This is a genomic window from Acidovorax sp. Root217 (assembly GCF_001428645.1).
Classification (GTDB): Bacteria; Pseudomonadota; Gammaproteobacteria; order Burkholderiales; family Burkholderiaceae_C; genus Acidovorax.
Genome location: NZ_LMIH01000008.1, coordinates 54,300 through 109,535, shown reverse-complemented (window position 1 = coordinate 109,535; position 55,236 = coordinate 54,300). Strand labels below are relative to the sequence as shown.

56 protein-coding genes (1 of these 56 cut by a window edge) are annotated in these 55,236 nt (G+C 67.9%); 39 read left to right on the top strand and 17 right to left on the bottom strand.

The window, feature by feature from the left end; translation table 11 throughout:
• Positions 1-277, top strand: the 3' portion of a protein-coding gene (locus tag ASE31_RS33005) for a methyl-accepting chemotaxis protein (protein WP_057264247.1). 1,319 nt of this gene lie to the left of the window's left edge; the window shows 277 of its 1,596 coding nt (coding positions 1,320-1,596); its start codon lies off the left edge, out of view; its stop codon occupies positions 275-277.
• Between the two features lie 5 nt (positions 278-282).
• Here the strand turns inward: ASE31_RS33005 and ASE31_RS31490 are convergent, their stop codons facing one another.
• Positions 283-480, bottom strand: a complete 198-nt coding sequence (locus tag ASE31_RS31490; RefSeq protein ID WP_235514342.1) for a hypothetical protein — start codon at positions 478-480, stop codon at positions 283-285.
• On the opposite strand from ASE31_RS31490, the gene ASE31_RS08015 reads away from it, so the two are divergent.
• Positions 473-1,093 (top strand): SGNH/GDSL hydrolase family protein, encoded by a 621-nt coding sequence (locus ASE31_RS08015; RefSeq protein ID WP_157412402.1) that lies wholly within the window; start codon positions 473-475, stop codon positions 1,091-1,093. The genes ASE31_RS31490 and ASE31_RS08015 overlap by 8 nt on opposite strands.
• Before the next feature lie 28 nt (positions 1,094-1,121).
• Here the strand turns inward: ASE31_RS08015 and ASE31_RS08010 are convergent, their stop codons facing one another.
• Positions 1,122-1,460 carry a hypothetical protein gene (locus tag ASE31_RS08010; protein ID WP_057201050.1) on the bottom strand — a complete coding sequence of 113 codons (339 nt, stop codon included), beginning with the start codon at positions 1,458-1,460 and terminating at the stop codon, positions 1,122-1,124.
• Positions 1,461-1,587: 127 nt separating this feature from the next.
• On the opposite strand from ASE31_RS08010, the gene ASE31_RS08005 reads away from it, so the two are divergent.
• Together ASE31_RS08005 and ASE31_RS08000 are read left to right on the top strand one after the other, a co-directional pair.
• Positions 1,588-2,277 carry a heavy metal response regulator transcription factor gene (locus tag ASE31_RS08005; protein WP_057201048.1) on the top strand — a complete coding sequence of 230 codons (690 nt, stop codon included), beginning with the start codon at positions 1,588-1,590 and terminating at the stop codon, positions 2,275-2,277.
• Positions 2,274-3,662, top strand: coding sequence for a heavy metal sensor histidine kinase (locus tag ASE31_RS08000; RefSeq protein ID WP_057201046.1), 1,389 nt, complete (start codon positions 2,274-2,276; stop codon positions 3,660-3,662). The genes ASE31_RS08005 and ASE31_RS08000 overlap by 4 nt, the downstream gene beginning before the upstream one ends.
• An 8-nt stretch (positions 3,663-3,670) precedes the next feature.
• On the opposite strand, the gene ASE31_RS07995 is transcribed toward ASE31_RS08000, so the two are convergent.
• Positions 3,671-4,495: a hypothetical protein gene (locus tag ASE31_RS07995; RefSeq protein ID WP_057201044.1), complete on the bottom strand. Its 825-nt coding sequence runs from the start codon at positions 4,493-4,495 to the stop codon at positions 3,671-3,673.
• A gap of 166 nt (positions 4,496-4,661) precedes the next feature.
• On the opposite strand from ASE31_RS07995, the gene ASE31_RS07990 reads away from it, so the two are divergent.
• Complete coding sequence (locus ASE31_RS07990; RefSeq protein WP_057201042.1) at positions 4,662-5,435, top strand: hypothetical protein; 774 nt, start codon at positions 4,662-4,664, stop codon at positions 5,433-5,435.
• Between the two features lie 20 nt (positions 5,436-5,455).
• Here the strand turns inward: ASE31_RS07990 and ASE31_RS07985 are convergent, their stop codons facing one another.
• From ASE31_RS07985 to ASE31_RS07975, 3 genes are read right to left on the bottom strand one after another with little or no spacing between them, the layout of a single operon-like run.
• A complete protein-coding gene (locus tag ASE31_RS07985; RefSeq protein WP_057201040.1) occupies positions 5,456-5,881 on the bottom strand; it encodes an RNA-binding S4 domain-containing protein in 426 nt (141 codons plus the stop codon).
• Entirely contained in the window at positions 5,878-7,350 is a 1,473-nt protein-coding gene (locus ASE31_RS07980; protein WP_057201038.1) for a sensor histidine kinase, read from the bottom strand. Before ASE31_RS07980 ends, ASE31_RS07985 begins: the two co-directional genes overlap by 4 nt.
• Before the next feature lies 1 nt (position 7,351).
• Positions 7,352-8,050: a response regulator transcription factor gene (locus ASE31_RS07975; protein ID WP_179679136.1), complete on the bottom strand. Its 699-nt coding sequence runs from the start codon at positions 8,048-8,050 to the stop codon at positions 7,352-7,354.
• 169 nt (positions 8,051-8,219) lie between these two features.
• On the opposite strand from ASE31_RS07975, the gene ASE31_RS07970 reads away from it, so the two are divergent.
• From ASE31_RS07970 to ASE31_RS07960, 3 genes are all read left to right on the top strand, one after another.
• Positions 8,220-9,179 carry a tripartite tricarboxylate transporter substrate binding protein gene (locus ASE31_RS07970; RefSeq protein WP_057201037.1) on the top strand — a complete coding sequence of 320 codons (960 nt, stop codon included), beginning with the start codon at positions 8,220-8,222 and terminating at the stop codon, positions 9,177-9,179.
• 128 nt (positions 9,180-9,307) lie between these two features.
• Positions 9,308-9,823, top strand: a complete 516-nt coding sequence (locus tag ASE31_RS07965; protein ID WP_057201035.1) for a tripartite tricarboxylate transporter TctB family protein — start codon at positions 9,308-9,310, stop codon at positions 9,821-9,823.
• 12 nt (positions 9,824-9,835) lie between these two features.
• Positions 9,836-11,353, top strand: a complete 1,518-nt coding sequence (locus ASE31_RS07960) for a tripartite tricarboxylate transporter permease (protein WP_057201033.1) — start codon at positions 9,836-9,838, stop codon at positions 11,351-11,353.
• 88 nt (positions 11,354-11,441) lie between these two features.
• On the opposite strand, the gene ASE31_RS07955 is transcribed toward ASE31_RS07960, so the two are convergent.
• Positions 11,442-12,329, bottom strand: coding sequence for a LysR family transcriptional regulator (locus ASE31_RS07955; RefSeq protein WP_057201031.1), 888 nt, complete (start codon positions 12,327-12,329; stop codon positions 11,442-11,444).
• A 100-nt stretch (positions 12,330-12,429) separates the two neighbouring features.
• Between ASE31_RS07955 and ASE31_RS07950 the strand changes: the two genes are divergently transcribed.
• Positions 12,430-13,209 (top strand): class I SAM-dependent methyltransferase, encoded by a 780-nt coding sequence (locus ASE31_RS07950; RefSeq protein ID WP_057201029.1) that lies wholly within the window; start codon positions 12,430-12,432, stop codon positions 13,207-13,209.
• A 104-nt stretch (positions 13,210-13,313) separates the two neighbouring features.
• On the opposite strand, the gene ASE31_RS07945 is transcribed toward ASE31_RS07950, so the two are convergent.
• Positions 13,314-13,619 carry a hypothetical protein gene (locus tag ASE31_RS07945; protein ID WP_057201027.1) on the bottom strand — a complete coding sequence of 102 codons (306 nt, stop codon included), beginning with the start codon at positions 13,617-13,619 and terminating at the stop codon, positions 13,314-13,316.
• A 582-nt stretch (positions 13,620-14,201) separates the two neighbouring features.
• Here ASE31_RS07945 and ASE31_RS07940 point away from each other — a divergent pair.
• From ASE31_RS07940 to ASE31_RS07880, 13 genes are all read left to right on the top strand, one after another.
• Positions 14,202-14,825 carry a DUF2325 domain-containing protein gene (locus ASE31_RS07940; protein WP_057201026.1) on the top strand — a complete coding sequence of 208 codons (624 nt, stop codon included), beginning with the start codon at positions 14,202-14,204 and terminating at the stop codon, positions 14,823-14,825.
• A gap of 60 nt (positions 14,826-14,885) precedes the next feature.
• Entirely contained in the window at positions 14,886-16,397 is a 1,512-nt protein-coding gene (locus ASE31_RS07935; RefSeq protein WP_057201080.1) for a sigma-54-dependent Fis family transcriptional regulator, read from the top strand.
• A 153-nt stretch (positions 16,398-16,550) separates the two neighbouring features.
• Positions 16,551-17,747: a substrate-binding domain-containing protein gene (locus ASE31_RS07930; RefSeq protein WP_057201079.1), complete on the top strand. Its 1,197-nt coding sequence runs from the start codon at positions 16,551-16,553 to the stop codon at positions 17,745-17,747.
• A 161-nt stretch (positions 17,748-17,908) separates the two neighbouring features.
• Entirely contained in the window at positions 17,909-19,390 is a 1,482-nt protein-coding gene (locus ASE31_RS07925) for a PHB depolymerase family esterase (protein WP_057201024.1), read from the top strand.
• Between the two features lie 93 nt (positions 19,391-19,483).
• Positions 19,484-20,257: an ABC transporter ATP-binding protein gene (locus ASE31_RS07920; RefSeq protein ID WP_057201022.1), complete on the top strand. Its 774-nt coding sequence runs from the start codon at positions 19,484-19,486 to the stop codon at positions 20,255-20,257.
• Positions 20,254-20,985, top strand: coding sequence for an ABC transporter ATP-binding protein (locus ASE31_RS07915; protein ID WP_057201020.1), 732 nt, complete (start codon positions 20,254-20,256; stop codon positions 20,983-20,985). The genes ASE31_RS07920 and ASE31_RS07915 overlap by 4 nt, the downstream gene beginning before the upstream one ends.
• 47 nt (positions 20,986-21,032) lie before the next feature.
• On the top strand, positions 21,033-22,013 hold the full coding sequence (locus ASE31_RS07910) for a branched-chain amino acid ABC transporter permease (protein ID WP_057201018.1): 981 nt from the start codon (positions 21,033-21,035) through the stop codon (positions 22,011-22,013).
• 16 nt (positions 22,014-22,029) lie between these two features.
• Positions 22,030-23,109 carry a branched-chain amino acid ABC transporter permease gene (locus ASE31_RS07905; RefSeq protein ID WP_057201017.1) on the top strand — a complete coding sequence of 360 codons (1,080 nt, stop codon included), beginning with the start codon at positions 22,030-22,032 and terminating at the stop codon, positions 23,107-23,109.
• A gap of 71 nt (positions 23,110-23,180) precedes the next feature.
• On the top strand, positions 23,181-25,346 hold the full coding sequence (locus tag ASE31_RS07900; RefSeq protein WP_200961088.1) for a D-(-)-3-hydroxybutyrate oligomer hydrolase: 2,166 nt from the start codon (positions 23,181-23,183) through the stop codon (positions 25,344-25,346).
• Positions 25,347-25,415: 69 nt separating this feature from the next.
• The gene (locus tag ASE31_RS07895) at positions 25,416-26,579 is read left to right on the top strand and encodes an ABC transporter substrate-binding protein (RefSeq protein ID WP_057201014.1); all 1,164 of its coding nucleotides are present in this window, start codon (positions 25,416-25,418) and stop codon (positions 26,577-26,579) included.
• A gap of 175 nt (positions 26,580-26,754) precedes the next feature.
• Positions 26,755-27,729, top strand: a complete 975-nt coding sequence (locus tag ASE31_RS07890; RefSeq protein ID WP_057201012.1) for an alpha/beta fold hydrolase — start codon at positions 26,755-26,757, stop codon at positions 27,727-27,729.
• Positions 27,730-27,780: 51 nt separating this feature from the next.
• On the top strand, positions 27,781-28,491 hold the full coding sequence (locus ASE31_RS07885; protein ID WP_057201011.1) for an SDR family NAD(P)-dependent oxidoreductase: 711 nt from the start codon (positions 27,781-27,783) through the stop codon (positions 28,489-28,491).
• A gap of 109 nt (positions 28,492-28,600) precedes the next feature.
• A complete protein-coding gene (locus ASE31_RS07880; RefSeq protein WP_057201009.1) occupies positions 28,601-28,870 on the top strand; it encodes a hypothetical protein in 270 nt (89 codons plus the stop codon).
• Between the two features lie 88 nt (positions 28,871-28,958).
• Here the strand turns inward: ASE31_RS07880 and ASE31_RS07875 are convergent, their stop codons facing one another.
• Positions 28,959-29,204 carry a hypothetical protein gene (locus tag ASE31_RS07875; protein WP_057201007.1) on the bottom strand — a complete coding sequence of 82 codons (246 nt, stop codon included), beginning with the start codon at positions 29,202-29,204 and terminating at the stop codon, positions 28,959-28,961.
• Between the two features lie 165 nt (positions 29,205-29,369).
• Here ASE31_RS07875 and ASE31_RS07870 point away from each other — a divergent pair, with 165 nt between their 5' ends.
• The gene (locus tag ASE31_RS07870) at positions 29,370-30,029 is read left to right on the top strand and encodes a glutathione S-transferase family protein (protein ID WP_057201006.1); all 660 of its coding nucleotides are present in this window, start codon (positions 29,370-29,372) and stop codon (positions 30,027-30,029) included.
• A gap of 16 nt (positions 30,030-30,045) precedes the next feature.
• On the opposite strand, the gene ASE31_RS07865 is transcribed toward ASE31_RS07870, so the two are convergent.
• The 3 genes from ASE31_RS07865 to hemH form a co-directional block, all read right to left on the bottom strand.
• On the bottom strand, positions 30,046-31,200 hold the full coding sequence (locus tag ASE31_RS07865; protein WP_057201004.1) for an ABC transporter substrate-binding protein: 1,155 nt from the start codon (positions 31,198-31,200) through the stop codon (positions 30,046-30,048).
• A gap of 206 nt (positions 31,201-31,406) precedes the next feature.
• Positions 31,407-33,905, bottom strand: coding sequence for an ATP-binding protein (locus tag ASE31_RS07860; RefSeq protein ID WP_057201078.1), 2,499 nt, complete (start codon positions 33,903-33,905; stop codon positions 31,407-31,409).
• A 69-nt stretch (positions 33,906-33,974) separates the two neighbouring features.
• On the bottom strand, positions 33,975-35,084 hold the full coding sequence (gene hemH, locus ASE31_RS07855) for a ferrochelatase (RefSeq protein WP_157412400.1): 1,110 nt from the start codon (positions 35,082-35,084) through the stop codon (positions 33,975-33,977).
• 126 nt (positions 35,085-35,210) lie between these two features.
• Between hemH and ASE31_RS07850 the strand changes: the two genes are divergently transcribed.
• The 13 genes from ASE31_RS07850 to ASE31_RS07790 all read left to right on the top strand — a co-directional run bounded on the left by ASE31_RS07850 (position 35,211) and on the right by ASE31_RS07790 (position 46,871).
• Positions 35,211-35,882 carry an amino acid ABC transporter permease gene (locus ASE31_RS07850; RefSeq protein WP_057201000.1) on the top strand — a complete coding sequence of 224 codons (672 nt, stop codon included), beginning with the start codon at positions 35,211-35,213 and terminating at the stop codon, positions 35,880-35,882.
• A 9-nt stretch (positions 35,883-35,891) separates the two neighbouring features.
• Positions 35,892-36,545: an amino acid ABC transporter permease gene (locus ASE31_RS07845; RefSeq protein WP_057200999.1), complete on the top strand. Its 654-nt coding sequence runs from the start codon at positions 35,892-35,894 to the stop codon at positions 36,543-36,545.
• A 52-nt stretch (positions 36,546-36,597) separates the two neighbouring features.
• Positions 36,598-37,404: a transporter substrate-binding domain-containing protein gene (locus tag ASE31_RS07840; protein ID WP_057200997.1), complete on the top strand. Its 807-nt coding sequence runs from the start codon at positions 36,598-36,600 to the stop codon at positions 37,402-37,404.
• Positions 37,405-37,429: 25 nt separating this feature from the next.
• On the top strand, positions 37,430-38,209 hold the full coding sequence (locus tag ASE31_RS07835; protein WP_057200995.1) for an amino acid ABC transporter ATP-binding protein: 780 nt from the start codon (positions 37,430-37,432) through the stop codon (positions 38,207-38,209).
• A 48-nt stretch (positions 38,210-38,257) separates the two neighbouring features.
• Complete coding sequence (locus ASE31_RS07830) at positions 38,258-39,022, top strand: sugar phosphate isomerase/epimerase (RefSeq protein ID WP_235514341.1); 765 nt, start codon at positions 38,258-38,260, stop codon at positions 39,020-39,022.
• Positions 39,019-39,978, top strand: coding sequence for a sugar kinase (locus tag ASE31_RS07825; RefSeq protein WP_057200993.1), 960 nt, complete (start codon positions 39,019-39,021; stop codon positions 39,976-39,978). Before ASE31_RS07830 ends, ASE31_RS07825 begins: the two co-directional genes overlap by 4 nt.
• Positions 39,975-40,961 carry a D-glycerate dehydrogenase gene (locus tag ASE31_RS07820; protein ID WP_057200992.1) on the top strand — a complete coding sequence of 329 codons (987 nt, stop codon included), beginning with the start codon at positions 39,975-39,977 and terminating at the stop codon, positions 40,959-40,961. The genes ASE31_RS07825 and ASE31_RS07820 overlap by 4 nt, the downstream gene beginning before the upstream one ends.
• Positions 40,958-42,061 carry a LacI family DNA-binding transcriptional regulator gene (locus tag ASE31_RS07815; protein ID WP_057200991.1) on the top strand — a complete coding sequence of 368 codons (1,104 nt, stop codon included), beginning with the start codon at positions 40,958-40,960 and terminating at the stop codon, positions 42,059-42,061. Before ASE31_RS07820 ends, ASE31_RS07815 begins: the two co-directional genes overlap by 4 nt.
• 110 nt (positions 42,062-42,171) lie before the next feature.
• Positions 42,172-42,918, top strand: a complete 747-nt coding sequence (locus ASE31_RS07810) for an HAD family hydrolase (RefSeq protein WP_057200990.1) — start codon at positions 42,172-42,174, stop codon at positions 42,916-42,918.
• Positions 42,919-42,994: 76 nt separating this feature from the next.
• Positions 42,995-43,834, top strand: coding sequence for a DUF2189 domain-containing protein (locus ASE31_RS07805; RefSeq protein WP_057201074.1), 840 nt, complete (start codon positions 42,995-42,997; stop codon positions 43,832-43,834).
• Complete coding sequence (locus tag ASE31_RS07800) at positions 43,831-44,043, top strand: DUF2788 domain-containing protein (protein WP_057200989.1); 213 nt, start codon at positions 43,831-43,833, stop codon at positions 44,041-44,043. The genes ASE31_RS07805 and ASE31_RS07800 overlap by 4 nt, the downstream gene beginning before the upstream one ends.
• 60 nt (positions 44,044-44,103) lie before the next feature.
• Entirely contained in the window at positions 44,104-45,615 is a 1,512-nt protein-coding gene (locus ASE31_RS07795; RefSeq protein WP_057200988.1) for a M14 family metallopeptidase, read from the top strand.
• An 83-nt stretch (positions 45,616-45,698) separates the two neighbouring features.
• The gene (locus ASE31_RS07790) at positions 45,699-46,871 is read left to right on the top strand and encodes an AAA family ATPase (protein ID WP_057200987.1); all 1,173 of its coding nucleotides are present in this window, start codon (positions 45,699-45,701) and stop codon (positions 46,869-46,871) included.
• A gap of 22 nt (positions 46,872-46,893) precedes the next feature.
• Here ASE31_RS07790 and ASE31_RS07785 read toward each other — a convergent pair whose 3' ends face one another.
• The 3 genes from ASE31_RS07785 to ASE31_RS07775 form a co-directional block, all read right to left on the bottom strand.
• Entirely contained in the window at positions 46,894-47,607 is a 714-nt protein-coding gene (locus ASE31_RS07785; protein ID WP_057200986.1) for a DUF899 family protein, read from the bottom strand.
• A 125-nt stretch (positions 47,608-47,732) separates the two neighbouring features.
• On the bottom strand, positions 47,733-48,566 hold the full coding sequence (locus ASE31_RS30900) for an ankyrin repeat domain-containing protein (protein WP_162261384.1): 834 nt from the start codon (positions 48,564-48,566) through the stop codon (positions 47,733-47,735).
• Between the two features lie 327 nt (positions 48,567-48,893).
• Positions 48,894-49,427 (bottom strand): hypothetical protein, encoded by a 534-nt coding sequence (locus tag ASE31_RS07775; protein WP_157412399.1) that lies wholly within the window; start codon positions 49,425-49,427, stop codon positions 48,894-48,896.
• 260 nt (positions 49,428-49,687) lie between these two features.
• Here ASE31_RS07775 and ASE31_RS07770 point away from each other — a divergent pair, with 260 nt between their 5' ends.
• The 3 genes from ASE31_RS07770 (at position 49,688) to ASE31_RS07760 (ending at position 52,589) form a co-directional block, all read left to right on the top strand.
• Positions 49,688-50,005, top strand: coding sequence for a hypothetical protein (locus ASE31_RS07770; protein WP_057200983.1), 318 nt, complete (start codon positions 49,688-49,690; stop codon positions 50,003-50,005).
• Positions 50,006-50,295: 290 nt separating this feature from the next.
• Positions 50,296-51,612: a serine protease gene (locus ASE31_RS07765; protein ID WP_235514340.1), complete on the top strand. Its 1,317-nt coding sequence runs from the start codon at positions 50,296-50,298 to the stop codon at positions 51,610-51,612.
• Positions 51,609-52,589 (top strand): FHA domain-containing protein, encoded by a 981-nt coding sequence (locus ASE31_RS07760; protein WP_057200981.1) that lies wholly within the window; start codon positions 51,609-51,611, stop codon positions 52,587-52,589. The genes ASE31_RS07765 and ASE31_RS07760 overlap by 4 nt, the downstream gene beginning before the upstream one ends.
• A 102-nt stretch (positions 52,590-52,691) precedes the next feature.
• Here ASE31_RS07760 and ASE31_RS07755 read toward each other — a convergent pair whose 3' ends face one another.
• On the bottom strand, positions 52,692-53,732 hold the full coding sequence (locus tag ASE31_RS07755) for a tripartite tricarboxylate transporter substrate-binding protein (protein WP_157412398.1): 1,041 nt from the start codon (positions 53,730-53,732) through the stop codon (positions 52,692-52,694).
• Positions 53,729-55,174 carry a sensor histidine kinase gene (locus ASE31_RS07750; protein WP_057200980.1) on the bottom strand — a complete coding sequence of 482 codons (1,446 nt, stop codon included), beginning with the start codon at positions 55,172-55,174 and terminating at the stop codon, positions 53,729-53,731. The genes ASE31_RS07755 and ASE31_RS07750 overlap by 4 nt, the downstream gene beginning before the upstream one ends.
• Positions 55,175-55,236 lie beyond the last annotated feature (62 nt).

Sequence of the window (55,236 nt, the reverse complement as noted above, 5' to 3'; positions counted from 1 at the left end):
GGCCGGCGCCACCATGGGCGAGGTGGTGGCCAGCATTGGCAGCGTGACCCGCCTGATGGGAGAGATCAGCGCCGCCAGCTCGGAGCAAAGCTCGGGCGTATCGCAGGTGGGCGAGGCCGTGACGCTGATGGACCAGGCCACGCAGCAGAATGCGGCCCTGGTGGAAGAGATGGCCGCCGCTGCATCCAGCCTGCGCACGCAGGCCGACGACCTGGTGAAGTCGGTCTCGGTCTTCAAGATCGACGGCAGCGGGCAACCGCAACTGCTGTTGCACTGAGCCCGTCAGGCGAGCGCCTGCGGTGGGCTGCACTGACCGGCTCGCCCGGCTTTTGCGGCCGGGCCGGCACCGGAGTCCGGCACCCAAAAAAACAGGTTCTCACAACTTTTCTGCGCGCCTTGCAGTTCAATCAGGTCCTGTACGCCTCCCTTGTCCCATCGCGGCGTTTTTGCAGGAACCTGAATGATCAAAGCCATGCTCATCGGAGACTCGGTCCTCTACGGCGCTCAGGGCGCGGGGCGCCTGGCCGTCCCGCCGCGCCAAACCCTGAACACCGCCCAGGCGGTCTATGACTTCTGCTACGACCATTCCATGCCGGGCGCCAGTTTCGCGCTGCTGCTCTCGGATGACCCTGCCGAGCGTGCGTTGGCCGGGCTACCGGGCGGCATCGCCCTGGCCGACCTGCTGGCGGCAACCGATGCGGGGGCCGTGCTGATCAACCTGGGCGGCAACGACAGTGCGGACCCCGAAGTCCTGCCCGCCAACGTGAAGCGCGTGGCATCCATCTGCACGCTGGCCGGCAAGGCCTTCGGCTTCGTGGGCGTGATCGACGTGAACGTGGCCTCTTCATATGCCTACGAGCCCCTGGGCACGAGCTTCTGGGATTCGGGCTACCTGGCCAGGGTGTCCGGCATCGCCGCCGTGGCCGAGCTGCTGCGCCAGACTTGTGCCTACCAGGACTACCCCTATGTGGACGTCCGTAACGGCGTGACCATCAGCGACTGGGACGGCGTCACCGGCGACATCGTGCACCCCAGCCAAGCCTACAGTATCCAGATCTTCACGCACGTGGCGCACATCATTGCGGGGACGTGACGTCTCATCAACCGCGCGCTGCGGTGGCTCAACCGCCCGCGCCATGCATCTCCTGCAGGCGCCGCTTCTCGGCGTCGGTCATGCCGAGGTATTCATCCTGCACCTGCTCCCGGGTCTTGGCAGGGGCCGTCTTTGGCGTTGGCAGTGCCATGCCGCGCGAAAGCAGGGCCAGGGTGCCGTCCTTGCGGGCGGCCTTGATCTCGCCGAGCACTTCGCTGCGCTGGCGGTTGCTGGCCGGCTGGTGGTCGGGGTGCCGGGTGTAGCCGATCTCTCCGCCGGCCGGGTGGTACACCGCCGAGGCTTGAACGGGGGCCGCGATGGTCAGGGCGGCCAGCGACAGGAGGAGGGCTTTGCGTGCGGTGGTCATGGTCTGTATCCTTTCGGTTGGTTGGGTGAATGGACCTCACTGTAGAAAGCCACCACCGTCCAAACCCCCACGCGCAGATGACGAATTTGTAATCCGCGTGCAGACCCGGTTCTTCGACAATCCGGGCATGAAAATCCTGCTTATCGAGGACGAGGTCAAGCTCGCGCAGTACCTGTGCAAGGGGCTCACCGAGGCGGGCCACGTGGTCGACGTGGCGCACGACGGCGTCGATGGCCTGCACCTGGCGCTGCAGGGCGACTACGCCGCGCTGGTGCTCGACGTGATGCTGCCCGGCATCGACGGCCTGAGCCTGCTGGCCGCACTGCGCAAGACGCGCCAGACCCCTGTGCTCATGCTCACTGCCCGTGTCGGCGTGGACGACCGCGTGCGTGGCCTGCAGACCGGGGCGGACGATTACCTGGTCAAGCCCTTTGCGTTCTCGGAGCTCGTGGCCCGCATCGAGGCCATCGTGCGCCGTGGCCAGGCCGGCGTGCCGGCGGGGCAGCCTGCGGCGCTGCTGCGGCTGGCTGACCTGGAGCTTGATCTGCTGCGCCGCAAGGCCACGCGCGCTGGCCAGGCACTGGCCTTGACGGCGCAGGAGTTCCTGCTGCTCACGCTGTTTCTGCGCCGCCCGGGCGAAGTGATTTCGCGCACCGAGATCGCCTCGCAGGTCTGGGACATGAATTTCGACAGCGAGACCAACGTGGTCGAGGTGGCGGTGCGCAGGCTGCGCAGCAAGATGGACGTACCCTTCCCTGCGCCCCTGTTGCACACCATCCGCGGCATGGGCTATGTGCTGGAGGAGCGCGCGCCATGAGGGTGGGCGCGCCAGCGCAGGCGCCGCTTCGCTCGCTGCGCAGCCGGCTCTCGTGGTGGCTGGCGGTGCAGAGCTTTGCCGGGCTGGGCGCTGTCTGCCTGGTGGTCTACCTGGTCACGGCTGCAGGTTTCGGGGCGCGGCAGGACGATGCACTGCGGCAGAAAGAGGGCATCCTGCGGCACCTGCTGGGCAGCGAAGAGGGGCATGCCGCCTCCATGCCCCAGGGCCGGCATGCGCTCGATGACTTCCTCGCCGGGCATGAGAACTTCCGCCTGCAGGTCACCGGGCCCGATGGGCAGCAGGTGTACCCACCGGCGCCCGATGCCAGGCCCCTTGCGGCCTGGCGCGAGCTGCGCTTCGAAGTGGCCCGTGCGGCCGCCGCGCCATCGCAGCCCGCAGCCACGCTCCAGGTGCAGCTGCGCATGGATGTGCAGCCCGACGATCTACTGCTCGGCCGCCTGGCGGTCACACTGGTGCTGGCGGCCCTGGCCGGCACCGTGGTCGTCTCGCTGGGTGGCTTCACGCTGGTGCACCTGGGCCTGGCGCCCGTGCGGCAGATGGCTACGCAGACGCGCCAGCTGTCTGCCTCCACGCTGCACCAGCGGCTCGACGGCACAGGGCAACCGGCCGAACTGCAGCCGCTGGTCGAGCAGTTCAACGCGCTCCTGGGCCGGCTGGAAAAGGCCTATGCGCAGATGGAGGGCTTCAACGCCGACGTGGCGCATGAGCTGTGCACGCCGCTGGCCACCCTGCTGGCCAGCAACGAGCTGCCCCTGCGCAGGCAGGGCAGGGACCATGGCCCGCAAGGCGGGGGTGAAGTGGCCGAAGTGGCCGAGGTGCTGTCGTCCAACCTCGAAGAGCTGCACCGCCTCACCGGCATCGTGAGCGACATGCTGTTCCTCTCGCAAGCCGATCGGGGCGCCCGAGCGCGCCGCGCGCCGGTGGACAGCCTGGCCGCCGTGGCCGCGCAGGTGGCCGACTACCACGAGGCTGCGCTGCAGGATGCGGGGCTCACCCTGCAGGTCGTGGGCGATGCCGCAGGCGACTTCGACGTGCCGCTGCTGCACCGCGCCCTGTCCAACCTGATCGGCAATGCCACGCGCTACGCCGCACCGGGCAGTGCGGTGCGGGTGCGCATTGCCCAGCAGCCTGCAGGGGCCGTGCAATTGGTGGTGGAAAACACCGGCCCCGATGTGCATCCCCAGGTGCTGGAGCGGCTGTTCGACCGTTTCTTTCGGGGTGACACTGCGCGCAGCCATGGCCAGAAGAACCACGGCCTGGGCCTGGCGATCACGGATGCGATTGCCCGCATGCATGGCGGGTGCGCGGTGGCCAGCTCGGCCGGGGGCGTCACGCGCATCGGGCTGGTATTGGCTGCCGGGTAGTTGCCGGCTCAGAACGCGGCAATATCCGCCATCTTGCGCGCGCACACCGATGCCCAGGTGGCTTCGAACACCCGGGTCGTCTTGCGGCTTTCGATGGCGTGGAATTCCGGATCGCCCGATGCGTAGAAGCGCCGGAACCCCTCGTACGCGCCGAACGCATTGCGTGCATCGATCTCGCCGCACAGCATGTGCAGTGGGCCATCGCTGACGAACAGGTTGCGGAACTGGGCGGCGTCGGGGTCTTGCATCCGGGAGGTGAGGGCCTTCGTGGCACCAGCGAGGAACCGGGCGTAGTTGCCTGCCTGGATTTCCTCGCGCTGCGTGGTGCGCGCGTGCATGCTGTCGAGCAGGGCGCCACTGGCCACCTTGCCGTTGCTGGTGATGGACGTGATCCGGTGATCTGCACGACCCAGGTTGCAGTACACCGGCTTCTTGCCGGACAGCGCGGGCCAGGTCACGGACATTTCGCTGGCCGACGAGGCTTCGGCGCTTTCGGTGGCCTCGGCCTCGCGTCCCTGGGCCACGGTGATCAGCCGCGTGCACAGGCGCACTGCTTCGGCCAGGGGCAGAGGCGGGAGCTGCGCTGTGGTGGGTGCGGGCGCCGGGTTGGGTGCCGCGGCAGGCGTGGATGCGGGCGAAGGTGTGGGCGTGGCCGTAGTCAATGCATCCGCAGGCCTCCTGGTGGCTTCCTTGAAGCACGCCAACCGCTTCTTTGCATCGGGCAGGCGGTTGCAGGCCTCCAGTAGCAGGTCCGACGGCTGTGCGGTCACCAGGGTCGTGGCAACTGCCAGGGCAAGTGGTACGGCGCTGCGCCAAGGGACGTTGTGGGGCATGGGCGGCAAGGTGGCGGGGCTGTCTGGACGATCAATTCTAGGGGCCACGACACTGAGCGTCCGCAGTGCGCAGGATTTGTATGATGCGCAGTACCGCGCTGCGGTTGGCGTGGGGCAAAGCGAGGCAGAAATGCGGCGATTCGGGCGGGTGGGCTTGTGCGGGTGCGTGGCGCTGCTGGGGATGTTCCCGGCGGCCTGGGCTGCGCCGCCCACGATTCAATGGGAGGTGCTGGAAAGGCAACTGGAAGATGCCAGCGTCCGCCGTGCCCTGCTGCGGGCCCGCCTGACGGCCGACCCCACCGCCGCCGACGCGGACCTGCTGGGCTACGAGATCCTGGCACTCAACCAATCCGTGCGGCAGGCGGAGCGGGCGCTCAGCTATGCGCCCACCCTTCCCGTGTCGGCCGAGCCCTTCGATCCCGTCTACCGTGGGCCCGTACCAGAATCCATGCGGCGGATCGCCCGCATCAAGCCCGCCATCTGGGCAGGCCTGGCGGACGATGAGCGCCTGGCCATTTCGTCGAAGTGGAGGGTGGAGCTGCTGCACGCGGGCCGGTACGGCTGGATTGCGGACGCCCAGACAGTGGATGAGTCCACGCCCGGCACCACGGGCGGGGCGGTGCTCGGCGGTGTCTTGGGCCAGGCCGCGTATGTCGACCGGGCGTTTCGCCCGGGCAACAACTACTCGGCCGGCATGCAGGTGCTCGCGGGCGTGCTGGGTGCGGTGGCGGGCTCGGCGATGGACCGGCCGCCCACCCCATCGTTTCGCACGCGCTACCACGTGCGCACGGAAGACGGCAGCATGGTCGCGGTGGACCAGAACCGGAGCGACCCCTTCCGCATGCCGCTGTCCACCTGCGTGGAACTGCCTTCCCTGTCCGACGGCGACCCCTCGCTGTGTTCGCAGACCATCGAAATGGTCCGCAGCAAGTATCTGTAGGCGGGGCCTTCGTTCGGGGCTCACTCGTCGATCGACGCGCTCCAGCGGCTGCCCCAGTCGGGTGCGCTCACGCGCTCGATATTGCGCCGGTCGCGCTTGGTGGGGCGGCCTTCCTGCTGCGCGGCGGCGGGTTCGGGGGCCAGGCGGCGCTGCTCGGCCGCGGCCTCGCGCGCGGCGATGCTCTCGGCGGTTTCCTCGTACAGCAGCTGGGCCACGGGCGCGGGGCCGCGCGCGCCGCTCAGGGCGCGCACGGTCACGGTGCGGGCCACGGGGCCCTGGCGCAGGGCCACGGTATCGCCGGGGCGCACATCGCGTGCCGGCTTGGCGGCCTGGCCGTTGACGGTGACGCGGCCCTTGCCGATCTCTTCGGTGGCCAGGCCGCGGGTCTTGTAAAAGCGGGCGCACCAGAGCCACTTGTCCAGGCGCATCGTCTCAGTGGGGGTCATGCGGGAGATTGTGCCGCGTCCGGCATGCCCATGTTGTGGGCCAGGGGTAGCCTTACCACCGCGTCCAGCCCCAGCACGCGGCCGGCCTGGGTGCGGTTGGTCAAGGAGATGGTGCCCGAGAGCGCAAGCACGATCTCCTGGCAGATGGCCAGGCCCAGGCCGCTGCCGGTGCGCACGTCGCCGGCCGAGAATGGCTGAAACAGGCGCAGCGCCAGCTCATCGTCGATGCCCGGGCCCTGGTCGCTCACCGTCAGCGCTGCATGGCGCCCATCGGTGCGCAGCTCCACCGACAGCTCGCTGCCCGGCGGTGCGTGGCGCACGGCGTTGTGCAGCAGGTTGCGGGTCAGCTCGCGCAGCATCCACTCGTGCGCCTGGATGGGCGCGGCATCGGTGTGGATGCCGAAGTCCAGGTCGCGCTGGGCGATCAGGGGCGAGATGTCGAGCGCCACGCCGCGCAGGATCTCGTCGAAGCGCGTGACGGGTGGCGCGCTCTGCTGGCGCAACTGCTCCACCTTGGCCAGCGCGAGCATCTGGTTGGCCAACTGGGTGGCGCGGTCCACGGTGTCGCGGATCTCGTGCAGCGCCTGCTCGGCCGGCATGTCGCCGCGCAGGGCCGACTGCACCTGCGTCTTGAGCACGGCCAGCGGCGTGCGCAGCTGGTGCGAGGCATCGCGCACAAAGCGCTTCTGGTGGCGCAACAGGTGGCGCAGGCGCTGCAGGAATTCGTTGGTGCCCTCGATCAGGGGCTGCAGCTCGCGCGGCGCGGCGGGCGCGGTGATGGGGCTCAGGTCGCCTTCGTGGCGGGCCTGCAGCTCCCGGCTGAGCTGGCGCACGGGTTGGGTGGCGCGCTGCACCACCAGCACCACCGTGATGCCGATCACGGCGATCAGCAGGGCCTGGCGCAACAGGGTGTTGCGCAGGTTCTGCAGGGCCAGGGTCTCGCGCACCTCCAGCGTCTCGGCCACCTGGATCACGGCCATGGCGCGCCCGCTGGAGCTGGCCACCGGCTGCAGCAGCACAGCCACGCGCACCGGCATGCCACGGAAGGTGTCGTCGTAGAAGTCCACCAGCGCCGCATAGGGCGGGCGCGCGGGGATGGTCCCCTTCCACAGCGGCAGTTCGTCAAAGCCCGAGATCAGGCCGCCCTGCAGGTTGGAGACACGGTAGTACATGCGGCTCTTGTTGTCCGCCTCAAAGGCCTCCAGCGCGGAGTAGGGCACGATGGCACGCAGGTGCGCGGCCTCGTCGTAGCCGGTCACGTCCAGCTGCTCGCTGATGCTTTTGGCCGACGCCAGCAGCGTGCGGTCGTAGGCGGTGGTCAGCGAGGCCAGGGTCTGCTGGTAGCCGCTGATGGTGTTGTAGGTGATGAACACCACCACCGGCAGCAGAATGCCCAGCAGCAGCCGGCGGCGCAGCGAGTGGGGCCGCGGCGTCGGTGGCGTGCGGGGCTCGCCGGGGGGCTTCGTCATGTCATGCATCCGTGCGCAGCAGGTAGCCCAGGCCGCGCAGGGTCATCAGCGTCAGGCCCGTGCCGGTGAGCTTCTTGCGCAGCCGGTAGACCACCACCTCGATGGCCTCGTACTGCACGTCGAGCTGGCCCGGGAAGACCAGCTCGTAGAGCCGCTCCTTGGTCACCGCGTGGCCGGGCTGGGCCAGCAGCGCGTGCATCAGCGCCAGTTCGCGCGGGGTGAACTCCATCACCTCGCCGCCCAGGTAGATGGCGCCGCTGTTGGTGTCGTAGCGGATGGCGCCGATCTGCTGCACGCTGGGCGGCAGGGCATTGCTGGCCACCGGGTCGGCGCTGCGGCGCACCAGGGCGCGCAGGCGGGCTTCGAGCTCGTCGAGATCGAAAGGTTTGGGCAGGTAGTCGTCGGCGCCCGAGTTCAGGCCCATGATGCGGTCGCCCACCGTGCCGCGCGCCGTGAGGATGATCACCGGCGTGCGCAGCCCGCGCGTGCGCGCCTGCTGCAGCACCTGCAGGCCGTCCAGGCCGGGCAGGGTCAGGTCCAGCACCACCGCATCGGGCGGCTGCGCGGCCCACTGCGCCAGAGCGGCGCGGCCATCGCCCACGGGCGTCACCTCCATGCCGCGGCGGCTCAGGGCGCGGTGCAGCGTGGCCTGCATGGTGGGGTCGTCTTCGACAAGAAGCAGTTTCATGCGCGGGACCATATCACTGTGGCAACGGCTGTGCACGGGTCCCGGCTTTCAGTTTTTCCTCTCAAGCGCCGGTAGCATGCAACCTCTGGTTACCTAGTGTTTTCCCTAGGATTGTGGACAGCCGTTTGACAGGCAGGGCGCGCATCATCGACAGGTTCGCCCATCACACAAGGAGACACCAATGCGTCGCGATACCTTCCTCAAGTCCCTGGCCGCCATGGCGGCAGCCGGCGCCTTGCCGCTGACCGCCCAGGCCGCTGCAGCCATCAAGATGATGATCCCCGCCAACCCCGGCGGTGGCTGGGACACCACAGGCCGTGCCCTGGGCAAGGCCATGCAGGACGCAGGTGTGGCCAGCTCGGTCAACTATGACAACAAGGGCGGCGCCGCCGGTGCCATTGGCCTGGCGCAGTTCGCCAACGCCAGCAAGGGCGACCCGAATGCCCTGATGACCATGGGCGCGGTGATGCTGGGCGGCATCATCACCGGCAAGCCGCCGGTGGGCCTGGACAAGGTGACGCCGCTGGCGCGCCTGAGCAGCGAGTACAACGTGTTCGTGCTGCCCGCCAGCTCGCCCTTCAAGACCATGAAGGATGTGGTCGACCAGCTCAAGAAGGACCCCGGCAGCGTGAAGTGGGGCGGTGGTTCGCGTGGGTCCACCGAGCACATCGCGGCTGCCATGATCGCCCGCGAAGTGGGTGTGGATCCATCCAAGATCAACTACGTGGCTTTCCGTGGGGGCGGTGAGGCCACCGCCGCCATCCTGGGCGGCAACGTCACTGTGGGCGGAAGCGGCTACAGCGAGTTTGCCGAGTACATCACCGCCGGCAAGATGCGCGCCGTGGGCGTGACGTCGGCGACGCGCCTGAAGGGCGTGAACGTGCCCACGCTCAAGGAGCAGGGCATCAATGTGGAAATCGGCAACTGGCGCGGCGTTTACGGCGCGGCTGGCATCACCGCCGAGCAGCGCAAGGAGCTGGTGGACGCGCTGTCCAAGACCTACAAGCACAAGTCCTGGCAGGATGCGATGGAGAAGAACGGCTGGACGCCCGCATGGCTGGCCGGCGACGACTTCTCCAACTTCGTGGACGCCGAGTTCGCCAGCCTGCGCGCCACGATGGCCAAGTCCGGGATGATCTGACCGGGGATTGAGGTTTTGCCCGGGCCTGGCGGCCGGGGCTCCTTCCATCCTCTTCGCACCCTCTGGGCGGCGCGCATGTGGTGCTGGCAACAGTGCTGGGCGCGCCGCCCTTTTTGCGGGATAAAAACATGACACAACATTCCTCTCGCTCGGCAGTCCTTCAGACCGTTATCGGCGCCGGCACGCTGCTGCTGGGCTGTCTGCTGGCCTATGGTGCCACCTCCATCAGCTCCGAGGCGGGCTATGGCGGCGTGGGCCCCAACTTCTTTCCCTGGGTCGTGGCCGTGGTGCTGGTGATTTGCGGCGTTCTGTGCGTGGTGCATGCGCGCACCGGGGGCTTTCGCGACCTGGAGGAAGGCTCGGGCGACGAAAGCGCCCACTGGAAGGGCTTCATCTGGGTGTCTGCGGGGCTGCTGCTCAATGCCATGCTGATCACCACGCTGGGCTTCATCCTGAGCTGTGCGCTGTGCTTCGTGCTGGCGGTGCGCGGCTTCAAGAGCGCTGAAGACAAGCTCGACCTGAGCCCCAAGGCCTGGATCAAGGACCTGCTCATCGGTGTGGCCGTGGCCGCGCCGGTGTTCTGGATGTTTACCCAACTGCTGGCGATCAATCTGCCCGGCCTCACGAACACGGGGTGGCTGTAAAGCCTGCACACCATGGATACCTGGAACCTTCTGCTGCAGGGCTTCGCCACTGCGGCCACCCCCATCAACCTGATGTGGGCCTTCGTCGGCTGCATCATCGGCACGGCCGTGGGCGTGCTGCCTGGCATTGGGCCGGCCGTGGCTGTGGCCATGCTGCTGCCCATCACCGTCAAGGTGGAAGCCACCGCGTCGATGATCTTCTTTGCCGGCATCTACTACGGTGCCATGTACGGTGGCTCGACCACCTCCATCCTGCTCAACACGCCCGGTGAGGCCGGGTCCATGGTCACGGCCATGGAGGGCAACAAGATGGCCAAGAACGGCCGCGCCGGTGCGGCGCTGGCCACGGCGGCCATCGGCTCGTTTGTGGCGGGCACCATTGCCACGGTGCTGGTGACCTTCTTTGCGCCGGTGGTGGCCGAGTACGCCGTGCGCCTGGGCCCACCCGAGTACTTCATGCTCATGGTGCTGGCCTTCACCACGGTGAGTGCGGTGCTGGGCAAGAGCACGCTGCGCGGCATGGTGGCGCTGTTCGTCGGCCTGGCCCTGGGCCTGATCGGCATCGACCAGTTGACCGCACAGGCGCGCTACACCGCAGGTGTGCCCGAGCTGATGGACGGCATCGAGGTGGTGCTGATCGCCGTGGGCCTGTTCGCCGTGGGCGAGGCCTTGTACAACGTGATGTACGAGGGCAAGACCGCCGAGACGCAGAACACGCTGACCAGCACCCACATGACCAAGGAAGAGTGGCGCCGCTCGTGGCCGGCCTGGCTGCGTGCCACGGCCATCGGCTTCCCGTTCGGCACCGTGCCGGCGGGCGGCAGCGAGATACCGACCTTCCTGAGCTATGCGGCCGAGAAGAAGCTGAGCAAGCACAAGGAAGAGTTTGGCACCATCGGCGCCATCGAAGGTGTGGCCGGCCCCGAGGCTGCGAACAATGCGGCCATCACGGCCACGCTGATCCCGCTGCTGACGCTGGGCATCCCCACGTCCAACACCACGGCCATCCTGCTGGGCGCGTTCCAGAACTACGGCATCCAGCCCGGCCCGCAGCTGTTCAGCAGCAACGGTGCACTGGTCTGGGCACTGATCGCGTCGATGTACATCGGCAACGTCATGCTGCTGATCCTGAACCTGCCGCTGGTGGGCCTGTGGGTCAAGCTGCTCAAGATCCCCAAGTCGTACCTGTACGCAGGCATCCTGGTGTTTGCCACGCTGGGCGTGTACGGTATGCGCCAGAGTGCGTTCGACCTGGTGCTGCTGTACGCCATCGGCCTGCTGGGTGTGGTCATGCGCCGTTTCGACTTCCCGGCCGCCCCTGTGGTGGTGGGCATGATTCTGGGCCCTCTGGCCGAAGCGCAGATGCGCAATGCGGTCGCCATCGGCGAAGGCAAATGGACCATCTTCCTGGAGCGCCCAGGCTCGCTGACCCTGATGGTCATCGTGCTGGCCGTGCTGATCCTGCCGCGCGTGGCGCGCCGCTGGGCAGCGCGCAAGGCGGCGGCCGAGGGGGGCACAGCTGCGGGCTGAGGGCTAACCTGTTTTGGGTAGTTGGGGCGGCACGGCATTTTCTGCGGTGCCGCCCTTTTTTCATCGGCGTGCGAGGGCGTGGAACGGCTCAGGGCGTGCATCCCTCTTGCAGCCCCTGCGCCAGCGCCTCGAAAACCACCCGGATGCGCCGTGCCGTGCGCAGCTCGCGGTGGGTGACCAGCCAGATCGGGAAGATCACGGGCGGCACGTCATTGAGCACGCGCACGATGCCCGGCGTGGCCTGGGCGATCTCGTCCATCATGGCACCGATGCCCATGCCCTGGCGCACCAGTGCCCAGTGGGCCACCGTGTGGTCGGCGTAGCAGCTGAAGTTGGCCTCGGTCAGGGGCAAGCCGTGCTGGCGCAGGTAGCCCAGGTACTGGCCTGAGCGGTCCGAGCCCACGAAGGGCAGAGCGGCTGCCTCTTCAGCGCTGCGCGGGTGGCCGTGGGTCCTGACCCAGTCTTCGGACGCATAGAAGCAGGCCGATGCATCGCGGATCAGGCGGGCGATCAGCTCCGGCTGCTCGGGCTTGGCATGGCGGATGGCGATGTCGGCCTCGCGGCGCAGCAGATCGCTGAACGCATTGGACGCAATCACCTCGATGCTGATGCCTGGCTCCTGTTCGCGCAGGCGCCGCACCAGCGGAGGCAGCAGGTACGAGGCCACGGCATCGCTGGCCGACACCGACACAACGCCGCCCACCGCCTGCGAGCGCCCGCTGGCCGCCACGCCCAGGGCCTGGGCCGCCGCGCCCATGGCACGGGCGTGCTCCAGCAGGTCCAGCCCCGTGGGGGTCAGCGCCATGGCCTTGCCCACGCGCTCGAACAGGGTCACGCCCATGCGTTGCTCGATGGCGGCAACCTGGCGGCTCAGGGTAGGCTGGGTCAGGCCGAGCTTGCGGGCGGCGGCCGACAGCGAGCCGGTTTCGGCTGTCTCCAGAAACGCCCTTAGCTGGTTCCAGTCCAATTTATCCATGCATAAATGTATATGTTCACTGCAATTTGCGGCAATTCCCCAGGGTGAAGTGCATGGATAGCATCCAGTGCTGTCCATTGCAAGACCGTTGCCGCACTTTATGCCCATCACCACCACCGCTGAGCCTGCCGGCGCACCGCCACCCCCGCAAGCGAACGCGTCGACTGCCCGCAAGGCCCGTTTCTGGGACCGCATCGCCCCCAAGTACGCGGCCGATCCGATTGCCGACATGCCAGGCTATGAGACCACGCTGCAGCGCGTGCAGGCCCTGCTGTCGGCCGAGCAGGATGTGTTGGAGATCGGCTGTGGAACAGGCTCCACCGCGCTGCGTCTGGCGCCCTTCACCCGGCGCCTGCTGGCGACCGACGTCTCGACCGGCATGATCGCCATCGCCCAGGGCAAGCTGGCGGCCCAGCCGGTGCCGCAGCTGAGCTTCGCGGTGGCCGACGCAGATGCGCCAGGGCTCGGGCAGGGCAACTACGACGTGGTGCTGGCCTTCAGCGTGCTGCAGCTGGTGAGCGATCTCGACCACACGCTACAACTGGCGATGCAGGCGCTGCGGCCCGGCGGCCTGCTGATCTCCAAGACGCCCTGCATCGCCGAGATGAACCCGCTCATCCCCTGGCTTGCGCTGCCGCTGATGCGCGCCATCGGCAAGGCGCCCCACGTGCTGAGTTTCGAGGGGCCAGGGCTGCACTCGGCCATTGCCCGGCAGGGCATGGACATCGTTGCCGCCGAACGGCACGGCACCCGGGGCAAGGACATCCGGCTTTTCATCGTGGCCCGCAAGCCGCCCGAGTTTCCCTACGCTCCGAGCAGGCTGTTGCCCAAGCTCGGCGACCGCAGCCCCGACAACTTCATCAACCGCAGCAACCCGTGAACCCCATGCAAGTGCCAAGGGGGTGAGCAGCGCCCCGCTGGCGGCAGCAGGGTCTCGCCCGCCCGTCTGCCCCTGGGTCCTGTTGATGGTGTTCTGTTCAGCGCCTAATTGGGAGACAGAAGGTCCACGGGATCTTGCTCGTCATTGAGTGCCATACGCAGTGCGGAGGACACCGAGATGCCCAACCTGTGGCACCACGAGTCGAGGTCGTTTCTGGATGCGGCATCGTTGCGCTCGTCCCAGGTGAGAGAGGCCACCAACAGGTCGGGAAGGTCCAGAACCGGATGGAATGAACGCTCGGGTGCCATCGACCAATTGAGGAGCACGGCGTGTGCGTCGGTCGATGCCGTCACGCCCGTGGGGGCTGCCCGCGCGCTGGCGCGTGTGAATTCAAACAAGGCGGTGATCACGGTTCGGGCGTAACAGCTGCTGCGTCGAAGGAGGTGTGCATCCCGGATGCCAACCCAATCGCCAGGGGCTTGGGGTAGCCAGGGAGCGGATCGGTCCATGGCATTGCATGAACCGAGGCATCGACAGGATTGAAGCGCAAGACGATGGGCTGCGATATCCCCCAAAAGCGGGAGAGGAGGGGGCAATTCGCTGGGCGCCATTGTCCATCGCAGCATGGCCGTGCGTGGGCGATAAGGTCGGGGGCCTGGCATGCGCGCACATGCTTTTTGCTTCTTCGACGCAGCGTTGCCGTGAGTCTGGTCAAGGATCACAGCCACGTCCCAGCCAGCTCTGCATGGAGCATTGCCCCTGGGGCATTGCGCAGAAGCCGCTGCTGCAGCGCACGCCCCTGGCTTGCAGGGGCGGCGGGCAGACCTTGGTGTACCTGGATGGTCCTGGGTACACCTTGGCCTGGCCCGCCCAGCAAACTTCGCAAGCCAGATACCGGGGTCTGCTACCCCGGTATCCCCCACCAGGTGGCTTGCTCAGACGGCTGAATCATACCATAAAATGCGAATCATTCTTATTAAGAAGGATGGTGCATGCATTCCCTGTCCGAGGAGTTCCTGGTGCTGTGTCGCCAGCTGGGTGAGGCGCAGACGCGCTGCAGTGCCGCCCTGGCCGAACAGGCCGGTGAATTGGAGCAGTTGCGGGCCGAGGTGGTGCGGCTGCGGGCGGCGGTGGTGGTGCGCGAGACGCGGCTGGCCCTGGCGCAGGACGACCTGGCGCAGCTGCAGGCCGCGCAACCGGGGCTCAGGCGCCGCCGTGACATGGCGCGGCACATTGCAGCGCTGGCCGAGCGCATTGCCAGCCTCTCGCGCGAGTGCCTGCGCTGGCGCCTGCAGGCGGTGGCGGCGGCCCCCCAAGAGCAAGGCATTGCGCCGGCCCCGGCTGCGGCCGTGGACGGCACCGACAATCCGGCACTGGCCTCCAGCCTGGCTGCGGCCGACCTCGTGATCTGCCAGACGGGCTGCATCAGCCACGACGAATACTGGCGCGTGCAGGACCACTGCCGGCGCACCGGCAAGCCCTGCATCCTGATGGACCAGCCGCTGGGCGCCGGTGCGGTCGACAAGGCACAGCCCGTGGTGGTGCTGCGCATGGCGCGCGGCCTGCGGGCGGTGAGTGGCGTGCAGGCCGTGGAGACCGCTACCACGCCCGAATGACCGTGCGCGCAGGGGTGAGGCTGCCGATGGCGGGTGGTGGCGCCGCGCTACCATCCGCATATGCCCCTGCTCATCGACGACGCCCCCGCACTGCCGCTGGATGCCCAGGGCATCCTTGAACTCGCGGCGCGGTCCATGTTCCACCTGTTCTCCAGCGTCAGCCAGGGCATGTTCCTGGTGGACCTGAGCGGGCGCATCGTCTGGGTCAACGAGGGCTACCAGCGCTTCCTGCCCGACCTGGGTTTTTCGTCCGTGGACCAGTTTGTGGGCCGCATGGTGGAGGAGGTGATCCCCAACACCGGCATGCGCCGCGTGCTGGAGACGGGCAACCCGGTGCTGATCGACCTGCTCACCAACAAGGCCGGCACCTTCGTGGTCAGCCGCATCCCGCTGCGCGACGATGCGGGCGCCGTCATCGGTGCCATCGGCATCGTGCTGTTCGACCACCCCGAGACCACGTTGCAGCCGCTGATCAGCAAGTTCGCGCTGCTGCAGCGCGACCTGGACGATGCACGGCGCGAGCTGGCTAGCCAGCGCCGGCGCACCCTGGCGGTGGCGGGCGATGGTGAGCGGCGCGCCAAGTACACCTTTGCCAGCTTCATCGGCTCTAGCCCCGCCGCCGCCGAGGTCAAGCGCCAGGCGCGGCGCGCGGCGCAGTCGAGCAGCCCGGTGCTGCTGCTGGGCGAGACGGGCACCGGCAAGGAACTGCTGGCCCACGCCATCCATGCGGCGTCGAGCCGCGCCAGCGGTCCCTTTGTGAGCGTGAACATCGCCGCCGTGCCCGACACGCTGCTGGAGGCCGAGTTCTTCGGCGTGGCGCCCGGGGCCTACACCGGCGCGTCGGCCAAGGGGCGCGACGGCAAGTTCAAGCTGGCCGATGGCGGCACGCTGTTCCTCGATGAAATCGGCGACATGCCGCAAAGCCTGCAGGCCAAGCTGCTGCGCGCGCTGCAGGAAGGCGAGATCGAGCCCCTGGGCTCCAACAAGTTGGTGCCCTTCAACGTGCGCATCCTGGCGGCCACCTCGCGTGACCTGGCGGCCCAGGTGCGCGAAGGGCGCTTTCGCGAAGACCTGTTCTACCGCCTGCATGTGCTGCCCGTGCGCGTGCCGCCGCTGCGTGCGCGGCGCAGCGACATCCCGGCGCTGGTCGAGTCGCTGGGCGACGACCTGGCGCTGCGCAATGGCACGCCGCCGCCCGAGCTGCTGCCCGATGCCATGGCCCTGCTGGCCGGCCAGCCCTGGCGCGGCAACATCCGCGAGCTGCGCAACGTGATCGAGCAGGCCGTGATGCGCAGCGAAGGCCAGTCCATCGACGCCGCGCAGCTCGAGCGCATCCTGCGCGAGGCCGGCGTGGAGCCCGCCGCCCCGGTGCAGGACACCACCACCGTGGTGGTGGCCGAGGCCGAGGACGCATCGCGCTATCTTCGCCCCCTGGCCGAGCAGGTGGCCGAGCTGGAGCAGCGCGCCATCGCCGCCGCCATGAAAGCCCACGGCGGCAACAAGCTGGCCACGGCGCGGCAGCTCGGCATCTCGCGCGCCACGCTCTATGGACGTCTGGAAAACCCTGAATAAATTTCAGGCAAATGCCTGAAATTCAGACAAATTAACTGTATAAAATTTAGACATTGCCGTGCAGGTGTCAGCAAAAGTTTCTTGCAAATCAACAGCTTGTGCGCTGGCATGAACTGTGCAATGTTCAGGCATCACTACAAAGGAGACATCGCCATGCACCGTCGCACCCTGGTCGCACTCGCCACCGCCGCCGTTACCGCAGCCGCCACGCTTTCCGCACCCGCGTTCGCCCAGTCCGGCGAGATCCGCATCGCCCACATCTACAGCAAGACCGGCCCGCTCGAAGCCTATGGCAAGCAGACCCAGACCGGCCTGCTGATGGGCCTGAACTACGCCACCGGCGGCAGCATGACCGTCAATGGCAAGAAGCTCGTCGTGATCGAGAAGGACGACCAGGGCAAGCCCGACCTGGGCAAGAGCCTGCTGGCCTCGGCCTACTCGGACGACAAGGCCGACATCGCCGTGGGCCCCACGTCCTCGGGCGTCGCTCTGGCCCTGCTGCCCGTGGCCGAAGAGTACAAGAAGATCCTGCTGGTGGAGCCCGCCGTGGCGGACGCCATCACCGGCGACAAGTGGAACAAGTACATCTTTCGCACCGGCCGCAACAGCAGCCAGGACGCCATCTCCAACGCCGTGGCCATCGACAAGGCCGGCGTGACCGTGGCCACGCTGGCACAGGACTATGCCTTTGGCCGCGATGGCGTGAAGGCCTTCAAGGACGCGCTCAAGAACGCCAAGCTGGCCCACGAGGAGTACCTGCCCACGACCACCACCGACTTCACCGCCGGTGCCCAGCGCCTGATCGACAAGCTCAAGGACGTGCCCGGCCGCAAGGTCATCTTCATCATCTGGGCCGGCGCGGGCAACCCCTTCAAGATCGCAGACATGGACCTCAAGCGCTATGGCATCGAGATCGCCACGGGCGGCAACATTCTGCCGGCCATGGCTGCGTACAAGAACTTCCCGGGCATGGAAGGCGCCACCTACTACTACTTCGGCATCCCCAAGAACCCGGTGAACGAGGCCCTGGTGGCCGCGCACTACAAGGAGTTCAAGACCCCGCCGGACTTCTTCACCGCCGGCGGCTTCAGCTCGGCCATGGCCCTGGTCACGGCCCTCAAGGCGACGAACGGCGACACCAACACCAACAAGCTCATCAAGACCATGGAGGGCATGAGCTTCGAGACCCCCAAGGGCAAGATGACCTTCCGCAAGGAAGACCACCAGGCCATGCAGAGCATGTACCACTTCAAGATCAAGGTGGACCCGGCTTTTGCCTGGGGCGTGCCCGAGCTGGTGCGCGAGATCAAGCCTGAAGAGATGCAAGTGCCGATTCGCAACAAGCGATAAACGGTTTGCGTGGCCCCGCTGGCTGACGTCCGTTCAGCCCAGCGGGGATCCATCCCGCGGGGGCGGCCGCCCCTTTTTTTCCAGTGAATTGATGCATGAACCCCCGGATTTACACGGGGGCTGGGTCAGACTTTCTCAAAATTATTTGGAGACAAGACAACATGGCTTTCAACTTCATCCGGGCGGCCGCAGCAGGTGCTGCCATCGCGCTGTGCGCTGCCGGCAGCGCATCCGCTGCCGTCAACCTGCCGCAGCTCAAGATCGACAAGACGCAGACCACGGTGTCGGGCCTGTCGGCTGGCGGCTTCATGGCCGTGCAGTTGCACGTGGCCTACTCGGCCACCTTTGCCAAGGGTGCCGGTGTGGTCGCGGGCGGGCCGTTCTATTGTGCCGAGGGCTCCATCGTCAACGCCACCGGGCGCTGCATGGTCACCCCGGCCAGCATCCCCACCAGCACGCTGGTGAACACCACCAACACCTGGGCCAGCCAGGGCCTGATCGACCCCGTGGCCAACCTGCAGGCGTCCAAGGTCTACCTGTTCTCGGGCACGCTCGACAGCGTGGTCAAGACCGGATCCATGGACGCGCTGCGCACCTACTACAACAGCTTCGTGCCGGCCGCCAACGTGGTCTACAAGAAGGACATCGCGGCCGAGCACGCGATGGTCACCGACGACTATGGCAACGGCTGCTCGACCAAGGGCGCGCCCTACATCAGCGACTGCAACTTCGACCTGGCCGGCGCCATGCTGCAGCACCTGTACGGCACGCTCAACGCGCGCAACAACGCCACGCTGCCGGCAGGCAACTACGTCGAGTTCAACCAGAACCAGTTCATCACCAATCACGGCATGGCCACCACGGGCTGGGCCTACATCCCGCAGGCCTGCCAGGCCGGCGGCACGGCGACCTGCCGGCTGCATGTGGTGCTGCACGGCTGCAAGCAGAACGTGAGCGACGTGCAGCAGCAGTACGTGCGCAACACCGGCTACAACCGCTGGGCCGACACCAACAACATCGTGATGCTCTACCCGCAGACCAGCCTGGCGGCGACCAACAGCTGCTTTGACTGGTGGGGCTATGACAACGCCAACTACGCCAAGAAGTCCGGCCCACAGATGGTGGCCATCAAGGCCATGGTGGACCAGGTCTCAAGCGGCGGCGGCACGACCAACCCGCCCACGAACCCCGCGCTGCCCGCCCCCACGGGCGTGAACACCTCGGGCGCCACGGCCAGCTCCATGGTGGTGGGTTGGGGCGCCGTTTCGGGCGCTGCCAGCTACAACGTGTACCGCAATGCCAACAAGGTCAACGCCCTGCCGGTGAACGCCACCAGCTACACCGACACCGGCCTGGCCGCATCCACGAGCTACAGCTGGACGGTGCGCGCCGCCGATGGCAATGGCGCCGAAGGCGCCACATCGGCCGCAGCCAGCGGCACCACCCTGGCAGCGCCTGGCGGCGGCGCCACCTGCACCACGGCCAGCAACTACGCCCACACCATGGCGGGCCGCGCGTACGTGGCCGGCGGCTACACCTTTGCGCTGGGATCCAACCAGGCGATGGGGCTGTGGAACGTGTTCGTGACCAAGACCTTGAAACAGACCAGCCCCAACTACTACGTCATCGGCACCTGCCCTTGACAATGCGCTGAACGCCGCGCGCCCTGGCACCACAAAGGGCAGGGCGCCCGGCACCCCTGAAAGACGACGACCTGTGAAAGCGACCTTCCTCCCATGAGCACCTTGTCCACCAAGGACTTGACCATCCGCTTCGGCGGCCATGTGGCGGTCAACGCCGTGACCTGCTCCTTCGAGCCTGGCACGCTGACCGCCATCGTGGGCCCCAACGGTGCGGGCAAGACCACGTACTTCAACCTCATCTCGGGGCAGCTGCGCGCCAGCGCGGGCAGCGTGACCCTGGGCGGGCAAGACCTCACGGGCCAGTCGGTCTCGGCGCGCACGCATGCGGGCCTGGGGCGGGCCTTTCAGCTCACCAACCTGTTCCCCAACCTCAGCGTGCTGGAGAACGTGCGCCTGGCCGTGCAGGCTACGCAAGAGGGCAAGCACCGCCGGGGGCTGAACCTGTGGAGCATCTGGAGCGACCACCGCGACCTGACGGACCGCGCCCGCGCCATCCTGCAGGCCGTGGCCATGCTGGACCGGCAGGACACCCCCGTGGCCAGCCTGCCGCACGGCGACCAGCGCAAGCTCGAAGTGGCGCTGCTGATGGCGCTGGAGCCGCAGGTCTACATGTTCGATGAACCCACGGCTGGCATGAGCCATGACGAGGCCCCCGTGATCCTGAACCTGATCCGCGAACTCAAGAAGGACAAGACCAAGATCATCCTGCTGGTGGAGCACAAGATGGACGTGGTGCGCGAGCTGGCCGACCGCATCATCGTGCTGACCAACGGCACCCTGGTGGCCGACGGCGCACCGGCCGAGGTGATCGCCTCGCCCGTGGTGCAGGAAGCCTACCTGGGCGTCACCAAGGAGGCCACTGCATGACCACCACCAACAACCTGCTCGAACTCAAGGGCGTGCACACCCACATCGGGGCATACCACATCCTGCACGGCGTGGATCTGGCCGTACCCAAGGGGCAGCTCACCATGCTGCTGGGCCGCAACGGCGCCGGCAAGACCACCACGCTGCGCACCATCATGGGCCTGTGGCATGCGTCGCAGGGCAGCATCCACTTCGGTGGCCGCGACATCACGGCGCTGAACACCCCGCAGATCGCGGGCATGAACATCGCCTATGTGCCCGAGAACATGGGCATCTTCGCCGACCTCACGGTCAAGGAGAACATGCTGCTGGCCGCGCGCAATGCCAAGAACGCCGCGCAGATGGACAGCTCCCGACTGGAATGGATCTTCAAGCTCTTCCCTGCGGTGGAGAAGTTCTGGAACCAGCCTGCGGGCAAGCTCTCGGGCGGGCAAAAGCAGATGGTGGCCGTGAGCCGCGCCATCGTCGAGCCGCGCGACCTGCTCATCGTGGACGAGCCCAGCAAGGGCCTGGCGCCCGCGATCATCAACAACATGATCGAGGCGTTCGACCAGCTCAAGAAGAGCGGCGTGACGATTTTGCTCGTCGAGCAGAACATCAATTTCGCCAAGCGGCTGGGTGACACCGTGGCCGTGATGGACAACGGCCAGGTGGTGCATGCGGGCAGCATGGCCGCACTGGCCGCAGACGAGGCATTGCAGCGATCGCTGCTGGGGTTGGCACTATGAGCACCGCGACGACAACGACACCCACTTCCACCGCGGCTGGCAAGGCCATGCTGCGCGACTTCGACTGGAAGCCACTGGCCCTGGTGCCCGCGCTGGCGCTGCTGGTGCTGCCCTTCATCGGCTCGCCCAGCACCTGGCTAACGCTCACCGTGGCGGGGCTGGCCATGGGCATGATCATCTTCATCATTGCCTCGGGCCTGACGCTGGTGTTCGGCCTGATGGACGTGCTCAACTTCGGCCACGGCGTGTTCATCGCGCTCGGTGCCTTCGTGGCCACCAGCGTGCTGGGTGCCATGGGCGACTGGACCGGCTCCGACCAGCTGTGGCGCAACATGGTGGCGGTGCTGCCCGCCATGCTGGTGGCCATGGCCGTGGCGGGGGCCGTGGGCCTGGCATTCGAGCGTTTCATCGTGCGGCCCGTGTATGGCCAGCATTTGAAGCAGATCCTCATCACCATGGGCGGCATGATCATCGGCGAAGAGCTGATCAAGGTCATCTGGGGCCCGCAGCAGATCCCGCTGCCGCTGCCCCAGGGCATGCGCGGCGCGCTGCTCATCGGCGATGCGGCCATCGAAAAATACCGCCTGGTGGCGGTGGCCGTGGGCCTCTTGGTCTTTGCCGTGCTGGCCTGGACGCTGTCGCGCACCAAGGTCGGCCTGCTCATCCGTGCCGGCGTACAGGACCGCGAGATGGTCGAGTCGCTGGGTTACCGCATCCGGCGCCTGTTCATCGGCGTGTTCGTCGTGGGCTCGGCCCTGGCCGGCCTGGGCGGGGTGATGTGGGGCCTGTACCAGCAGAACGTGGTGCCGCAGATGGGCGCCCAGGTCAACGTGCTGATCTTCATCGTGATCATCATCGGCGGCCTCGGGTCCACGGGCGGTGCGCTCATCGGCGCGCTGCTGGTGGGGCTCATGGCCAACTACACCGGCTTTTTGGTGCCCAAGGTGGCGCTGTTCTCCAACATCGCGTTGATGGTGGCCATCCTGCTGTGGCGTCCACAGGGCGTCTATCCGGTCGCGAACCGCTGAAGAGGAGCCCCAAGACATGCTGAACCGACTTCTCTCCGGCGACTACCCGCGCAGCAAGGTGCTGGCGGTGATCCTCGTCGCCATCTTCCTCGGGCTGGCGTTCGCGCCCTTCCTGTTCCCTGGCGTCAAGGCGCTCTCTGTCGCGGCCAAGGTGCTGATCTTCGTGGTGCTGGTCGCCAGCTTCGACCTGCTGCTGGGCTACACCGGCATCGTGAGCTTTGCGCACACCATGTTCTTCGGCATCGGGGCCTATGGCATCGCGGTGGCCACCACGCGCATGGGGCCCACCTGGTCGGCGCTGGCCGTGGGCCTGGGTGGGGCCTTGGTGCTCTCGCTGCTGCTGTCGCTCGCGGTGGGGCTGTTCTCGCTGCGCGTGCGCGCCATCTTCTTCGCCATGATCACGCTGGCCGTGGCGGCAGCGTTCCAGACGCTGGCCTCGCAGCTGTCGGACATCACCGGCGGTGAGGACGGCCTGACCTTCAAGGTGCCCGAAATCCTGTCGCCGAGCTTCGAGCCCTTCGACGAGCCCTTCCTGGGCGTCACGCTCGATGGGCGCCTGCTGTGCTACTACCTGCTGTTTGTGATTGCTGTGGTACTGGTGCTGGCGTTGCTGCGCATCGTCAACTCGCCGTTCGGCCGCGTGCTGCAGGCGATCCGCGAGAACGAGTTCCGCGCCGAAGCCATCGGCTACCGCGTGGTGGTGTACCGCACCACGTCCAGCGTGCTGTCGGCCCTGTTCGCCTGCTGCGCGGGCGCCATGCTCGCGCTCTGGCTGCGCTACAACGGGCCGGACACATCGCTCAGCTTCGAAATCATGATGGACTGCCTGCTCATCGTCGTCATCGGCGGCATGGGCACCATCTACGGCTCGGCCATCGGCGCCGTGCTCTTCCTCATTGCGCAAAGCTATCTGCAGGACCTGCTGCGCCTCGCAAGCGAGGCCGCCTCGGGCCTGCCCTGGCTGTCGGCGCTGCTCTCGCCCGACCGCTGGCTGCTGTGGCTGGGCGTGCTCTTTGTCTTGTCGGTGTATTACTTCCCCACCGGTGTGGTGGGGCGCCTGCGCGCGGCAGCAGCGCGCAGCGTGAAGGCCGGTTGATCGACCGGACAGGGGTGAAGTGCTGCGTTCCATAAAACCATAGGTCACCAAAACGACCAGGAGACAAGCGCATGAAAAGCATGACGACGATGAAGCATGGGGGCGCAGCCAGGCCCCTGGCCTTGGCTGCGGTGGCTGCCGCAGTGCTTGCCGCCTGTGGCGGTGGGGGCGGTGACAGTGGCTCAGGTGGCGGCTCGAACGTGCGACCCGCCTACCTGGGCACCATCACCGAGGCCCGCTACGACGGCAGCAGCAACGACCTGCTCACCGCCGGCCTGGGCGCCAGCGGCCTCGCGTCCGCCACGCCACCCGCCTACGCCGATGCGCTCAAGCCCACGGGCGCCGAACTGCGCCGCGCCGCCATCTACAACAACTACCGCGCCATGCTGGACATGACGGCCGCCGGCGGCTACGGCACGCTGTATGGTCCCAACGTCGATGCCCAGGGCCGCGTGACCACCGGCGAGGGCAAGGTGCCCGGCACCGAATACATCGCCTATGCCGACGACGGCAGCGGGCGCCAGAACGTAACCCTGATGGTGCAGGTGCCCGACAGCTTCAACCCTGCACGGCCCTGCATGATCACGGCCACCGCATCGGGCTCGCGTGGCGTGTACGGCGGCATCTCCACGGGGGAGTGGGGCCTCAAGCGCGGCTGCGCCGTGGCCTATTCCGACAAGGGCACGGGCGCGGCCCCGCACGACCTGCAGAACGACACGGTGCCGCTGATCGACGGCACGCGCACCACGGCCGCTGCGGCCGGCAGGAGCGCCGCCTTCAACGCCAACCTGACGCCCGCGCAACTGGCCACCTTCAACACCGCCACGCCCAACCGCTTTGCCTTCAAGCACGCCCACTCGGGCCAGAACGCCGAGAAGGACTGGGGCACGACCACCTTGCAGGCGGTGGAATTCGGCTATTACGTGCTCAATGAGCGCTACGGCGCGCTCACCGTGTCGGGCCAGCGCATCAAGTCGCTCACACCGGGCAACACCATCGTCATCGCGTCGAGCATTTCCAATGGCGGCGGGGCAGCGATTGCGGCGGCCGAGCTCGACACCCAGGGCCTGATCAGCGGCGTGGCCGTGTCTGAGCCTGCGGTGGAGCTGCCTGCCAACCCGGGTGTCACGGTGCAGCGCGGCGGCACCGTCATCGCCGTCACGGGCCGCCCGCTGATCGACTACACCACCCAGGCCAACCTGTACCAGGCCTGTGCCTCGCTGGCGCCCTCGGTCAGCACCAGCCCGTATGCGGCGGCCTTCGCCGCAGGCTTTGCCGGTGCGGCCCTGCCCATCGCACCGGGTCGCTGCGCGGCCCTGCGCGCACGCGGCCTGCTCACGGCCGACGCCACGGCGGCCCAGGCCGAGGAATCGCTGCAGAAGCTGCGCGCCTACGGCTGGGAGCCCGAGTCGAATGACCTGCATGCCTCACTCGCAGCCTTCGAGGTGGCGCCCGCCGTGGCCGTGACCTTTGCCAACTCGCTCTCGCGCGCCAGCGTGCAGGACCACCTGTGCGGCTTCAGCTACGCGGGGGCCACGGCGGCCGGTGCGGTCACCCCGCTGGCGCCACCGGCTGCGCTGGCCGGCATGTTCGCCACCGGCAACGGCGTGCCCCCGGCGGGCGGCGTGCAGCTCATCAACAACCGCGCCAAGCAGGGCCCGGCGCGCGACTTCCTGTCGGTGGCCGACAGCGGCGCTTTCGACTGGAACACCGAGGGTGCCGTGTGCCTGCGCAACCTGGTCACCGGCAGCGATGCCGCGGCGCGCAAGCTGCAGGCCGGTGTCGATGAAACGCGCCGCAATGGCAACCTGCGCGGCAAGCCGGCCATCATCGTGCATGGCCGCGCCGATGCGCTGCTGCCCGTGAGCCACACCTCGCGCCCCTACACCGCGCTCAACAAGCGCGTGGAAGGGGCGGCCAGCAAGCTCAGCTACATGGAGGTGGCCAACGCCCAGCACTTCGACAGTTTCATCGGCCTGCCCACGGTGCTGCCCGGCTACGACACGCGCTATGTGCCGCTGCATGTGTACCTGAACCGCGCGCTCGACGCCGTGTACGACCATCTGGCCACTGGCAAGGCGCTGCCGGCCAGCCAGGTGGTGCGCACCGTGCCGCGCGGTGGCGCACCAGGCAGCGCCCCGGCCATCACCGCCGCCAACGTGCCGCCGCTTGCCGAGGTGCCCAGCGCGGGCAACGCCATCGCCGTGACGGCCGGAGCCATCGCCATCCCCGAATAAGAACGACGACCCACCACAACAAAAAAGCTGCCGGGCGCATTGCCGCACCCGGTGGCACAAAGGACGGACATGAACACATGGATCACATGGGGCCGCCGCATGGGCGCGGTACTCACGATGCTGGGGGTGATGGGGCTGTTGGCGCTGCCGGCGGCGGCGCAGCTGCGCGGCGCCGAACTGGTGGTCGGCCAGGTGGCGCCGCTGTCGGGCGTGCTGGCCAGCACGGGCACGCAGATGGTGCTGGGCGGCAAGATCTACTTCGACGCCATCAACGCCCAGGGTGGCGTGCATGGCGCCACCATCCGCCAGTGGGTGGTGGACGACGGCTACAAGGTGCCCGACACCGTGCGCCTGACGCGCGAGATGCTGGCCCGGCCCGAGGTGGTGGCGCTCTACGGCTTTGCCGGCACGGCCAACGTCACGCAGCTGTTGACCGACGGCGTGCTGGAGCAGGGCGGTGCCGCGCTGGTGGCGCCCTATACGGGCGGCGAGTCGCTGCGCAGCCCGTTCAACCCCTGGATCTTTCACGTGCGTGCGGGCTATGGCGACGAGGCCGAGCACATGGTGCAGCAGCTCACCACGCTGGGCATGAACCGCGTGGCAGTGATGTACCAGGACGATGGCTTCGGCAAGGCAGGCCTGGCGGGGGTGGAGGCGGCGCTGGCGCGGCGCAACCTGAAGCTCGTCGTTTCGGCCGGCTACGAGCGCAACACCGACAAGGTGGACGATGCCGTGAAGGCCATCAAGGCGGCCGACGTGCATGCCGTGATCATGATCGCCATCAACAAGCCCGCGGCCGCCTTCATCCAGCGCTACCGCGAGCAGGGCGGTGGCGCGCAGCTGTACAACATCTCGGTGGTGGACCCGACCGAACTCGTGAAGCTCGCCGGCCTGAAGAACGCGCACGGCCTGGGCATCAGCCAGGTGGTGCCGTACCCGTTTCGCCCACAACTGCCCGTGGTGCGCGAGTACCAGACCCTGCTCAAGAAGTATGCGCCCGAGGCCGAGGTCAACTACACCAGCTTTGAGCAGTTCCTGGGTGCCAAGGTGCTGGTCGAGGCGCTGCGCCGCGCCGGCCCCGCGCCCACACGCGCCAAGGTGGTCAAAGCGCTCGAATCGCTGCAGAACTACGACCTGGGCGGCATCAGCCTGGGCTACTCGCCCACCAACCGCATCGGCTCGCGGTATGTCGAGGTCACCGTCATCGGCGCCAACGGGCGCCTCATGAAATGAGCGCGACTCACAAAACTCTCCTGGCGTCGTTGTTGCGTCTTGCCGTACTTTCAGTACTGTCTGCGACGCAACGCCTGGCCAGGACCGCTTCGCTGAGCTTTGTGAGCCGCTTGAACACCGCAGCTCGCCCTCCTGCAACCCGCAATCCATCCACTGACTCACAAGGTTGTCCACCATGACTCCGTTATCGCGCTATGCCACCTGCGCCGGCTATGAAATCCACTACACCGAATGGGGCGCGCCCGATGCCCCGGTGGTGGTGGCCTGGCACGGCCTGGCCCGCACCGGCCGCGACATGGACGAGCTGGCCGCCCATCTGGCGCCACGCTTTCGCGTGATCTGCCCCGACACCATCGGCCGGGGCCTGAGCCAGTGGGCGCGCGAGCCAGCAGAGGAATACCAGCTGCGCTTTTATGCGCGCATCGCCGCTGGGCTGTTCGATGCGCTGGGCATAGAACAGGCGCACTGGGTGGGCACCTCCATGGGCGGCGCCATCGGCACGGTGTGCGCGTCGGGCCTGTTCGAGCCGGGGCTCAAGGGCCGCATCCGCAGCCTGCTGCTCAACGACAACGCACCGCGCCTGGCCGACGATGCGCTCGGGCGCATCAAGGCCTATGCGGGCCAGCCGCCCGCGTTCGATACGGTGGCCGAGCTCGAGGCCTTCTTCCGCCAGGTCTACCAGCCCTATGGCTGGCTCAGCGATGCGCAGTGGCGCCGCCTGACCGAGACCAGCACCCGCCGCCTGCCCGACGGCCGGGTGACCCCACACTACGACCCGGCCATGGTGCAGCAGTTCACCCACCATGCCAACGACTACCTGATCTGGGACCACTACGACGCGCTGGACATCCCCGTGCTGTGCCTGCGCGGCGAAGACTCCGACCTGGTGCTGCGCGAGACCACCATCGAGATGCTCACCCGCGGCCCCGGCGCGCGCGGCCAGGCCCGCGTGATCGAGGTGCCCGGTTGCGGCCATGCCCCGGCCCTGAATGTGCCCGAGCACTATGCGCTGGTGGAACGGTTCTTCGTGCATGGTGTGCAGGAGCCCGGGGCTGCAGAGGCTGCGCTGGTGCGCACGGCGGGTGGGCCTGCGGCCAGCGCGCTGCCGCGCTCGCAGTACCGGGCACCCACCCGGCTGCAATGGCCCTGAGAACGATGGCGTGGCCCTGGTGCATGATGGGGGTATGGGCCTCCCTTTGACATGCTGACAGACCACCTTCGTTCGTTCCCGCAGGGCTTTCGCGCCCTCGTCCTTGGTGCCTCAGGTGGTATCGGCAGTGCCTTCGTCCAGCACCTGCAGGCCGACCCGCGCTGTGCGCTGGTGGTCGGGCTGGGAAGAAGCACGGTGCCACCCATCGATTTCGAGCACGAAGCCACGGTGTCCGAGGCGGCGGCAGCGCTGGCGCCGCAGGGCCCGTTTCATCTCATCATCGTCGCCACCGGCGTGCTGCACGGCCCCGAGGGCATGCCCGAAAAGCGCCTGGGCCAGCTCCACTATGCGCAGATGCAGGCCTGCCTGCGCACCAACGCCATGGGCCCGGCGCTGGTCATGGCGCACTTTGCGCCGTTGCTGGCCAAGGACCGCAGCGTGCTGGCGGTGTTGTCGGCCAAGGTGGGCAGCATTGGCGACAACCGGCTGGGCGGTTGGTACAGCTACCGGGCCTCGAAGGCAGCGCTGAACATGTTCCTCAAGACCGCGGCCATCGAAGTGCAGCGCGGCAACCCACAGGCCGTGCTGGTGGCACTGCACCCGGGCACCGTGGACTCGGCCCTGTCGGCCCCGTTTCGCGGCGCCGAGATCGGCCGCCCGGCGGCGGACGCTGCGGCCGACATGCTGCGTGTGATCGATGGGCTCACGCCCGAATGCACCGGGGGCTTTTACGCCTACAGCGGGCAGCCATTGCCCTGGTAAGGCCACCCCGCAGGGGATATTTGCGGTGTTCGCCTACACAGAGTTCGGTACAGGCAGTACACCATGCGAAGGCTTTTTGTCCTCGCTGTTTCTCTGTTCTGCAAAGCCGATGCGTACCCAATCCGAAACCTTCAAATTCACCCGCGCTCGCAAGGTGGCCCACGGAAGATTCGCCCATGCCAACACGGATGCCATCGGGGTACTGCAGTTCTGGACGGCGCTGGGCGCAGGACGGTCGGGGGAAATACTCTCGCTGCCGGGCGACGAGTGCCTGGTGGCCCGCGTCACCTACCCGCTGCAGCAGGGCATGCTGGCCACCAGCGAATTGCACCAGTGCTGTGTGGCCCGTGGGATCACGCGCGAATCGGTAGAGGATTAGCCCTTGCATTGCAGCGCTGAAAGGCGCTGCACGGCAGCAGGGTCAGTGCCTCAAGGCCTCCCCGCTGTCTTCGCACAGGGCGCGCCCATCAGCCGCCAAACACATTGATCGGCGTTGGCGCCAAATGCTCCCTGAGCTTCTGTTCTGCGGTGTAGAGCGCTTCGGGGTAGCTGGCCCAGGCACGGCGCACGGTGAGCACGGGTGAGCCGTCCTCCTCGAAGATGAAAACCCGCTCCGGCACATTCGAGGGCGCAGCCAGCGCCAGCGGCCGGACCAGGTAGGTCGATCCGTCGATTTGGAGGTTGGGTGGCCAGGGGAGACCGATCGCAGGCATGGTGGTGATGGGGTGTAACTGATTGAACGATGCCCCATCCTACCCACGCCAACACCCAATCCAGCGGTTCCCGGCGCAACACGAGCGGATGTCCTACGTGGACAACACGGCTGGGCCAGCGCGTGGGTGGAACAATGGTCCTGGTCCCTCTGCAGGAGCGCTCCGATGCAACCCACCATCACCGCCTTCGAACGTTCGCCCGACCGCGGCCGGGGTCTGGCGCGCGACATGCGCGTGCGCTGGGCGCTGGAGGAAGTGGGGCAACCCTACGGTGTGCGCCTCGTGTCCTTTGCAGCGATGAAGGCGCCCGCGCACCGGGCGCTCCATCCGTTCGGGCAGATACCCACCTATGAGCAAGACGGCCTGGCGCTGTTCGAGACCGGCGCCATCGTGCTGCACATCGCCGAGACCCATGCGGGCATGCTGCCGGCCGAAGCCCACGCGCGCTCGCGCGCCATCATGTGGATGTTCGCGGCGCTCAATACGCTGGAGCCGCCCATCGTCGAGTGGGGCGCCGCGCGGATCCTTGAGCACGACAAGCCCTGGTATGCGCAGCGCCAGCCCATGCTCGAAGACCGCGTGCGTACCCGGCTGGCCGAGCTTGCGCAGAGGCTGGGCGAGGCCGACTGGCTCGACGGCAATGCATTCAGTGCCGGCGACCTGCTGATGGTGACCGTGCTGCGCCGTCTGGGCGATGCGTCGCCACTGCTGCAGGAACAGCCCAGTCTATTGGCCTACATCGCCCGCGGTGAGGCGCGGCCGGCCTACCAGCGCGCATTTGCGGACCAGCTGGCTGTGTTCACCGCCAGCCAATCCGCCGGCTGATTCATCACTGCCCTGGTTACCGGCGAAACCGCTCGCCGTTGAAGTAAGACAGCTCCACGAAGTCCGTGCCGCTGTGGTCCTGGGGCCCATAGCGCAGCTCGAAGCCGCCCAGGTCGTAGGGGCGCATGGAGTGCAGGGCCTCGATGAGCTTTTCGCGCGATGCAGTGCGGCCCGCGCGGCGCAGGGCCTCGATCATCAGGCGTGCGCTCAGGTAGCCCTCCAGCGACGAATAGCCCGGCTCGGCACTGGCCGCGCTGGCCTTGAGCGCGTCGCGGTAGGCCTTGACGATGGGCTTGGCCACGTTGTCGGGGTTGGGTGCCACCTGGGCCACGGTAATGCCGCGCGCCGACTCGCCCAGTGCCGCCAGCAGCGGCCGCGAACCCAGGAACGAGATCGAGAACGCAGGCGCCTTCACGCGCAGGCGCAGCGCCTTGTAGAACGGTATGCCCACGGCGCCCACGGCCAGCGAGATCAGGGCTGTGGGTTGCCAGGCGGTGATCTCGTCCACCGTGCGTGCCACCCCTTCCTCGGTCTCGGGCAACAGAAAGGCCTTCCAGTCCTTGTTGTTGTGCGCCTTGGCCGCCGCATCGAAGGCCGCCAGCGTGGCCTTGCCAAAGGGGTTGTCGATGTAGGCCACCGCACACTTGGTGAAGCCCGTGGAGCCCAGTTGCTGCACGATCTTGTGCAGCTCCTGCGAATAGCTGGCGCGCGCATGGAACACCAGGGGGTTGAACGGCCGCAGCGCGTCCGACCCCGTGGCCGGCGCGATCACCGGCAGCTTGGCTGCCATGGCCACGGGCAGTGCGCCCATCACGCTGGTGGTGCCGCCGCAGGACAGCAGGGCAAAGACCTTGTCCTCCTCCAGCAGCTTCTTCGCGTTGGCACCCGCCCTGGCCGGGTCGCCGCCATCGTCGGTGCTGGTGAACTGCAGGCGCCGCCCGTCGATGCCCCCGCGATCGTTGACCTCCTGGAAGGCCGCGGCAATGCCCTTGTTCATCTCCACGAACGGGAAGGCCAGCGGACCCGTGAGCGCGGCCGTCTGGCCTATGCGCCAGGGCTCGGTCTGCTGTGCCAGTGCCCAGCCGGGCAGGGCGACAGCGGTGGCCGCTGCTGACGACAGCACCCGGCGGCGCGTGAGGGGAGGCGCGAGGGGCGTGGAGAAGGGGTGCATCGGCGTGTCTCCTGTTGTAGTGCTGCGCCCTTCCATCGCTGCACGCAGGGTGCGCGCAATGGACCGGCGGCGCAGCCAGTATCGAGCGCGCATGCACCACAATGGGTCGGGGAAAACACTGCAGGAGGCGGCTGGAGCGTCACGTTGGTGACTCCGTTCTGCCCTTTGTCACGCGGCGCACACGGATGCGCCTGGCAGGTCTGGCTTCAGTCGCGCCGCGGCCTGCGCCCCGCGCGCCCCACCCGCGTATGCCCCGCACTCTGGCACGCACGCCGGTAGGCGCGCAGGGTCTGCTCAGCGCGGCTGAGCACGGTCTGGGTCACATCACCGGCGGCATCGGCCGCCAGCACGGCACCTGGCGCCATGCCCGATGCCTCACCCGTCAGCAGGGCAATGCCCTCGCTCACATGCTGCACCGTATGGACGTGGAACAGGCCGCGCTCCACTGCGTCGAGGATGGGGCGCGACAGCATCAGGTGGCGCTGGTTGCGCGCGGGGATGAGCACGCCCTGGGTGCCGTCGAGCCCTGCCGCGGCGCAGGCCTGGAACCAGCCTTCGATCTTTTCATTGATGCCGCCCACGGGCAGCACCTCGCCGTGCTGGTTCAGCGCACCCGTCACCGCAATGCCCTGGCGCAGCGGCAGGCCCGACAGGCTGGACAGCAGCGCGTACAGCTCGGCGCAGGAGGCGGAGTCACCCTCCACGCCGCTGTACTCCTGCTCGAACACGATGGAGGCATTGAGCGCGAGCGGCGCCACATGGCTGAACAGGGCCGTGAGGTAGCCGTGCAGGATGAGCACGCCCTTGTCGTGGATGGGGCCGGACATGTGGACCTCGCGGTCGATGTTGAGTAGCCCCTCCTGCCCGGCGAAGCTGCGCGCCGTGATACGCACGGGAAAGCCGAAACGGTAGTCGCCCAGGTCGATCTGCGACAGGGCGTTGACCTGGCCCACGGCCGCACCGTGCAGGGTGATGAGGCACTCGCCCTCGACCAGGGTCTGGTGCAGTTCTTCCTCGGTCTGGTTGTGGCGCAGGCGCTGGGCGGCGAGAGCTGCCTGTACGTCGGCGGCCTGCACCAGGGCCGTGGCATCGGCAGGGCTGCGCATGCGGCACTGGGCAGCGCTCTCGATCACCAGCGCCTCGGCCTGGGCGAAGCGGGCGCTCTGCCGGCCCTGGTCGTCGGCCTCGCGGTGGCTCTGCTCGATCAGCAGGGCCACGGCCTCGGGGCCGAAGTGCGGCAGGCCGCGCTGCACGCAGCAGTGCGCCACGAAGATGGCGGTGGCGCGGTGCGACGCCGCAGTGGCGATGAAGCGGTCGGCAAAGTCCACCTTCACGCGAAAGCGCCGTGCGGCTTCGGGGTCGCTGTCCTGCAGGGCGTAGAACTCGTCCACCGAGCCGATGAGGACGATTTTCACGTCCACATCCACCGGCTCGGGCTGCAAGCCTGCGCCACCGCCGGGGCCTGGGCCGTCGGCACTCGCCTCGCCAGTGATCTGCAGCCGGCGGCTGCGCAAAAAGCGGCGCACGCGTGGCCACAGGCCCTCTTCGGCGGCGAGATCGTGCAGGTGCAGCAGGATGAAGCCGCCATGCGCGCGCAGCAGGCTGCCGGCGTGGATGGCCGATACGTCGGCCTGCCCGGGGTCGGCGTCGTCGGCATTGGCTCCGTGGTCGATGCTGCCCATCAGGCTGCGCATCTGCGGGTTGTCCTCGACGATCACGGGGGCGCCGCTGCGCCCGCCGTTGTCCACCGCCAGGTTCACGCGGCACTTTGCGAGCAGCGCGTCCAGGTCGTCGCGGCGGTCGGCTTCGGCGTCGGCCTCGTTGTCGCCGTAGTAGGGCTCCAGCAGGTCGATGCTGCCGAGCAAGGCGCGCTCCACCTGGTCCAGCCATTGCGCAAGGCGCCCGGCGTGCGGCGCCTGCTGGCCGGCGATGCCGCGTGCGGCCTGCAGCGCCTGCTGCACCAGCGGCGTGATCACTGTGCGGCGCAGGGCGTCCAGGGCTGCGTCGCGTTCGCGCTCCAGCGGGCGCATGGCCTGGGCAAAGCGCTCGATCTCGCTGCGCAGCGCGTCCTCGTCGCGTTCGATGGCGGCGCGGCGCTCGGGCGGCTGCACGCGCGCCTCCGCGTCGGACAGGGGCTGGCCCCTCGGGCCCAGGGGGGTGACCAGCATCTGCCCGTTGTCGCGCACCAGGCGCAACTGGCGCGCGAGCGCAAACGCGTCGAGCGCGGCCAGCGCCTCGCGCTCCTGCACCTGCCAGCGCTGCTCGATGCGCGCCGCATCGGCCAGGAAGGCGGGGCCTGCCAGGTGCTGGGGCACTTCGGCCTCCAGCCGCGTGCCCATGTCGGCCAGGGCCTGGCGCAGCAGGCGGCCCTGGCCCGCAGGCAGGCGCAGTGCGCGCGGGCGCTCCGGTGCATCGAAGTCGTGCAGGTAGCACAGGTCGGGCGGCACGGGGCGCCGCGCGGCCTCGGCCAGCATGGCGTGGTGCAGCAGCGATGCGCGGCCGCTGCCCACGTCGCCCAGCACGAAGAGGTGGTAGTCGGGCTGCTGCATGGCCAGGCCGAAGCGGGCGGCGGCCTCGGCGCGCTCCTGGCCGATCCAGGGCAGGGGCAGGCCCGTGAGTTCGGCCGTGCTGGCAAAGCCGAGCGTGGCGGGGTCGATGGTCAGCCGCAGTTGGTGTGCAGACAGGGCGCGGGCGGATGCGGGCATGGAAAACAATTCAGGGGAGCAGTGCGGGGTGAATGGGGGCGATGGGGGGGCGGGCGGGGCCCGTGCCGGTCAGCGACCTGCGGGGGTGGGGCCTTTGGGCGCTCCACCCGCCAGCGCGCGCTCGCGCGCATCGGCCTGCGTGGCGGCATCCTCCACCTGGGTGGGCCAGCCCGCCAGGTGCTGCTGGGCCACGCGGCTCAGCGCGGTGATCCAGTGGCTGCTGTCGTTCAGGCAGGGGATGTAGTGGAACTCCTGCCCACCGGCGTGCAGGAAGGCCTCGCGCACCTCCATGTTGATCTCTTCCAGCGTCTCCAGGCAGTCGCTGGTGAAGCCGGGGCAGACCACGTCCACGCGGCGCGTACCGGCCTTGCCCAGGGCCTCGATGGTGGGCTGGGTGTAGGGCTCGAGCCACTTGGCCTTGCCAAAGCGCGACTGGAAGGTGAGCACGTAGCGTTCGCGGCGCAGGCCCAGGCGCTCGGCCAGCATGCGGCCGGTTTTCAGGCTCTCGCAGTGGTAGGGGTCGCCCAGCGTAAGGGTGCGCTCGGGCACGCCGTGGAAACTCATCACCAGCTTGTCGGGCTGGCCGTTCACCTTCCAGTGCGCCTCGATGCTGCGGGCCAGTGCGTCGATGTAGCCGGGGTGGTCGTGGTAGCGGTTCACGAAGCGCAGCTCGGGCACATGGCGTGTGCGCGCGGCCCAGGCGTACACCGCGTCGAACACGCTGGCCGTGGTGGTGCCCGAATACTGCGGGTACAGCGGCAGGATGAGGATGCGCGTGGCGCCCTCGGCCTTGAGGGCATCGAGCTGACTGGCGATGGACGGGTTGCCGTAGCGCATGGCATGGCGCACCAGCACCTGGTGGCCGGCCTCGCCCAGCCAGCCGCGCAGCAGCGTGGCCTGCTTCGCTGTCCACACCGCCAGGGGCGAGCCCTCGGGCGTCCACACACTGGCGTACTTGGCTGCGGACTTTGCGGGGCGGGTGCGCAGGATGATGCCGTGCAGGATGGGCAGCCATGCCAGCTTGGGGATCTCCACCACGCGGTGGTCCGCCAGGAATTGCGCCAGGTAGCGGCGCACGGCCGGGGCCGTGGCCTCGTCGGGCGTGCCCAGGTTGCACAGCAGGATGGCGGTGCGTTCGGGCTGGCCGTGGGTGAAAGGGGGTTCGGGTTGAAAACGCATGCGGCATTGTGGCCCAGGCATTCACCAACCATCTCCTGGAGGGGGAAGGCGGCTCCGGGAAACCCCTCATGCGCGAATGAAACCGGTTTCATAGACTCTTGCCATGCCACCAGACAGGCTTTTGCCGTGAACTACCAATTCCAGTTCGAATCCGTTTTTGCCGCCTGGCCCCTGCTGCTCAAGGGCACATGGATCACCGTGCAGCTGTCGCTTACCGCGACGGTGCTGGGGCTGGTGGTGGCCATCGCCTGTGCCTGGGGCAAGACATCCGGGCCTGCCTGGGTGCGATTCGTGGTGAATGCCTATATCGAGCTGATCCGCAACACGCCTTTCATCGTGCAGCTGTTCTTCTTTTTCTTTGCCCTGCCGTCCATCGGCCTGCGCTGGTCGCCCTATACGGCGGCATTGACCGCGATGGTGGTGAACCTGGGGGCCTACGCGGCAGAGATCGTGCGGGCGGGCATCGAGTCCATCCCCAAGGGGCAGATCGAGGCCGGGCGGGCGCTGAACCTCAAGCCCTGGGAGATCTTCAGGTTCGTGGTGCTCAAGCCGGCGCTCAAGGCCATCTACCCGGCGCTTACCAGCCAGTTCATCCTGCTGATGCTGAGTTCTGCCGTGGTGTCGGTGATCTCGGCCGACGACCTGACCTCGGTGGCGGCCAACCTGCAGTCGCAGACCTTCCGCAGTTTCGAGATCTACATCGTCGTGGCAGCCATCTACCTGCTGCTGGCCGTGTCGTTCTCCGGGCTGTTCAAGCTGATCTATCAGCGCACGCTCAACTACCCCGACCGTCGCTGAGGACCGGCCATGCGCACTTTTGGAGTTTCCGAGTTCTGGTTCATCGTGCAGGCCGCCCAGTGGACGCTGGCGCTGTCGGCCATGGCCTTCGTGGGCGGCTCGCTGCTGGGGCTGGTGGTGGCGCTGGCGCGCACGTCCGAGAACACCGCCGCGCGCTGGGCCGCCACCCTGTTCATCCAGGTGTTCCAGGGCACGCCGCTGTTGTTGCAGCTGTTCCTGATCTTCTTCGGCGCCCCGGTGCTGGGGCTCGATATCAACCCCTGGCTGGCCGCAGGCATTGCGCTGGTGCTCAACAGCGCGGCCTTTCTGGGCGAGATCTGGCGCGGCTGCATCGAGGCCATTCCGCGCGGGCAGTGGGAGGCAGCGCAGGCGCTGAACCTCAACTACCTCTCGCGCATGCGCTTCGTGGTGCTGCCCCAGGCCTTCAAGATCGCGCTGCCACCCACCGTGGGTTATGTGGTGCAGATCATCAAGGGCACGTCGCTGGCCGCCATCATCGGCTTCACCGAGATCACGCGGGCGGGCCAGATCATCAACAACGCCACCTTCCAGCCGCTGCACGTGTTCACCACCGTGGCGGCGCTGTACTTCGTTATCTGTTGGCCGCTGTCGCTGCTGGCCGCCCGCATGGAGCGCAAGCGCGCCCGGGTGCTGGCGCGGTGAATTCTTCTTTTCCCAAGCGTGCATTCCATACCAACCACACAGGAGACATGAGATGACCTTTTCGCACTATCGCCGCACCACCACTGCTGCCCTGGCCGCCCTGGGCCTGGGCGCCGCGCTCACCGCCTTCGCGCCGCTGGCATCCGCGCAGAGTACGGCCGACATCAAGAAGAAGGGCGAGATCACCATCGGCATGCTGGTGGACTTTCCGCCCTATGGCACGACCAACGCGCAGAACCAACCCGATGGCTACGATGCCGACGTGGCCAAGCTGCTGGCCAAGGACCTGGGCGTCAAGGTCAACCTCGTGCCCGTCACCGGCCCCAACCGCATTCCCTTCTTGCTGACCAACAAGGTCGATGTGCTGGTGGCCTCGCTGGCCATCACGCCCGAGCGCGCCAAGCAGGTGCAGTTCTCGCAGCCCTATGCGGCCGCCACCATCGTGCTGTACGGCAAGACGGGCAGCACCATCAAGAGCGCGGCCGACCTCAAGGGCGTGCGCGTGGGAGTGGCCCGCGCCAGCACGCAGGACGTGGCCGTGACCAAGGCTGCACCCGAGGGCACCGAGATCCGCCGCTTCGACGACGACGCATCGGCCATGCAGGCGCTGATCTCGGGCCAGGTGGACGCCATCGGCTGCTCGGTCACCGTGGCCGCGCAGATCGCCAAGCGCGTGCCCGCCAACACCTTCGAGAACAAGTTCAACCTGCTGCAGCAGGCCATGGGCATCGCCATGCGCCCCGGCCAGGACGAGCTGCACAAGGCCATGGACGAGTTCGTGGCGCGCAACACGGCCAATGGCGAGCTCAACAAGCTGTATCGCAAGTGGCTCGAAACCGACCTGCCCAAATTGCAATAAAAACAAGGACAGGGAGATTTTCGCCATGACGGACGCAGTCACGACCACCCCCGGCACGCAGCCGATCATCCGCATGGAGGGGGTCAACAAATGGTTCGACAGCTTTCAGGTGCTCACCGACATCGACCTGTCGGTGCGCGCCGGCGAGCGCATCGTGATCTGCGGCCCGTCGGGTTCGGGAAAGTCCACCCTGATCCGCTGCATCAACCGGCTGGAGGCCGTGCAGAAGGGCCGCATCGAGGTGGACGGCATCGATCTGACGGCCGGCGGCAAGAACGTGGATGCCGTGCGTGCCGAGGTGGGCATGGTGTTCCAGCAGTTCAACCTGTTCCCGCACCTGACCATCTTGGAAAACTGCACCCTGGCACCGATGCGCTCGCGCGGCATGGGCCGGGCCGAGGCCGAGGAGGTGGCTATGAAGTACCTCACGCGCGTGCGTATCCCCGAGCAGGCGCACAAGCACCCTAGCCAGTTGTCGGGCGGGCAGCAGCAGCGTGTGGCGATTGCGCGCGCGCTGTGCATGGCCCCCAAGGTGATGCTGTTCGACGAGCCCACGTCTGCCCTGGACCCCGAAATGGTCAAGGAAGTGCTGGACACCATGATCGGCCTGGCCGAGGACGGCATGACCATGCTGTGCGTGACCCACGAGATGGGCTTTGCCCGCAGCGTGGCCGACCGCGTGATCTTCATGGCCGACGGCAAGATTCTTGAGCAGGCGCCGCCCGCCGAGTTCTTTGGCCAGCCCCGGCACGAGAAGACCCGCCAGTTCCTGGGCCAGATACTCTCTTCCCACCACGCGCACTGAGCAGCGGTGGGTGAACGACCTGCGCCGCAGCGCCCCTGGCGTGCGGGCATGACCAAAGAAATGCAGCCAATGAAGGTACTTATTTCCCTCTCTTCCTTCGGCGCGGCCGAAGTGGGGCGCCATGGCCAGCTGTGGTGCACCGACCTCGCCCGCGAGGCCGGCGCCGATGGCGTCGAGGTGCGCGGTGAGATGCTGCGCGATGCCGCCACCGAGTTGCCGGCACTTGCGGGCAAGGCGGCGGTGTTTTCCAGTCCCGAGGGGCTGTGGACGGTGGACGGCGCACTCGACGAAGCCGCGCTGGCCCGTGGCATGGCGGCCGCGCGCACCCTGGGCGCGCCGCGCCTGAAGATGGCCATCGGCGGCTTTGGCACGGGCTCGCACGGCTCGCTGGTGCGCCTCAAGGACCTGCTCGCACAGGCGCCGGCCGAACTCGTGATCGAGAACGACCAGACCGCCACGGCCGGCACGCTGGCAGCGATGGAGGCCTTCTTCGTGGCGCAGGAGCGCGCGGGGCTGGACCTGGGCATGACCTTCGACATGGGCAACTGGCACTGGCAGGGCGAGTGCCCGCTGCAGGCTGCACAGGCCCTGGCCCACCGCGTGCGCTACGTGCACTGCAAGGGCGTGCAGCGCCTGCCCGGCAAATGGGTGGCGGTGCCCCTGGCCGATTCCATCGCGCCCTGGCGTGCCATCTTGCGGGCGCTGCCTGCGGACGTGCCGCACGCCATCGAGTACCCGCTGGTCGGCGACGACCTGGTGGCGGTGACGCGCGAGCAACTGGCCGTGATCCGCGATGCACGGAGGCAGGCATGAGCGCAGCAATAGACACCACCTTCGACGTGGCGCTGTTCGGCGAAGCCATGCTGCTGCTGGTGGCCAACGAGCCGGGGCCGCTGGAACATGCCACGGGCTTCCACAAGCGCACGGCGGGTGCCGAGACGAATGTGGCCATCGGCCTGGCGCGCCTGGGCTTGAAGGTGGGCTGGGCGAGCCGCCTGGGCACCGATTCCATGGGCCGCTCGCTGCTGTCCACCATGCAGGCCGAGGGCATCGACTGCTCGCACGTGACCTCCGACGCCACGCAGCGCACGGGTTTTCAGTTCAAGGAGCGTGTGACCGATGGCCGCGACCCGAAGGTCGAATACCACCGCAAGGGCTCGGCAGCGAGCCAGATGGGCCCGGCCGACGTGGACGAACCCTGGCTGCGCAGTGCGCGCCACCTGCATGCCACGGGCGTGTTCGCGGCGATCTCGGAGACCAGCCTGCAGGCGGCACAGCGCACGCTGCAGGTGATGCGCGCCGCGGGCCGCACCATCTCGTTCGACCCCAACCTGCGCCCGACGCTGTGGTCATCGCCCGAGGTGATGCGGCACCAGATCAACGAGCTCTCGCGCTTTGCCGACTGGGTGCTGCCGGGCATGGAGGAGGGCGTGTTCCTCACGGGCGAGACCACCCTCGAGGGCGTGGCGCGCTTTTACCGCGCGCGGGGCGCCAGGCTGGTGGTCGTCAAGCTGGGCGCGCAGGGTGCCTATTTCGATAGCGATGTGGCTGGCATTGGACATGTCGCGGGCTTCCCCGTGGCCGAGGTGGTGGACACCGTGGGTGCGGGCGACGGCTTTGCCGTGGGCGTCATCAGCGCGCTGCTGCAAGGCCGCAGCGTGCCCGATGCGGTGCGCCGCGGTGCCTGGATTGGCGCCCGGGCCGTACAGGTGCTGGGCGATACCGAGGGGCTGCCCACGCGGGCGCAGCTGGAGCAGGCCGGCCTATGAGCCGCAAACAGGTGCTGGTGTTTCGTGACCTGCCGCCGGACCAACTGGCCCGCCTGCAGGCGGTGCATGAGGTGACCGTGGCCGACCCGCGCCAGCCGGAGCAGCGCGCCGCGTTCGATGCCGCGCTGGCCGAGGCCCATGGCCTCATCGGCGCCAGCTTTCCCATCAGCGCCGAGCTGCTGGCGCGTGCGCCGCAGCTGCAGGCCATCTCCAGCATCTCGGTAGGGGTGGACAACTACCCGCTGCAGGCCCTGCAATCGCGCGGCATCGTGCTGTGCCACACGCCGGGCGTGCTCGACGAGACCGTGGCCGATGCGGTGTTTGCGCTGCTCATGGCCACCTGCCGCCGGGTGGTGGAGCTGTCGCAGATGGTGCGCGAGGGCCGCTGGGACCGCAACATCGGCGAAGACCTGTTCGGCGACGACGTGCATGGCAAGACGCTGGGCCTGCTGGGCTTTGGCCGCATCGGCCAGGCCGTGGCGCGCCGGGCCGCACTGGGGTTTGGCATGCCGGTGCTGTACCACGCGCGCCGCGCTGTGGACCTGGCGGGGCAGGCACCCACGCTGCTGGGCCGGGCCGAGCATGTGCCCCTGGCCAACCTGCTGGCGCGTGCGGACATCGTGGTGGCCCTGCTGCCGCTGTCGGACAGCACGCGCGGGCTGGTTGATGCCAAGGCCTTCGCGGCGATGAAGCCCGGCGCCATCTTCATCAACGGGGGGCGCGGCGCCACGGTGGTCGAGGACGACCTGCTGGCGGCGCTGGACCACGGCACGCTGCGTGCAGCGGGGCTCGATGTGTTTGCCACCGAACCCTTGCCGCTGGCCTCGCCGCTGCGCACCCACCCGCGCGTGACGCCGCTGCCGCACATCGGGTCGGCCACGCATGGCACGCGCCATGCGATGGCCCGGTTGGCGACGACGAACCTGCTGCAGGCGCTGGCCGGCGAAAAGCCCACTGCGGTGTACGGGACAATCGGCGCATGAGCAGCAAGCCGCGCGCACCTACCGCCAAGGCGCCTGCCGCCGCCCCTGTCGATACGGCTGGCCGTGACCGGCCCACCATTGCCGACGTGGCGGCTGCGGCCGGCGTGTCCAAGGCCACCGTGTCGCGTTTCTTCAACCACCGCGAGCGTCTGCTCAGCCCCGATATCGCAGCCCGCGTCGAGGCCGCCATCGCCCAGCTCGGCTATGTGCCCAGCCCCATGGCCCAGGCGCTCAGCCACGGGCGCTCGCGCCTGATTGGCCTGGTGGTGGCCGACATCACGAATCCCTTCTCCGTGGCGGTGCTGCGCGGGGCCGAAGAGGCGTGCCAGGAGGCCGGCTACCTGGTGATGCTGTTCAACCTGGGCAATGACCGCCAGCGCGAGCGCAGGGCCATCGACGCCCTGGCGAGCTACCAGGTGGATGGCTTCATCCTCAACACCCAGGGGCAGGATGAGGGCCATGCCGAGCTGAGCTCTTTGCACGGCCGGCCGGCGGTGCTGGTGGACCGCAGGCATGCGGGCCTGGAGGCCGACTTCGTATCGCTGGACAACCCCGGCGCCATGCGCGCCGCCTGCACGCACCTGATCGATGGGGGCTGGAGCGAGCTGCTGTACGTCACCCAGCCCCTGGCGGGCGTGAGTTCGCGCCTGGAGCGGGCGGCCGCGTTTTCGCAGTGCATCCGCGAGCGCGGGGGCGGCGTGCAGGGCGCGGTGCTGGAACTGGTCGATGCCTCGGACGAGGTGCTGGATGCCGCCCTGCGGGCGCTTCGGCAAAGAGCCTGGGGCAGGGCGCGCGGCGCTGTCGTGGCGGGCAATTCCGTGGTCACGTTGCGGGTGGCGGCCGCCATGGTGCGGCTGGGCTGGGCCTTTGGCCGCGATATCGGCTTTGCCGGCTTCGACGACCCCGAATGGGCACCCTTGATCGGGCCGGGGTTGACCACGGTGGCGCAGCCCACCCATGCCATCGGCAGGTGTGCGGCGCAATGCCTCATCGAACGCATGCAGGGCCTGCAGGCGCCTGCGCGGGAGCGCCTTCTGCCCGGCAAGCTGGTGGTGCGGGGGTCGTCCATGGCCGCAGTGCGCGGGGCTGGCGATCGGTAAGGGTTTGGCGTGCTGCGCGGCGCCGCCTGCCGGATGCTGCGTTATCCTTCGCGGCGGCCGATTGGCCGCAGCCCGGGCTTCCGGGCCGTGAATCTTTTGGGTGGTTTGCCATGCCTGCTCTCTCCTTGGATATTTCCCGCATCCGCGCCATCAGCATCGATCTGGACGACACGCTGTGGCCCATCTGGCCCACCATCGAGCGCGCAGAAGCCGTGCTGCTGCAGTGGCTCGCCGACCACGCACCCGCCACGGCCGCGCTGTTTTCCGACACGCAGGCGCTGCGCGGCATCCGCAACCAGATGGTGAGCCTCCGGCCCGACCTGCTGCACGACCTGAGCGCGCTGCGCCGCGAGTCCATCCGCCTGGCACTCACCCAGGCGGGCGATGAGCCCACCCTGGCCGAGCCCGCGTTTGACCTGTTCTTTGCCGAGCGCCAGCGCGTGGAGCTGTTCGCCGACGCGCACGACACGCTGGCCTTTCTGGCCGCGCGCTACCCGGTGGTGGCTTTGTCCAATGGCAATGCCGACGTGCACCGCATCGGCATAGGCCACTATTTCAAGGCCAGCATCAGCGCCACCGCCTTCGGCATCGCCAAGCCCGATGCGCGCATCTTCCACGCCGCCGCCAGTGCTGCCAACGTGCAGCCGCACGAGGTGCTGCACGTGGGCGACGATGCCGCGCTGGATGTGCAGGGGGCGCTGGCCGCCGGCATGCAGGCCATCTGGCTCAACACGCCGAATAACCCCTGGGCCCATGACAAGCATGGCGAGCCGCCGCATGCCACGGTGGGCAATCTCACCGCCATCAGTGAGCTGCTGAAGGCTATTCCGGTGGCCGTGGCCCAGCCCTCACGCTGAACGCTGGCGCCGCTGCGGCATTTCCTTGTCGCAGATCAAGGCGCGCCCCACGCCAGCGCGCAAGACTCGGGCCACCATGCGCCCAAAGCCTCCTCTGTTCCTGCCGCCCGTACGCACCATCGGCCTGATGCAGCCGCTGGCCTGGCTGGCACTGGCCTGGCGCGACATGGTACGCACCGGCTGGCTCAGCTTTGCACACGGCCTGGCGGTGGCGCTGTTCGGTGGCGCTCTGCTGGCCGTGGCGCACCACCGCTTCTGGCTGCTGGCCGGGGCGCTGTCGGGCTTTCTGGTGGTGGCGCCGGTGCTGGCCACCAGCCTGTATGCGCTGAGCCGGGCGCTGGAGCGTGGCGAGCCCGCCAACCTGGCCCTGGTGCGCCGCACCTGGCTCGACTGGCAGCGCAGCCACTCTGCCAGGTGGGGTGGCCACGGCTACTGGTGCCTGGTGCAGTTCGGCCTGCTGCTGGCGCTGGCGGCCACCGGCTGGGTCGTCACCTCGGCGGCGCTGATCACGCTGCTGGCACCGGTGCCCATCCTCACGCCGCTCGACTTCATGCACCATGTGGTGCTGGCGCCCGACAGCCGTCTGTTCGCGCTGTGGCTGGCGCTGGGCAGCCTGCTGGCCGCGCCCATCTTTGCCTCCAGCGTGGTGGCCATGCCGCTGCTGCTGGACAGGCGCGCCACGCTGCGCCAGGCCGTGCTGACCAGTTGGCAGGCGGTGCTGGCCAACCCCTTGCCCATGGCCCTGTGGGCGGCGCTGATCCTGGGCTTCACCCTGCTGGGCCTGGCATCGCTGTTGCTCGGGCTGATCGCGGTGATGCCCATGCTGGGCCATGCGAGCTGGCATGCCTACCGCGACCTGGTCGATGCCTCGGGCCTGCCGGAGCGCGATGCTGCCGACACGATGGAGCGGCCATGATCTTCGGCTTCACCGAGGCGCAGATCTCGGGCTTCTTCCTCACCTATGGCATAGGCGCCTTCATCGCCTACATGCTGTTCATCATCGGTCAGCTGGCATGGGAGTCCAAGGCGGGGCGCTTCGGCACCTTCGTGCTGTTCCTGGGGCTGGGCGTGGGCTTCATCGGTTTCATCGCCAAGGTCTTGATCCAGTGGTGGCTGGAGCGGTGAGACCGTTTGCGACAAAGTGGTGATGGCGCGCCTGGCACAACTGGCTCTAACATCCGGGCCATGTTTTCATCCGCGACCACCCCCCTGCTCACCCGCGCCGAAACCAGCGGCTACACCGAGACCTCCACCCACGCCGATGTGATGGCCTATGTGCAGGGCCTCGCGGCCCTGGGCGACAAGCGCCTGCACATCAGCGACTTCGGCAGCTCGCCCGAGGGGCGGCAACTGCCGCTGCTGGTGCTGTCGGCCCAGGGCCACCACACGCCCGAGGCCGCGCAGGCCAGCGGCCTGCCCGTGGTGCTGATCATCTGCGGCATCCATGCCGGCGAGGTGGAGGGCAAGGAGGGCGTGCTCATGCTGGTGCGCAACCTGCTGCGCGGCGACCATGGCGAAGAACTGCTCGCGCGCACCGTGCTGGTGGTGGTGCCGCTGTTCAACCCCGACGGCAACGACCGCATGAGCGCCGACCACCGCCCGCTCGACATCGCCCACCTGCGCGGGCAGGACGGCCCGGCCCTGGTGGGCACGCGCACCAACGCCGCAGGCGTGAACCTCAACCGCGACTACATGCGCCAGCAGGCCCCCGAGATGCGCCTGCTGCAGCAGCGCGTGTGCCAGCCCTGGAACCCGCACCTCACGCTGGACTGCCATGCCACCAATGGCTCCATCCACCGCTTTGCGCTGACCTACGACATCCCCCACACCGAGCACACAGGCCGCGCCGAGCCCGTGGCCTATATGCGTGAGCGCATGATGCCCGCCGTGCAGGCCGCGGTGAAGCGCACCGAGGGCCTGGACACCTTCTGGTACGGCAACTTCGTGCGCGACGAGGGCGGCCAGGGCCAGGGCTGGATTACCTACACCCACCACCCGCGCTTTGGCTGCAACTACCGGGGCCTGACCAACCGGCTCGACGTGCTGCTGGAGGCGTATTCGTACATCAGCTACCAGGAGCGCGTGGAGGTGACCTACGCCGTGCTGCGCGAAGCCCTGGTCTATGCCGCCGCCAACGGCCCGGAGATCGTCGACCTGCTTGCCGCCTGCGCCGAGCCGCCGCAGCAAATCGCCATCCGCTACGCGCTGGAGGCGATCCCCGGCACCACGGTGGAAGTGCTCACGCGCGAGCCCTACACACTGACGGGCGACCCCGTCAGCGTGCAGGTGCCGCACTACGCCCACTTCGTGCCCACCGCCACCGTGCAGCGCCCCTGGGCCTACGCCATGCCGCAGGCCGTGGCCGGCTGGCTGCAGGGCCATGGCCTGCAGACCACGCCCGTGGCGGCCGGCACCGTGCTGGAGGTAGAAGTGCCTGTGATGCAGCAGCCCGTGGCCGAGCCGGGCCCGGCCATCCTCGAAGCCCAGGCCAGCACCCACTGGACGGCCACCCACCAGCGCACCCAGCGGGCCCTGCCCGAAGGCTGGCGTGTGGTGACCACCAGCCAGCGCTACGGCGCGATTGCGGTGGTGGCATGCGAGGCCGAGAGCGATGACGGCGTGGTGGCCAATGGCATCGTGGCCGAGCCGGTGGCGGGCGAAGAGTTGGCCGTGTGGCGGGTGCTCACGGCGGCCTGAAGTGCACTGCAAAGGGGCAATCGCCCGATTTTGTTTATTTTAGCGATTTGTACTAATTATTGGTTTTGACTAAAATCCGCTAAATGGACCTTTTCCACCGCCCCGCACTGGCCGAGCAGATGGCCAAACAGCTGCTGGAGCCCGGTCTGCTCGATCAGGGGCTGCGCTCGGGCCTGTTCCTGTCGGGCCTGCGCCGCACCGGCAAGACCACCTTCCTGCGCCAGGACCTGATCCCTGCGCTGGAGGCCAAGGGTGCCATCGTGATCTATGTCGACCTATGGGCCGACACCAAGGCCGACCCGGCCACCCTGGTGCACGCGGCCATAAGGCGTGGGCTGGCCGACCTGCAGACACCGGCTTCGGGCGTGCTGGGCCGCCTGGCGCGCCTCAAGGGGGTGGACGTGGGGGCGGCGGGCTTCAAGTTCGGCTTTCAGCTCAACGAGGTGGGGGCCAAGGGCGGGGTCACGCTGGCGCAGGCGCTCACGGAGGTGATCGAGCTGGCCCGCACCGACCTGGTCCTGATCGTCGACGAAGTGCAGCAGGCGCTGGCCGGCGACGATGGCGCGCAGATGCTGCTGGCCATCAAGGCCGCACGCGATGCGATCAACCCACGGCCTGATACACCCGGGCATTTCCTCTTCATCGGCACGGGCTCGCACCGCGCCCAGGTGGTGGGCATGACGCTGCAGGGCAAGCACGCCTTTGCCGGTGCCACCTCGGTGGAATACCCCACGCTCGATGGCGACTACGTGGCTTATGTGCTGCAGGGCATTGCCGAGGAGGGCGCCCCCGTGCTGCCCAGCCTGCCCGTGGCCACGGCAGCCTTCAACCTGCTGGGCCGCCGGCCCGAAGAACTGATCCGCGCCCTGCGCCAATTGCAGCGCGAAGACCCTGCCGAGGCCGACCGCCTGCTGCCGGTGATCGCCTCCACCCTCAAGGGCGCGGCGGCCGACGTGGAGCTGCGCAAGCTCGAAGACCTGGGTGTGCTGGCCGGCGCGATTTTCGACCGCGTGGCGCGCGTGGAGGGCGACGCGACCGGTCTCTTCACTGCCGACGCGCTGGCCGACTATGCGGCCACCGTGGGCCGCGAGGTCACGGCCGACCAGGTGCAGCGCGTGTCGGAAGAACTGCGCGACGCCAACCTCATCGTGCGCAAGGGGCATGGCACCTATGCGGTGACGGACCCGTTTGTGCAGCAGGCGTGGCGCGAGCGCAGGGCGCTGACTGCGTCGCCTCACGGGATCGCGAAGAACTGAGCGCCCGGGCAGAGCCCCCTGCTCAATACTTCAGCTTCGGATACCAGTCCTTGGGCCGCCCCCCAGGCGTCAAGTCCAGCACCGACCACAGTGCCGCAATGTCCGGCGCGTCGCGCGGGTCCTGGCCCGGGTCGGCCATCTCCTTTGTCATCTCGCTGGCCCAGAACAGGCGCACCTGGTCCCCGTCGCGTTGAAATACAACCAGTGCCGGGTACTCGCTGCCATCGTCCATCAGGATGCCCAGGTCCTTCGCGTAGTCGTCGCCCACGGTCTGCACGAAGTTCAGGTCTCGCCAGCCGCGCTCCTGGGCAAAGGCGTACTGGCGTTCCACGGGCGAGCGGCCCAGGATCTTGAGGGCCACGCGCTGCTTGATGTCGGCTGCATTGCCCTCCACCGAGCCGAGCCAGTTGGTACACATGGGGCAGGGGCGCTGGCGCTGCGGGCCGTACATCCAGAAATACGTCACCAGCGTGTCCTTGTCGCCGAACAGGTCGATGAGCCCGGCATCGAAGCCCTGCTCGTCCTTGAAGCGGTAGTCCTTGGTGATGACCGGCCCTGGCGGCAGTGCCTGGCGCTGGGCGACCAGGCGCGTCATGTGGCGGCGGAACTCGATCTCCTCGGCCAGCAGGGCCTTACGCGCCGACTCGTACTCGGCGGTGGCGCCGGGGAAGGGGGTCTTGGCTTGTTCCGCCAGCTGCGTGGCTGGCTTCAACACGGTTTTGGCATTCGTCGTCATGGTCGCTCTCCCGGGCCGCCATGGACCGATGGATGACCGACTATGCCGCCATACCCACGGGCCGTGGGTAGGAGAAACGCTTACGCATTGGGCCCGAAAGAAACTGTTCAAGGGCCGTGGGGGCTTCACGGACTCTCAAGGTCTTTGCGCACGGGTTCAAGAGGTTGGTATTCAAGCGAAATTTCCTCAAGCTCGCGCAGATATGCTTGGCCCACGCCATTGTGGTTATTCACCAGTACATACTCTTTCAATGGGCGCCTGTCAGGCATTTTCGCCCTCTCCGCGCGGGCGCCGTACCGGTACAGTAAATGGAGCAATTGTTCTCGCGTGAAATCAACACCATGGTTCTGACGGGATGCAAGCCTGTAGAGTGCACCTCCATTGGGGTTAGCTCCATTTTTTAGCAAGGCTTCAACGATAGCCAGCTTCGTGTGTGCTGAGTCCATGGCTACAGCAAGTGGCGTTGAATAGGGGTCGCGACCTTCGCCATCGATCTTCCCCCCTGCTTTCAGCAGCAGAGTCACAGTTTCATCTGCATCCTCTGGCAGTCCGGCGTAGAAAACCAATTCTTCCAACGGATAAATGCCGCGTATGTACCGTGCGTCGCGCGGTGGCGGGATCTTGGCACCGTGCTTCATCAGCAGTTTGAGTACTTCGTTCTTGTGCCCGGGATGTCGCGCAGCTGCTGCAAGGGCTGTGAATCGGCCCGCTGCGAAATTCGGATCGGCCCCATGCTCCAAGAGCAACTGTACGGCTGACGCATTGCGTGCCCGGATTGCAACGATCAATGGTGAGCGTTCTTGGACTTCCACATTGGTTCGTGCTCCCGCCTTCAGAGCCAACGTGACAATTCCCGAATCACCTGAATCAGCGGCATACATGAGTGCCGTCCCCTGGTCCCGCACACGTTCGGACACCAGGTTCACATCAGCGCCTAGCTTGACGAGCAATGCGAACATGGCGTGGTCTGCATCTCGCCTGTGGCATTTGGTAGAAACGGGTCTTGTCGAGATTGCTAGCGCTCTCGCACCGAGGGTCGGCTCTATTGCACCTGCTTGCTCGACCTGAGCCTGTACTTGAGACAAATCACCATCCCCGACCGAATCGAGAAATGGTGAGCCATACGTGTACGAGCACGGAGGCAGGCCGCCCCAAGTCGGGACGTTTGCGACAAGTAACAGTGCGCCTGTGAGAAAGGACGCCAAACGTTTGGCTGGCATGAGGCTTTATCCATGTTAATCAGCAGCGCAGCCCGAGCTTGGTGATACTCGCCGACTGGCGGTGTGTCATTCCCCCGCCACCGCAATCGTCTGCACACTCTTCCTCAGCTCCTTCTCCACCGACGGAAACTCGCTCTTGGTGGAGTTGAAATTGAAGACCAGCATCTTGCCCCGGTGGGGGGTGACCATCATGATGTTGTAGATGTCGGTGTCGATGGCGCGCGAGGTCATCTCGAAGTAGATCCACTGCTGGCCCTGCATGTCCAGCAGCTTCTTTTCCTTCCACTCGATGCCCGGGATGATGCGGTCGAACAGAGTTTCGAACGAGGCCTTGGCCTGGGGCAGCTTGTCCTTGGGCAGGCCCTGGGGCTTGAGGTCGAAGGCGATGGTGGTCGTGCGCCGGGCGTTGCCCACCACGAAGTTGGGCGCGCGGTTGGACGGGTATTTGCTGCCGATCTCTTCCGCGCTGAGCTGGGTGAAGCCTTCGGGCGCGTTGAACGACACGCCCGCATCGGGAATGGTGAACGTGGCTGCGCTGGCGGCCGTGGCGGTGAGTGCCGAGGCCGCAGCCAGGCACAGGGTGGCGATCCAGGATGTCATGGTGGTCGGGCACATCACGAGCGATCCAGCCGGGGCCTGTTGTGGGCCCTGGCCTCCCTTCGTCGTTGAGCCGGTTTTTGTGGAGACGCCAGTATCCACACGCATCGGCGCTTTGGCGCGCGGTTGCAGACTTTTACTATTTGGTAAGTGCGCAGTAGTTCACACAAATGGGTGATTGCAGCGGCGCGCTTTGTCAACCAACAGGCCATCGATCATCGCGGCCAGGTGCAGCCCCAGGTCTTTGAGTTACAAACACCCCCATGCCCCTGAATCCACCCCAGCCGCCTGCCTTCAAACCCACCTTCTTGCACGTGCCGCCCGGCCCCGTGGCGGGCCCCTTGCAGTTGTTGCCCCTCAACGCCGCCGTGGTGGCCGTGCACACGGCCACTGGCGCACATGTGGGCTCGCTCAAAAAGGTGGGTGGGACCTGGAAGTTCAAGGCCATGGGCTACGACGCTGACGGACGCATGGAGCCGGGCCACGGCCCGATGACGGACCAGCACAACATGCAGTTCGACGCGCCCGATGCCGCCGAGGTGAGCGCCAGGTTGCTGGGCGCGCTGGGGAGCACCTTGTAAGGTCGGTAAAAGCCCCAGCGATGTCCGCCTGGATGGGCCGCAACCCTGAACTGCCCGTACAGCGTGGGTGCGGTGCAGAGCGTCAATAGAATGCCACGATGCCTTTCCTTTTGACCTGCTCGCTGCGGCGTGCCGCAGCAACCGTTCTTGTGCTGGCCTGTGCTGTTGTGGCCCACGCCCAAAATGCACCCCACCCCGCGACTGCCCCCACGGCCGTGGCTGCGACCGCCGGCGCGCCTGCTCTTCGCGCCACAGGCGCGGCATTGCCTGCCCCGCCGGCATCCAAAGCGATGCCGCCCGCTGCAGCGGGCGTCGAGCCGGTGGACAGCAGCGTGGGTGCATCGGGGGCAGCGGCGGCTGCCGGTGTCGCAGCTGTGCCCGCTGCACCCCTGTCTCGGGATGCCCGGCGCATCTATGAGCTGTCGCGCGACAAACTGGTGCAGATCCGCACGCTGCTGCGCAATGCCGACACCCAGGCGTCGATCGGCTCAGGGTTCTTTGTCTCTGCGGACGGCTTGATCGTCACCAACTTCCATGTGGCCAGCCAGTTGGCGCTGGAGCCCGAGCGCTACCGCGGCGTGTACGTCACGATGGAGGGGCAGGAGGGCGAGGTCGAGCTGCTGGTGTTCGACGTGCAGCGCGACCTGGCGGTGCTGCGCGCCAAGGCCCGCACCGCAGCGGCGCCGGTGCTGAGCTTTCGGCCCGCCGCAGAGGCCCTGGCACAGGGCGAGCGCATCTACTCGCTGGGCAACCCGCTGGATATCGGCTTTGCAGTCACGGAGGGCACCTACAACGGGCTGGTGCGGCGCAGCTTCTATCCGCGGATTTTCTTTGGCGGCACGCTCAACCCCGGCATGAGCGGCGGCCCCTCGGTGGACGATTCGGGGCGGGTGCTGGGCGTCAACGTGGCCAAGCGGCTCGATGGCGAGCAGGTCAGCTTCTTGATCCCCGCCGAGTTTGCGCAGGTGCTGGTGCAGCGCGCGGCCGGAGCAGTGCCCATCACGCAGCCCGCGTACGCGGAGATGACAAGGCAACTGACAGTGCACCAGCAGGTGCTGACCGAGCGGTTTCTGAAAGCGCCATTTCGTGAGCAACGCCACGGCAACTACCGGGTGCCGGTGCCCGATGACGCGCTGGCACGGTGCTGGGGATCGGGGCGCGACCCCAACTTTCCGGGCTTGAACCTGGAGCGGACGCAGTGCCAGGCTGACAGCGATGTCGTGGCCGGCGACTACAGCACCGGCACCGTGCGCCTGGCCTATGAGGCCTATAACGCCCCCACCTTGAGCGCGGCGCGGTTTGCCCGGGTGTTCTCGCAAAGCTTTGCCAACGAGCGGTTCCAGACGCGTGGCAACCGCCACCAGACCGCCGTTGAATGCAGCGAACGTTTTGTGGACTCCGGCAGCCTGCCGCTGCGGGCGGTGGTCTGCATGTCGGCCTACCGCAAGCTGCCCGGCCTGTACAACATGACCGTGCTGACAGCCTCGGTCAACCAGCCCACGCAAGGCATCCTGGGCCGCCTGGATGTGCAAGGCATCGCTTTTGACAACGGCATGAAGCTGGCCAGCCACTACCTCAAGGCGTTTCGCTGGGAGGCCGCACCATGACGCCCACCCTTGGCCTCATCGAAGCCTTTGACCGCCACGGCGCGCTGCTGGCACGCGCCCCCATCACCCGCTGGCCCGTGACGGTGGGCAGGGGCCTGGACTGTGACCTGGTGCTGGACGATCCGTTCGTCGCGCCCGCGCACCTGCGCATCGACCGCCTGGAAGATGCCTCGTGCGCGATACAGGTGGAGGTCCTGCACACCCGCAATGGCGCGCGCCTGCAGCGCAAGCACTACGCCCAGGGCGAGCGCTTCGACTGGCCGGGCGGCACGCCCATCGACCTGGGCCACACCCATGTGGCTTTGCGCCTGGCCGATGCACCCATCGCCGACGAACAGGCGCTGCCCCAGTTTCCGTGGAGCACGGTGGCCACCACGGCAGCGCTCATGGTGCTGGTGCTGGCGGCGGCATTGGGGTCCGCGTGGCTGGAGGCCCGCGACGCGTCGCAGTATCTGAAGTCTGTTCCTGGCATGGTGCTTGGCCTGCTGGCCAGCCTGGGCGTCTGGTCGGGCGCATGGGCGGTGGCCAGCAAAGTGTTCGGCGGCCAGCTTCGGTTCTGGCGCCATGTGCGCATCGCCTGCACTGCCGCCTTGGCGGTGGATGCGGTGCACCTGGTGGCGAACTTTGTGGCGTTCACTTTCTCGTTGGAATCCTTTTCGCGGTTTGCCAATGTGCTGGTGGCGCTGGTGGTGGCGGGGGCGTTGTATGCCCACCTGTCCACAGTGCTGCCGCGCCGCCGCGTCGGTTTGGCCTGGACGCTGGCTGCGCTGGTGGCATTGGGATTGCCGTCGTGGCTGGGTGCGCAGTGGCTGAACAACATGCGCCTGTCGAATCGGCTGTACATGAGCAGCCTGTTCCCCCCAGGCCTGCGCGTGGCGCCGGCCGTGCCCGTAGACCAGTTTCTGAAAGACACCGAGTCGCTGCGTGGCAAGCTGGATCGCCGGCTGCGTGATGACGGTCAGGCGGAAGACGAATAGGAGCGGGGAAAGAATTCAGCGAAGCGGTTCTGGCCAGGCGGCGTCGCAGGCAGTACGGGTAGTGCGGCAAGACGCCGCCAGCGCTGTCAACGGAACAACGGATCAACGGGGCCAGGTGCGCAGCCCCAGGTCCTGGGCCATGCGCCGGTAGTCCTGCAAGCTGCGCTGCACGAAGCCGTCGAGCGCTGCGCCGGTGAGGGCAAAGGGGTACAGGCCGTAGCGGCTGCACAGTGCGGCGTAGCCGGGGGCGGCCATGGCGGCCTCGAAGGCGCTGGTCCAGGCGCGCACGGCGGCCTCGGGGGCGGTGGCGGCCATGTACAGGCCGCGCACGGTGGGCCAGACCAGGTCCACGCCCTGCTCGCGTGCGGTGGGCAGGCCGGCCAGGGTGCCTTGCAGTCGCTCGGGTGCCAGCACGGCCAGAAAGCGCAGCGGCAGGCCTTGGGCAGCGGCCTGCATGGCTTCGGCCGCGTCGCCGGTGAAGATGTCGAGGTGCCCGCCGCGCAGGGCCTTGAGCGCCTCGCCACCGCCCTCGAACGCGACGAAGCGCATCTTCTTGTGGTCCTGCCCCGCAGCGCGCACCAGCTGCGCGGCCTTGATCCAGTCCTGGCTGCCGATGGTGCCGCCTGCGCCGAAGACCACGCGGGCCGAGTCGCGCTTCAAGGCCGCCACCACCTGCGCCAGGCCCTGGTAGGGCGCATCGCGGTGCACGGCGATCACGCCGTAGTCGGTGCCCAGCGTGGCGATGAAGCGCAGCGCGCTGACGGGGTGTGGGCCGAAGCGGCCCTGCGCGATGTTGAGCAGCGAACCGCTGGAGAAGGCCACCAGCGTGCCCGGCCCGCCCAGGCGCCCCGTGGCCACCTGGTCGAAGGCCACGGCGCCGATGCCGCCCGGCAGGAAGCGCGTCGGCAGCGGTGTGCGGCCCGGCCGCACGGCCTGGATCGCATCGGCCGCCAGCCCGCAGGTCAGCCCGAAGCCACCACCGGGCTTGGAGGGGGCCACGCATTCGCCGGGCTCGGTGCTGGCATCGGCCGGTGGTGCTGCGCATGCAGCAGAGGCTGCGAGGCCGCCACCCAGCAGCGTGGCCAGTGTGCGCAGCATCCGGCGGCGTGCAGCGAGGGCGTTGTGGTGGGGCGTGTTGTTCATGGCTTGGGCCACCAGAGTATGGCCAGCAGGCCGGGGCTGTCCACCCGTGCCTCCAGCCGCAGCGTCCCCCGGTGCCGCTCGGCGATGGAGCGCGCAATCGCCAGGCCCAGGCCCGAGCCCCCGGCCGCAGCCTGCGACCCGCGCCGGTAGCGCTGGCCCAGCGCAGCGCGCTCCTCGGGCGCCATGCCGGGGCCGTTGTCCTCCACGTTCACGCTCCAGCCCAGCGCGTCGCCTGCGGCCGACAGGGTGATGGTGCCGTGCGCGGGCGTGTAGGCGATGGCATTCGCGGCCAGGTTGGTGAGGGCCTCGCGCAGCAGGCCGCTGTCGGCCACGGCCATGAACTCCGGGGTGGGTGTGTGGATGCCGAAGTCGATTTGCTTGGCGCGCGCCTGGGGCAGCAGCTCCAGCGCCACGGTTCGCAGCAGTGCGGCCAGGTCGAAGGGCGCAAACTCGACTGCCGCTGTGTCGCTGCGGCCCAGGGCCAGCAGCTGCTGCGTGCTGCGCGTGGCGCGCGCGATCTCGCCGCCGATGGCGGCCAGCGCGTCCTGCACCTGCGCGGGGTCGGGCTCGCGGCGCGCGTAGTCGATCTGCATCTGCAGCGTGGTCAGGTGCGTGCGCAACTGGTGCGAGGCATCGTCGAGGAACTGCCGCTGCTGCGCCACCAGCGCCTGGGTGCGCGCCATCTGTTCGTTCACCGCCGCGACCAGGGGGCGTATGTCGGCGGGCAGGTCGGTGTCGGCAATCGGGGTCATGTCGTCGGGGCTGCGCTCCTGCACGCCACGCGCCAGGCGCGACAGCGGGCGCAGCGCAACCGCCAGCGTGGCTGCGGCGCCCAGCAGCATGAGGGCCAGTACCAGGCCATCGCGCAGGGCCGCGCGCTGCACGAAGCGGCGCGTGAATTCCTGGCGCGACTGCGTGCTCTCGGCCACCTGCACGAGCACGCTGCCCGGGCCGTCTGCCGTGGCTGGGATGGCGCCATCCGTGGCATCCACCATGCGCCGGTAGGCCGCCAGGCGCACGGATTCGCCGAAGTAGGTGGCGTCGTAGAAGCGTGGCACGCCGGGCTCCAGCGTGCCGGGGGGCAGGGGCAGGTCGGCGTTGCCCAGTTCCACCAGGCCGTCGGACGAGGCGACGCGGAAGTACACGTGGCCGCTGGCGGTGAGCTCGAAGAATTCGAGCATGGTGTAGGGGAGTTCGGCGGACAGGCCGCCGGAGGCGGTGGAGATGTTGGCGTCTATTGATTTGAGCGCGCCTAGCAGGGAGCGGTCGTAGGCGGCGTTGGCGGCTTCGAGGGCGTCGTGCCTTGTCATCCACAGTTCCACGCAGGTGACGAGGGTCAGGACGGGGAGGAGGAGGAGGGCCAGGAGGCGCCAGAGGCTGGTGCGGCGCAGCCTGGCCCAGGGACTGCTGGGGGCTGTGCTGGACGGTGTTGTTTGAGCCATCTCAGTTGTCTGCTGACGGATGGAAGGATGGCTCTGCGAGTGGTCGCTCTGTGCTTCTTTTT

Coding starts and splice junctions, on each gene's coding strand:
- ASE31_RS07895 (WP_057201014.1), top strand. CDS start 25,416: ATGAACACATGGATCACATGGGGCCGCCGCATGGGCGCGGTACTCACG.
- ASE31_RS07760 (WP_057200981.1), top strand. CDS start 51,609: ATGACGCCCACCCTTGGCCTCATCGAAGCCTTTGACCGCCACGGCGCG.
- ASE31_RS07865 (WP_057201004.1), bottom strand. CDS start 31,200: ATGCACCCCTTCTCCACGCCCCTCGCGCCTCCCCTCACGCGCCGCCGG.
- ASE31_RS07765 (WP_235514340.1), top strand. CDS start 50,296: ATGCCGCCCGCTGCAGCGGGCGTCGAGCCGGTGGACAGCAGCGTGGGT.
- ASE31_RS07815 (WP_057200991.1), top strand. CDS start 40,958: ATGAGCAGCAAGCCGCGCGCACCTACCGCCAAGGCGCCTGCCGCCGCC.
- ASE31_RS07755 (WP_157412398.1), bottom strand. CDS start 53,732: ATGAACAACACGCCCCACCACAACGCCCTCGCTGCACGCCGCCGGATG.
- ASE31_RS07870 (WP_057201006.1), top strand. CDS start 29,370: ATGCAACCCACCATCACCGCCTTCGAACGTTCGCCCGACCGCGGCCGG.
- ASE31_RS07930 (WP_057201079.1), top strand. CDS start 16,551: ATGCACCGTCGCACCCTGGTCGCACTCGCCACCGCCGCCGTTACCGCA.
- ASE31_RS07940 (WP_057201026.1), top strand. CDS start 14,202: ATGCATTCCCTGTCCGAGGAGTTCCTGGTGCTGTGTCGCCAGCTGGGT.
- ASE31_RS07830 (WP_235514341.1), top strand. CDS start 38,258: ATGACCAAAGAAATGCAGCCAATGAAGGTACTTATTTCCCTCTCTTCC.
- ASE31_RS30900 (WP_162261384.1), bottom strand. CDS start 48,566: ATGTTCGCATTGCTCGTCAAGCTAGGCGCTGATGTGAACCTGGTGTCC.
- ASE31_RS07795 (WP_057200988.1), top strand. CDS start 44,104: ATGTTTTCATCCGCGACCACCCCCCTGCTCACCCGCGCCGAAACCAGC.
- hemH (WP_157412400.1), bottom strand. CDS start 35,084: ATGCGTTTTCAACCCGAACCCCCTTTCACCCACGGCCAGCCCGAACGC.
- ASE31_RS07775 (WP_157412399.1), bottom strand. CDS start 49,427: ATGACATCCTGGATCGCCACCCTGTGCCTGGCTGCGGCCTCGGCACTC.
- ASE31_RS07810 (WP_057200990.1), top strand. CDS start 42,172: ATGCCTGCTCTCTCCTTGGATATTTCCCGCATCCGCGCCATCAGCATC.
- ASE31_RS07785 (WP_057200986.1), bottom strand. CDS start 47,607: ATGACGACGAATGCCAAAACCGTGTTGAAGCCAGCCACGCAGCTGGCG.
- ASE31_RS07800 (WP_057200989.1), top strand. CDS start 43,831: ATGATCTTCGGCTTCACCGAGGCGCAGATCTCGGGCTTCTTCCTCACC.
- ASE31_RS07840 (WP_057200997.1), top strand. CDS start 36,598: ATGACCTTTTCGCACTATCGCCGCACCACCACTGCTGCCCTGGCCGCC.
- ASE31_RS07970 (WP_057201037.1), top strand. CDS start 8,220: ATGCGTCGCGATACCTTCCTCAAGTCCCTGGCCGCCATGGCGGCAGCC.
- ASE31_RS07955 (WP_057201031.1), bottom strand. CDS start 12,329: ATGGATAAATTGGACTGGAACCAGCTAAGGGCGTTTCTGGAGACAGCC.
- ASE31_RS07835 (WP_057200995.1), top strand. CDS start 37,430: ATGACGGACGCAGTCACGACCACCCCCGGCACGCAGCCGATCATCCGC.
- ASE31_RS07790 (WP_057200987.1), top strand. CDS start 45,699: ATGGACCTTTTCCACCGCCCCGCACTGGCCGAGCAGATGGCCAAACAG.
- ASE31_RS07920 (WP_057201022.1), top strand. CDS start 19,484: ATGAGCACCTTGTCCACCAAGGACTTGACCATCCGCTTCGGCGGCCAT.
- ASE31_RS07770 (WP_057200983.1), top strand. CDS start 49,688: ATGCCCCTGAATCCACCCCAGCCGCCTGCCTTCAAACCCACCTTCTTG.
- ASE31_RS07750 (WP_057200980.1), bottom strand. CDS start 55,174: ATGGCTCAAACAACACCGTCCAGCACAGCCCCCAGCAGTCCCTGGGCC.
- ASE31_RS07900 (WP_200961088.1), top strand. CDS start 23,181: ATGAAAAGCATGACGACGATGAAGCATGGGGGCGCAGCCAGGCCCCTG.
- ASE31_RS07975 (WP_179679136.1), bottom strand. CDS start 8,050: ATGGTCCCGCGCATGAAACTGCTTCTTGTCGAAGACGACCCCACCATG.
- ASE31_RS07915 (WP_057201020.1), top strand. CDS start 20,254: ATGACCACCACCAACAACCTGCTCGAACTCAAGGGCGTGCACACCCAC.
- ASE31_RS07925 (WP_057201024.1), top strand. CDS start 17,909: ATGGCTTTCAACTTCATCCGGGCGGCCGCAGCAGGTGCTGCCATCGCG.
- ASE31_RS08010 (WP_057201050.1), bottom strand. CDS start 1,460: ATGACCACCGCACGCAAAGCCCTCCTCCTGTCGCTGGCCGCCCTGACC.
- ASE31_RS07965 (WP_057201035.1), top strand. CDS start 9,308: ATGACACAACATTCCTCTCGCTCGGCAGTCCTTCAGACCGTTATCGGC.
- ASE31_RS07950 (WP_057201029.1), top strand. CDS start 12,430: ATGCCCATCACCACCACCGCTGAGCCTGCCGGCGCACCGCCACCCCCG.
- ASE31_RS07820 (WP_057200992.1), top strand. CDS start 39,975: ATGAGCCGCAAACAGGTGCTGGTGTTTCGTGACCTGCCGCCGGACCAA.
- ASE31_RS07805 (WP_057201074.1), top strand. CDS start 42,995: ATGCGCCCAAAGCCTCCTCTGTTCCTGCCGCCCGTACGCACCATCGGC.
- ASE31_RS07910 (WP_057201018.1), top strand. CDS start 21,033: ATGCTGCGCGACTTCGACTGGAAGCCACTGGCCCTGGTGCCCGCGCTG.
- ASE31_RS07885 (WP_057201011.1), top strand. CDS start 27,781: ATGCTGACAGACCACCTTCGTTCGTTCCCGCAGGGCTTTCGCGCCCTC.
- ASE31_RS07935 (WP_057201080.1), top strand. CDS start 14,886: ATGCCCCTGCTCATCGACGACGCCCCCGCACTGCCGCTGGATGCCCAG.
- ASE31_RS31490 (WP_235514342.1), bottom strand. CDS start 480: ATGAGCATGGCTTTGATCATTCAGGTTCCTGCAAAAACGCCGCGATGG.
- ASE31_RS07960 (WP_057201033.1), top strand. CDS start 9,836: ATGGATACCTGGAACCTTCTGCTGCAGGGCTTCGCCACTGCGGCCACC.
- ASE31_RS08000 (WP_057201046.1), top strand. CDS start 2,274: ATGAGGGTGGGCGCGCCAGCGCAGGCGCCGCTTCGCTCGCTGCGCAGC.
- ASE31_RS07825 (WP_057200993.1), top strand. CDS start 39,019: ATGAGCGCAGCAATAGACACCACCTTCGACGTGGCGCTGTTCGGCGAA.
- ASE31_RS07905 (WP_057201017.1), top strand. CDS start 22,030: ATGCTGAACCGACTTCTCTCCGGCGACTACCCGCGCAGCAAGGTGCTG.
- ASE31_RS07875 (WP_057201007.1), bottom strand. CDS start 29,204: ATGCCTGCGATCGGTCTCCCCTGGCCACCCAACCTCCAAATCGACGGA.
- ASE31_RS07880 (WP_057201009.1), top strand. CDS start 28,601: ATGCGTACCCAATCCGAAACCTTCAAATTCACCCGCGCTCGCAAGGTG.
- ASE31_RS07890 (WP_057201012.1), top strand. CDS start 26,755: ATGACTCCGTTATCGCGCTATGCCACCTGCGCCGGCTATGAAATCCAC.
- ASE31_RS08005 (WP_057201048.1), top strand. CDS start 1,588: ATGAAAATCCTGCTTATCGAGGACGAGGTCAAGCTCGCGCAGTACCTG.
- ASE31_RS07860 (WP_057201078.1), bottom strand. CDS start 33,905: ATGCCCGCATCCGCCCGCGCCCTGTCTGCACACCAACTGCGGCTGACC.
- ASE31_RS07845 (WP_057200999.1), top strand. CDS start 35,892: ATGCGCACTTTTGGAGTTTCCGAGTTCTGGTTCATCGTGCAGGCCGCC.
- ASE31_RS07985 (WP_057201040.1), bottom strand. CDS start 5,881: ATGACCCCCACTGAGACGATGCGCCTGGACAAGTGGCTCTGGTGCGCC.
- ASE31_RS07995 (WP_057201044.1), bottom strand. CDS start 4,495: ATGCCCCACAACGTCCCTTGGCGCAGCGCCGTACCACTTGCCCTGGCA.
- ASE31_RS07980 (WP_057201038.1), bottom strand. CDS start 7,350: ATGACGAAGCCCCCCGGCGAGCCCCGCACGCCACCGACGCCGCGGCCC.
- ASE31_RS08015 (WP_157412402.1), top strand. CDS start 473: ATGCTCATCGGAGACTCGGTCCTCTACGGCGCTCAGGGCGCGGGGCGC.